Below are 57671 nucleotides of genomic sequence, written 5' to 3'. Positions count from 1 at the left end.
CCAGTTTATTTTTCAATGCTATATTTTTTACAAAATGATAGGCCTTTTCAAATACCGAACGTTTGTTGTCTGTGTGCGAAATATAATCTTCGCTTTCGTAATATCTTCCTAAATTTTCTAAATCGGGTTGCGGAGATGTAATCAGCATGTCCAGATTTTCATCATGATACAATTCGAAAGTTTCTTTAGAAACCGAGTGATCTTTTACAGTAAGAAAATGTTTTTTATTTAAAACGTCCATTTTTTAATTATAGGTATTTTGGTTTAATTTCACAGCAAACCCTAAAAATGAAATTTCACTTTTAGGGCCTCTTCCTTTATATTTTTTTATCGTTTCCAATTTATTTTGACAGCAGACATTTTCTCATTTTCAATTCTGGTTTCTTTGCAAACTACAAATCCATTTTTGCTATAAAACAACAGCGGAGATTTATACTGCTCTTGATTTTGCTTCACATCATTTTCATGATCAATAACCCAACCATTCAAACTGTCTTTGTTCTTTTTTAATTGATTAATAAGAAGCGAACCTTTTCCTTTTCCCTGAACATCCTGATTTAAAATTATAGCAAACCAGTCTTCATCATTTCTTAAAAACGTGAATGCCCAACCTTTTATTTTATCTTCACCATCGATTAACAAATAATGATTCTTATCAGACAGAGCGTCCAGATACGAATCAAAATCATCCATTGTCTGATAATTTAATTGTTCCGGATATTCATTATTCCAAAGTTGCAATAACACTTCTTTATCCTGCAATGATAAAACTTCTTTCTCAATTATCTTCATGAGTAGATGATAAAAAATAATTACTTATTTCAGAATCTTTACAAATAGTTTCACGTGGAACAATTTTTAGTCTCGGTTTACAGTCTCCGTTTGCCGCTGTATGTGAACTGAGACTGCGACTGTAAACTAAAAAACTACCTTCCCATATAGATTAACAAGACAGAAATATCACTTGGAGAAACACCACTAATTCTTGAAGCTTGCGAAATGGTAACAGGACGGATTTTACTTAGTTTCTGTTTTGCTTCAATAGACATCGATTTGATTTTATTGTAATCGAAATTTTCCGGGATTTTCACTTCTTCAAGTCTTGTCAACTTGTCTGCGTTATTTCTTTCCTTTTCTATGTAGCCGGAATATTTCACCTGAATTTCGGCTTGCTCTAAAATTTCCTGATCCAGATCGTTCTCCGTTATGTAAGCTGCTACTTTCTCAAACTTCATGATATCTTCCAAGTCAATCTGAGGACGAGAGAAAACCTTAAACATTTTATCCCCTTGCGTAATCAGCGCGGTATCTTTAGATTCTAAAATCGGATTTGCCTCTCCAACAGAAACACTTGTTTCTTTGAAAAAGGCAACCATTTTTTCAGACTCATTTAATTTATGTTCCATTCTGCGTAAACGTTTTTCAGAAGCCAAACCAATTTCATGTGACATTGGCGTTAATCTGAAATCGGCATTATCCTGACGCAACAATGTTCTGTACTCTGCACGAGAGGTAAACATTCGATACGGTTCTTCTGTTCCTTTCGTAATTAAGTCGTCTATTAAAACTCCGATGTATGCTTCATCACGTTTCAAAATCAACGGCGCTTTTTCATGCACTTTTAAATGCGCATTAATTCCCGCCATCAATCCTTGCGATGCAGCTTCTTCATATCCTGTCGTTCCATTTATTTGTCCGGCAAAATACAAACCTTCCACCAGTTTTGTTTCCAAAGTATGTTTCAATTGTGTTGGTGGAAAATAGTCATATTCGATCGCATAACCCGGACGAAAAAACTTCACCTTCTCAAAACCGGCTACAGAACGCAATGCTTTAAATTGAATATCTTCGGGCAGTGAAGTTGAAAATCCGTTTACGTAAACCTCACAGGTATTCCATCCTTCCGGTTCTACAAATAATTGGTGGCGCTCTTTATCAGCAAAGCGATTTATTTTATCTTCTATCGATGGGCAATATCTTGGACCGATACTTTTGATACGTCCGTTGAACATTGGCGAACGATCAAAACCCGATCTCAAAATATCATGAACATCCAAAGACGTGTACGTCATGTGACAAGATCTCTGGTGAACCAAAGGTGACGTCACATCTGAGTATGAAAACTTATCCGGTTTCGCATCTCCTTTTTCTTCGTTCATTTTAGAATAATCCAAAGAGCGTCCATCAACACGTGGCGGAGTTCCTGTTTTCATTCTTCCGGATTCAAAACCCACAGCAACCAAATCTTCCGTGATCCCATACGCAGCACTCTCACCTGCTCTTCCTCCTCCGAATTGTTTATCTCCAATATGAATCAAACCATTTAAAAAAGTTCCATTTGTAAGGACTACCGACTTAGAACGGATTTCAATTCCAAGCGAAGTTTTGATTCCCTTTATTTTTCCGTTTTCGATAATCAAACCTTTTACCATCTCCTGGTAAAAATCAAGATCGGGAGTTCCCTCCAGCATCATTCTCCATTCTTCAGCAAAACGCATTCGGTCACTTTGAACTCTTGGCGACCACATCGCAGGCCCTTTCGATTTGTTCAACATTTTGAACTGGATAGCAGTTTTATCTGAAACAATTCCGGAGTATCCTCCAAGTGCATCAATCTCCCGAACTATCTGTCCTTTCGCAATTCCACCCATCGCAGGATTGCAGGACATCTGTGCAATGTTTTGCAAACTCATTGTTACCAATAAAGTTTTTGATCCTAAATTTGCGGCCGCTGCCGCGGCTTCAGAACCAGCATGGCCAGCACCCACCACAATAACATCGTATTCTTCTAAAAACATTTTGTTTTACTATTCTCTGAAAACCGGTTAAGTTGGTTCTCAGAATTAACTTTATAAACTTTTGTTCCACGTGGAACGGCGCTTACGCGCAAAAATCAATCTTTAAATTTTCAAGCATAAAATACCAAATTCCAAACCACACAACACAATCTGTTCCACGTGGAACAGATTAAAACCTATTAAAAATTTAACAAACCTTACAACCAAAAAACCTTTCGCACATGTTCCACGTGAAACATGTTAAGAGTTAATTTCTAAGATTTTAATGTTTCACGTGGAACATCTGAATAAGATTAAATTTAAAATGTTTCACGTGGAACGTATTTTTCTAGAAATTATTAGTAATTTAAGTTATAGTTCCACGTGGAACATGGCAATTTTTTCATCTTCCTTTGAACGCATTAAATCTGCGTCTGCTTCAGTTTTATCTTTGTATCCACAGTAATGTAATATACCGTGAGCTAAAACGCGTTTCAATTCCTCTTCAAAAGAAACCTTAAAATCTTTCGCATTGTCTTCCACTCTTTCGACAGAAACAAAAATATCTCCGTTTAATTCATTACCCACTGTATAATCAAAACTGATAATATCTGTAAGTGTATCGTGATTCAGATATTCAACATTGATTTTATGAAGATACTCATCATCACAAAATATATAATTTATCTCTCCTTCGTTTTTATTTTCAGAAACAATTACAGCACTCAACCAATTAGAAAAGGCTTCTTCGTTATCTAAATTAAATTCTGTTTCGTAATTAAAATTGATCATTTTGTATTAAAATATTCTTGAACCTTTTGGTTAAAATTTGAGCGCAAAGGTAGTGATTGTCTATTTAAAATCTCTACACTGTTTAAATAATCCAAAAGTGAACTTGGTAATGTATTGGAACGATTTGTAAATTCACCCTTATTGGTTTCGGATTGACGCTTTGTATCCTGACCTTGTTGTTGAACTGCATTGTTTAATTTTAATAATTCCTGCTGAATATTTAAGATTCTCTGCAAGTTCTCATTTTTAAATCCTTTATTCAAAAGTTGCTTTTCAGATTGTTTCATCTGATCTATAACCGATTTCCCCTGAGAATCTAATCCTTGTTTGGCTAACTCTTTTTGTAATGCTTCACGAAGTTTGACCTGTTCTTTGTAAATCTGCATTATTGCTTCAGCATCTCCTTCTCCATCATCTCCTTCTTTTCCGCTCTTCTCTCCCTTACCATTTTTGCCATCTTTACCGGAAGAACTTTTATCACCACTTTTATTTCCCGGTCCGTCTTTACCCTGACCATCTTTACCGTTACCACTTTTTCCCTGTCCCGGCTTTTCACCCTGACCTTGTCCTGGCTTATCTCCACTTTTATCACCGGGTTTATCTCCTTGCTTCATTCCCTCTTTAATCTTATCGGCCAAACTTTTTTGTTTTTGAATAATATCCGGCAACTGCATTCCTTGTCCGTCACCTGGTTTTGGTTTTCCTGCCCCCGGCTTAGACATAGCCATTTGCATGTTGTTTAATAAATCACTTAAAAAGTCAGCCAATTTATTAGAAGATGACACTGCATATTGCTGGTGAGAAACTCCTTTTGGAACCTGAACATCGGTTAAGGATTCAATAGCTTTATCTATATTATATTGTACATTTCCAATTTCCTTTGTTACATCTTCACCTACTTTTGGGTTGCGTAAAGACAAGGCAAACAAACTATCATCGATATGTTTGAATTGCTGTTTTAGATTTTGCTGCACTTTTATATTCTTCGTATAGGCAGAAGAACCTAATCTCATACTTTTGAATTGTTTCATTACATCTTCCTGCGATAATGAATACGCCAGAAGATTATCCAGAACCTGACGAAGCATTGCCACATCTTCTTCTAATTGCTCCTGTTCTCCGCCTTCCATACCAGCATCCATTTGTTCAGCCATACTTTTCATTTTCTTGGCAGCACTTTTTTGTTTTGGCTTAGCCGAAGAAGTATTCTTTTTATCCAGTTCATCAGATGCTTTTTTCAAATCATCTTCTACTTCTTTCTCTTTTGAAGCATCTGAAGGAATGTCTAAAGGAGCTTTCAACGTTTTATTCTCCTCTTTCAATTCTTTTAAATCTTCCTGAATTTTATCAAAAGATTTATTAATCTCATCTTGTTTCTCAGCCGTATTTTCTTTTTCTTTATTAGAAAGCTGTTCCTGCTTTTCGGCAAGTTTCTGTAATTTATCGGCAACCTGTTCTGCTTTCTTAGAAACATAAAAACGTTTCGTCAGTTCTACTAACTGCTCTAAATTTTTAGATTGGTTTTTACTGATCTGTTTGAACTTTTCCATCTTATCAAACAAGTCTTCGCTATTTAATTTATCATTTAGATTCTTTAATTCGTCTAATAGTTTCTGATTTTTCTCCAGATCTTTATCCGCATTCTCTAAACGTTTTTGCAAATCTTCAGCTGTTTTATCCTTTTTATCTTCTTTGAATTTATCCAGATTCTTATTCATTTTTTCTGCAAACTGTTTCATCAATTCGTCCTGTTGCTTTTGACGTTTGATAAAATCATTAATTTTCTGCTGATCTTTAAACTCTAAATTATCTTTTTCTTTTCCGGAATTTTGAATCTTATCCATTTCAGAAAATTGCTTGTTCTGGTTCTTTAAAGATTTCTCCAAACTATTTATGTTCTGGTTTTGTTGTTGCAATTCCAAATCATGAACTTCATCTGTTGTAGCAACTCTGTCTGAAAAAACAGAAGACTTTGTACTCTTAAGATGGTGTGGGGCATCGTTATCAAAAACCTCAAAATAGTATTCATAAGACACTCCTTCTTCAACTGCCAGATTACTTGGAAACGAAAAAACAAACTGATCGAACACGGCTTGCTTTACCGGAATAGTTCCACGCTTTGCTGTTTGTGGTTTGTTACGTTCGTAGTAAACAATCTGTAATTTTGATAATCCATAATCATCTCCTACTCTTCCCAAGACATAATTTTTATCTAACTTTAAACTATCCGGCGCAGGGGCAACCGTTATTGTTGGATGCTGATCTTTGATAACGGACAGCTGATAGTCCAGTTTTTCGTAATTTTTGACTTTATTATTGGAAGTAAGAATTTGATATTCTGTATTTTGACCAATATTTTTACTTAATTTAAACTCGTTTTCGGCTTTATTAAACTTAAAAGTTGCATTATTGTCCTTCCAAACGATCTCCTGAGTAGCCTGTGTATTCATTTTCCAGGTTACTAAAGTTCCCTCCGGAACGATAGCGTTTCCAGTTCCCTGAATGGTTTCGGATTTCTTTTTTAAGTAGGATGGAAAATTCAACACCATTTCGAAGTTGGCAATTGACGGAACTGTGATTACCTTCAATTCGTATTCTTCAGACGAAATCGAATTTCCTTCAAAAGTAAAAGAGACATTTTCTGTTGGCTTTTCAATCTTAAATTCAAACTTTCCAGGTTGAGAAGATTCCATGAAATAGCTTTCATCACCAATATGAATCATCACATTCTCAGGAACGATTTTACCAACGGATTCCATTTTTACAATAAAATCTTTATTCTGTTCCGTTTGCAAATTCTGATTCAGCACTACAAATCTAAAAGGTGCCGGAGGCAAAAATGTTGCATTGAAATGCACTACTCTGTTTAAACTTTGAGAAATGATATTGCTATTTCCTGAAATATAAAACACCGCAAAAAGCAGCACTGGAATAAGTGCTAATGGCAAATACTTTTTGTTTGAATTAAAATTGATAGCGTTTCCAAATGGAATTGGCTGCAGCGAATTTGCTTTTTGTTCTATAGAAGCCAACATCAACTCTGAACTTTCAGATGAATTTTCAGAAGCAGACAACTGCAAAAAGTTCGTTAGTTTATCACTTACTTCCGTGAAATGATTTCCAATAATAGTAGAGGCCTGATTATAATCGATCCCTTTTTGAAGCTTGAATAACTTAAAAACAGGAAACAAAATAAAACGAAACAAAAGGAAAACTTCTACTCCTATAAAAAGCCAGAATAAAAGTGTTCTTCCCGCTGGTTTTAACCAAAGGAAATACTCAATAAAAAGCGTAAATAAAAAATACAAAAGTCCAAAACCGGTAAAAAGAAGAATTCCTTTTATGAGTTCATTGGTATAATATTTTTTAATGAAAGCTTCAAGCTTCAGATATATGGCAGACGTTGTTTTCAAAATGAATCTGTTTGATTTATAACCTATAAAAGTAGTAATTTTAATTAGATAATTCTCAATGAGAAAATTAGCCAATTCAGCCATAAGCAACACATTATCTCATTAAACTCATTCTCTAATTTTCTAATTAGAATCGTATCTTTGCATCAAAATTTAAACAAATGTCAAAGCAAGTCAGAGTGCGTTTTGCACCAAGTCCAACTGGGCCATTACATATTGGTGGTGTTCGTACTGCCCTATTTAATTATTTATTTGCCAAAAAAAATAATGGTGTTTTTTATCTTAGAATTGAAGATACCGATCAGACCCGTTTTGTTCCGGGAGCTGAAGCTTATATTATGGAAGCATTAGAATGGCTGGGAATTGCTCCTGAAGAAACTGTTGGAAAAAACGAAAAATTTGGTCCGTACAGACAAAGTGACCGTAAAGAAATATACCAAAAATATGCCGATCAACTGATCAATTCGGGTTGGGCGTATTATGCTTTTGACACTCCTGAAGCCTTAGATGCCCTTAGAAAAGAACAAGAATCAGAAGGAAAAACTTTTATTTACAATCATCACAATCGTGAAAAGTTAGATACTTCCCTGGTTACTTCTCCTGAAGAAGTTGCTAAAAGAATTGCAAATGGAGAACATTATGTAATCCGTTTTAAAACTCCGGTTGACGAAACGCTACATTTGAAAGATATCATTCGCGGTGATGTTAAGTTCGAAACAAATCTTCTTGATGATAAAGTATTATTCAAAAGTGATGGAATGCCAACGTATCACCTGGCCAATATTGTCGATGATCATTTGATGGAAACGTCACATGTAATTCGTGGTGAAGAATGGCTGCCATCGATGCCGCTTCACGTTTTATTGTACAGAGCTTTTGGTTGGGATGCGCCGGAATTTGCACATTTACCTTTGATTTTAAAACCTGTTGGAAATGGTAAATTATCAAAAAGAGATGGTGACAAATTGGGATTTCCTGTGTTTCCTTTAGAATGGAAAACGGAAGAAGGCGTTTCATCCGGTTACAGGGAGAAAGGATTCTTCCCGGAAGCAGTTGTAAATTTCCTTGCTTTGTTAGGCTGGAATGACGGAACGGATAAGGAATTGTTTTCTTTAGAAGAATTGGTAGAAGCTTTTGACCTGAACCGAGTTCATAAATCGGGAGCAAAATTTGATCCGGAAAAAAATAAATGGTTCAACCATCAATATCTGATCAAACAAAATGATGTAGATTTAGCGAAGGACTTCACTCCTATTTTAGAAGAAAAAGGCTTCTCTATTCCGTTTGAAGTGACAACAAAAATCGTTTCATTGATTAAAGAAAGAGCTCATTTCGTTTCTGAATTTTGGGATTTGACTGATTTCTTTTTCCAGGCTCCAACCTCTTATGATGAAAAAGCAAGCAAAAACTGGAAAGAGGAAACTCCGGCTTTAATGCAGGAACTGATTTCAACTCTTGAATATATTGACGGATTTGATTCCGCAAATATTGAAGCGATCGTAAAAGACTGGCTAACGAAAAACGAAATTGGTATGGGGAAAGTTATGCAGCCTTTCCGTTTGAGTTTAGTTGGAGCTTTGAAAGGTCCTCACCTATTTGACATTGTTGAAATCATCGGAAAGGAAGAAACTATTTCGAGAATACAGAAAGCAATTGCAACTTTATAAAAACAAAAAAGCTCCCAAATTGGGAGCTTTTTTTTATTCCTTAAATAAAAGGATTTTATAATTTTCTTTATTATCCGTTTGAACTAACCAAATTCCCTGATCAGAAATTACACTTTCATAATATAATTTCTTTCCTTCTTTTGATACAGTTTTCAAATAACTCATAACGTTTGGATTTAAAATCATAGCGACAAAAGTCATTTGAGAAAAAACCTTATTTTTAAATTCATCGCTTACATAACTATTGTTTACAAAAGCTTTACTTTTTAAATTACTTGTATTGTTATTGTATTCTATAAAATTGATTTTTGAAATAGATCCGGTCGATTTATCAACAGTTGTAGAATATGAAAACTCCGTAAAATCATTAACTGAAACTGAAAAACTCAAATTTTTATTATACTCGAATAAATTCACCTGAAGTCTAGAGGTCATATTTATTCTTTCAAAAAATTCTTTTCCGTCAATCTTATTAACAGATTCCCATAGTTTTGTTCCGTTTTTATCAAACTTAAATACATAAAATCCTCTAGGATAAACTCCCCCATTAATTTCTTTTGGTGCTTTTTCACTATAAATTCCATAGACATAAATATCCTCAGTTGTTCTATCTATGAAATAATGATTTACAGACATTGTACCTAGAGTAACTCTAACTATAGAAAAAGGATATCCTGGGTTTGCTGGAGTAGTATTAAAATCTTTAGGTCCTCCATAATTGTCTGAAGTAACAAAAAATTTATCACTAAGCTTTAAAATAAGAGGTAATTCCTTTACTTTTTTTCCTTCAAAATCATAAGTCGTTTTATACAATATTGAAGTTTGAAAATCAGCTGAAACAGATTTTGTAATAATATCAAAATTTTCGTTTCCATTCAGTTTAGCACTAAAAGAAGTTTTAAGATCAGCTTTTGCATACATATCACCTTTTAGTAAAGCTAAATCAGGTTTATCAATCTTAATTCTCTTCCTCAATTTAGTTTTAATTTCTATTGTTTCAAGATATATATCATCTTTCTCGAAGTCAATCCTTTCTTTTTGTTTCTGATTAGTAAATCCAAAATCATAAACATCATTAAATGAAGCATTAAAAAAATCATTTGGCCATCTATTAGTAACATTATTCAAAACATGGTAAAAATCAAAACGCCCAAAGAAATTAGAATTTAAATCTTCAAGTGCATCATGATTAACAGGGAAAACATTTTTATCCTGAAAAAATTTATAATTAGCCTGCATAAATTTTGTAGCATCGTATGCTTTATAAGTGTTCTCAGTTACGGAAAATGTTGGGCTAACTAATTTTTCGTTTTCAAATAAAGTTGTTTTTTTTCCGTCTACATCAAAACTTAAAGCATTTGTGGTGATGTAAGAAAGTGTCATAGTAATTCCAAAACCTTTATACACAACTAATTTCTTTGAATTTGGAAGGTATTCAAAAGTAATAGGTTCATTTTTGTCTTCAAATTTTTCCTCAACTATAACAGTTTGAGCGGATAAATAAACAGAAGAAAATAAGGCAATACTAAGTAGTATTCTTTTCATAAATTTTGTTTTTGGTTTAAAATTTGAACCAAATGTAGAATAAATTTTAACAATTAAAATCTTCTAAAGAAATTAATAAGTAACCAATGTCATTATATTATTCGTATTTTTAAAAAATTAATAAATCTAAAATTAATATCATCATGAACACAGCATTAATTATCCTTTTAGTCTTTGGATTCTTCATTTTTATGTCTTCCTTTTTTACTGTAAAACAACAATCTTCTGTTGTAATCGAAAGATTTGGTAAATTTTTAAGCGTAAGAAATTCGGGTTTACAGCTTAAAATTCCGATCGTTGACAGAATTGCCGGACGCGTAAATCTTAAAATTCAACAGTTAGATGTTATCATCGAAACCAAAACCAAAGACAACGTTTTTATCAAAATGAAAGTTTCGGTTCAGTTTAAAGTAATTCAGGAAAAAGTATACGATGCTTTTTATAAACTGGAATATCCACACGATCAGATTACGGCTTATGTTTTTGACGTGGTTCGTGCTGAAGTTCCAAAATTAAAACTGGATGATGTTTTTGAAAGAAAAGATGATATCGCAATTGCTGTAAAAAGAGAATTGAATGAAGCCATGACTACTTACGGTTATGACATTATCAATACTTTGGTTACTGATATCGACCCGGACATCCAGGTAAAAAATGCCATGAACAGAATCAATGCTGCGGACAGAGAAAAAACGGCAGCAGAATTTGAAGCGGAAAGTTCAAGAATCAGAATCGTTGCAAAAGCAAAAGCCGAAGCTGAAAGTAAACGTTTGCAGGGTCAGGGTATTGCAGATCAGCGTCGTGAAATTGCAAGAGGTTTGGTGGAAAGTGTTGAAGTTTTGAACAATGTTGGAATTAATTCCCAGGAAGCTTCTGCCCTTATCGTGGTTACGCAACATTATGATACTTTGCAGGCGATTGGAGCTGATGCGAATTCCAACCTAATATTACTTCCAAATTCACCACAAGCCGGAAGTGATATGCTAAATAATATGGTCGCTTCATTCTCTGCATCCAATCAGGTTGGTGAAATGATGAAGAAAAACAATAAAAAAATCGAAAAACCGAAACCAAAACCAATTGAACCACAATCAGGTTACGAAGATGACACTGCTACTCCAGAAATTAAATAAATATCAAAAACGAAAAAGAGGCTTAATTGCCTCTTTTTTTATTGATAAACCAACTGATTACAGAAGGCAAAATGGATTGCAAAATCTGTGGATAGGAATTGGAAAAATATTCTTTATAGGAAGAAAAAAATCCATTTACGATATATTGTGGTGTAATAGATTCTTTTGTTCTTTGAAAATTTAAAACCAATTTCTGATAATTAATCTCTTTTTCGAGTTTCAAAATTTCCAAATCTCTTTCGATTTCTGCGTATGACGAGTATTTTTTTGTTTCCATAATTAGTCATTAAAAAAGATTTCTGAAAATTTCTCCAATATCGGACCTTCTACAAACTTGTCTTTCAGGAAGAAAAGTAAAACTGTAAAAACCAGGTAGATCCCTCCTACTGTTAAAAAACCAAGCGCGGTACTTTCAAACAAAGATCCAAAAGCATACGCTGCCGCAAAAGATCCAAAAATCATAACCATACTAAAACACAATAAAATCAAAGTAAACTTAAAAATTAAAGTGGTAGATTTCATGGCCACTTTAAAACCCCAAAGTTTATAATACGCTAAATGACTGTCGAGATAAACTTTAGCCTGATCCTGAATATTTTCAGTGTTTTCTTTTAATTCTTCAAAAGCCATATTTATAATTTGAATTAAAAAAAGCACAAAACTCATGATTCAAAAATTGTTTTCTAATTATTCTAAAATTAAAATAACAAGAACAATCATCAAAATCAAGTTGAGCTTTGTGCTTTCCGGATTATTATTTTTGAAGTTTAGCGTTTTGCGCTTTTAAGTCAGCTAGTTTAGATTCTAAAAAACTGATTACTTCTTCTGTTTTATAACTCATATTCGAAAGTAACTCTCCATAAGTTCCATCAAGATTTTCTTTTGCATGAACAAATTTTTCACGCAAAACTTCAGAACCTGCTGAAAGGGAATCTTGCAAATTATGTTTCGCATCGTCCAAACCTTCTTTAAGTTTAGCACGGGTTTTTGATCCTTTATCCGGAGCAAATAAAATTCCGATCGCTGCTCCTACTGCAGCGCCGGCCAAAATTACTGCAACTGTATTTACGTTTTTTGACATAATATTAAATTTAAATGATTACTAAAGGTACTCTTTTTTTGAATTATAAATTATTGATTAATTGTAATTTAATAGCTATTAGTACTAAATTTAATACGCATAAGCAACAGCCTCATACTTTCCATCTGCTTTTTGAACAATACTTACAAACGGATATCCCTTAGAAGCCGATTGGGTTTTGATTCTCATAGCCGTATGATTCTGGTTTGCAATTGGCGGCTCCCCTTTTGTCTTCGTCGAAACTCCCGAAAAATTAGCCGCTTGTTTTAATCCTATTGTCTTCTCCTGAGATAAAACGGTAACGAATTTATAATCGGATTTTGAATCTACTATTACTTTATCGGATACTTTTTGAGTTTGATTAGATTGTTTGTTGGTAATCTTGGAAACAGCATATTTGCTAATTTTATGTTCTTCAGAACTTCCGTCGAAAGTATAATAAACCAAATCGTTTTCGACTTTTATAAAATTAACGTCAAGTTGTTCACCGTTGTGTTTGATAATTTGGTGTGTTTGAGAAATGGCGATGTTCGCAAATAAAATAGACAGCGTAAAAAATAGAATTTTCATAATATTAAAATTTAAGGATTAAAATTGTTGATGCCAAAGCGAAAGACAAAATTTCAAATAACCCGTAAAATTAATTCCATGAAATTTTTAAATTATGAAACATCTTCTAAAAAAATACTTTTACGCTATAAGTATTATCAAAATACGATCATAATTACAATTGACCATAAAACTAATTTTGAATTCAGATTTTGAATTCCCTCCAAAAACAAAAAATTATTCATTTTTAAATTTTAGAAAAACTCAGATTCGATTCTAAGTGTTTTTCAGAAATTTGACACTTTAGATTTGACCTTGGATAAAAGTAGCAACTTTATAAACAATTGTATGTTAATAACCCGTTAAACTAAGAAAAATAAGGTCTAAAGCTTAAATAAAGCTTAAAAATAAACAATAATTCAAAAGATGATTAATGTTATGGAAGAAATAAAAAAGCGTCTTAAAATCAATTTATGAAGGTCACTTTTAATCGAATTATATTATCAAAATTATAATAATGATAGTTTTACTAAATAATAATTAAAAACATTACATATACAAATACGATAGTTAAAATTGATTATACTAAAATTTAGAATTTTAAAAAATTGCTCAGGTAAAAAGTAAAATTTTAAATTTTATAACAAATCCATCTTGATTTAACGTTATAAACAATCATATGTTAATAACCCGAAAAACAAGCAAAAATGACATCTAAAACTAAAATAAAGCGTTCTGTTTAATGATTTTTTAAAAGAGGATTAACGAGGTGGAAGAAATAAAAAAACAGCTTAAAATTAATTTATGAAGGTCAATTTTAATCTAAAAAATTTATAATTTTATAATTTTTAATAGAAATTTTAAATAATAAAAAAAGCGCTTATGATAAGCGCTTTTTAATAGATTTTAATGATGTTATTTCTTCACCATTTCTGCAAGAATTTCAATTTCTCTTTCAGATGCATTTTTTGGAGGATTAGAATATAATTTCAAAATTTCATCATCAAATTGATTTTTCAAACTTACACTTTCAATATCCCGTAAATTTAAAAGTGCTTTTGAACGAACATAAGTTGATTCACTTCTAAACGACATCGTGTACAATTTTTTGATATCTTCTTCTTCAAAGTCGGCTGATTTCAAAATTGAATATTTTAAAATAAACTGAGCAAATAGTAACGAACCCTTATTATTGTTAATATTCTTTTTTAATGAATTTTGCAGTAGAGAAAAACTGGAAACATTCTTGATGCTCTCCCCTATTGCACTTTCAATTGCAATGCGTTCCGGTTTCGTCTCAACTTTAAAATATTTATTGATTTCTTTTAAAGAATTATTGATACTGTTTTCTTCCTTTTTACCTTTTTCTTCCCAGGCATCTTTCAATCCAACCGTTTTATTAAATACTAATTTTGAAGGAGTTGAGTCTTTATCAACAGTAAAATAACCCAAACGCTGAAACTGAAATTTATCTTCATTCTGAGCGGTTGCCAAACTTGGTTCCACAAATCCGGTAATCACTTCTAATGAATTTGGATTCACAAAATCAAGGAAATTTTTATCTTTATAACTGTCCGGAGCTTCATCTGTAAACAAACGATCGTACATACGAACTTCGGCTTCAACTGCATGTGAAATAGAAACCCAATGCAATGTACCGGATACTTTTCTTTGACTTGCTTCTGTTCCGCTTCCGCTTAAAGAATCCGTATCATACGTTACGTGAATTTCTGTAATATTTCCTTCTGCATCTTTTATAACACTTTCACCTTTAATAATATAGGCATTCTTCAGACGTACTTCTTTTCCTAAAGTCAGACGGAAATATTTCGCCGGTGCTTCTTCTAAAAAGTCTTCTCTTTCAATATATAATTCACGGGAAAAAGGCACTTTTCTGAATCCGGCACTTTCATCTTCCTGATTATTTTCGGCTTCCAGCCACTCCTCTTTTCCTTCCGGATAATTGGCAATGATCAGTTTTACAGGATCTAAGACGGCCATTACACGAGGGGCAATTTTGTTCAGATCTTCCCGAATACAGAATTCTAAAACAGATACATTGATTAAATTATCACGTTTCGCAATTCCGATTGTATTGGCAAAATTACGTAAGGAAGCAGCGGTGTAACCACGTCTTCTTAATCCTGAAATGGTTGACATTCTTGGATCATCCCAACCGTTAACATGCTTTTCCTTAACCAGTTGCTGTAATTTTCTTTTACTAACAACCGTATGCGAAAGATTACGTCTTGCAAATTCTCTTTGCTTTGGACGCAGTTTGTTTTCTTCTAAAATCTGATCTAAAAACCAATCGTATAATTCGCGGTGCGGCAAAAATTCAAGTGTACAAAAGGAGTGTGAAATTTGCTCTAAATAATCACTTTGTCCGTGTGCCCAGTCGTACATGGGATAAATTTTCCAGGTATCTCCGGTTCTATGATGATGCTTGTGCAAAATCCTGTACATGATTGGATCACGCATCAGCATATTGGTAGATTTCATGTCTATTTTTGCACGGAGAATATGAGTACCAGCCTCAAATTCACCATTTTTCATTCTTTCGAATAAATCTAAATTTTCTTCAACAGAACGATTTCTGTACGGACTATCAACTCCTTCTGTAGAGGGAGTTCCTTTTTGAGTTGCCATATCTTCAGAAGACTGACTGTCAACATAGGCTTTATCTTTTTTAATTAATAAAACTGCCCAGTCATATAACTGCTGAAAATAATCGGAAGCATATCGTTCTTCTGACCAGGTATATCCTAACCATTCCACATCTTTTTTTATGGCGTCCACAAATTCCTGTTCTTCTTTTTCAGGATTGGTATCATCAAAACGTAAATTCACAGGAGACTGATAATCAATTCCTAAACCAAAATTTAATGCAATAGAACTTGCATGTCCAATGTGTAAATAACCATTTGGTTCCGGTGGAAAACGAAAATGAAGTTTGTTATTTGACAGACCTGATTTTAGATCTTCTTCTATGATTTGTTCAATAAAATTGAGTGATTTCTCTTCTGATGCCATTATTTTATAGTAATTTTAGCAAAGATAAAAAAGTTTACAGTTTTCGGTTTACAGTTTACCGTTTTCTTTAGAAACTTCTCAGTAAACCTGAAACTTAGAACCTGAAACTAAATTTAAAATGGGAGTTATAAAACTAAAAAACATTCGCACTTTTTCGTACCACGGATGTCTAATTGAAGAAGGAAAAATAGGATCTGATTATACTGTTGATCTAAAAATTAAAACCAATTTGCAAAAATCAGCACAAACAGATCACCTGGCTGACACTGTTGATTACGTGCATCTGAATAAAATTGTTACCGAAGAAATGGCTATTCGTTCGCATTTATTGGAACATGTAGCCAAAAGAATCAATATTCGTGTTTTAGCCGAAATCAATTCAATAGAAAAAACTACGGTTTGGGTTTCTAAAATAAATCCTCCTATTGGTGGTGATGTTGAATCAGTTACTATAAAAATGACGGAAAACAGGGAGTAATTTCCGGTGATAAAATACTAATTTTTTAAAATAGTTACTTTTAAAGTTTTGAATTTTAAAGATTTTAGTTACTTTTGCCATCCGTTCAACTACGGCGTCGTGGCCGAGCGGCTAGGCTGGGCTCTGCAAAAGCTCCTACTCCGGTTCGAATCCGGACGATGCCTCTAAAACCTTCAGGGAAACCTGGAGGTTTTTTTGTGGCTAATTTTTAGAAAAAATTAGATATAGATTTATTTTCGAATCCGGAAGATGAATCTAAAACCTTAAGGAAACCAGGAGTTTTTTTGTGGCTAATTTTTAGAAAAAATTAGATATAGATTTATTTTCGAATCCGGACGATGAATCTAAAACCTTAAGGAAACCAGGAGTTTTATTGTGGCTAATTTTTAGAAAAAATTAGATATAGATTTATTTTCGAATCCGGAAGATGACTTAATAACAAACCCGACAGGTTTTAAAAACCTGTCGGGTTTATAAATTCTAAGAACGGTGATTAAACAAAAAAACCTCTGAAATTCAGAGGTTTTAATTTATATTTTCAGTTGTTAAAAACTACTTCTTCTCAATCTTCTCAAAGGCATTCCTGACCATTTCTTTTTCTTTTGGAAACCAACCCTGAGTTATTAACACCACTCCAAAAATCATTAGGACAATACTAATTGCTTTTTTGATTTTAAGAATATTAGTTGGAGTCATTTTTGATTTTAACTGTTTGGCTAACATTATTTTAATACAATCAACCAGTAAATAAGTAATAATTACTGATGTGAAAAAAGTAATCATTCTTGAATTTTGCATATCTAATTTTGGTCCTACAGAAATGATAACTGCCAGCCAGAAACCCAGTACACCAATATTAATAACGTTAAGTAAAAAGCCTTTTATAAACAAACTGCCATAGTTTCTTTTTATAATATCACGATCTATTTCTTCGTCGTTTATTTTTTCGTCGTTTTTTAATTTTACAAACGAAATTATACCATAAGCAAGCATAATAATACCTCCAAAAACAAAAAGTGCCGGTTTATCTTTTAAGCTTTGAATTAATCTATAGCTTCCCAGATAAGCAATTCCTATAAAAAAAATATCACCTAATACTACACCCAGATCAAAGACCATTGCGGCTCTGAATCCTTTTGTAATACTGGTTTCCAGTAGTATAAAAAATACCGGTCCTACCATGAAGCTTAGGAAAAGTCCCCATGGCAGTCCAGCTAAAATATCATTTATCATTCAAATACAATTTCTTATTTTACTTCTTCAATTTTTCCTCCAAAAACCGTTTTTTGATTAATTTGTTTCGGTTTTCCATAAATGTAAATAGAGCCTCCTGCGCTCACTTTTGCATCCACAAGCGTAGAAGCATTCACATCTGCTTTTCCTCCCGCAGAAACGCTTACTGTAGTTTGTGCGGTGCTTAATTTACTTGCCAGAAGATATCCGCCAGCTCCTAAACTTGCATCCTGGTTATCGGCTTTTCCGTTTAAGGTAATTTCTCCTCCGGAAACAGAACTCACTTTTAGCTTATTAACATCTAATTCAACATTAATTTTACCGCCTTCCTGAGCGCTAACTTTAAAAGCAGTTGCTTTAATAGCTTCGGTACTGGAAACAGAGGCACCTTCATTTACGTCTATAAGTTCTAAATGTTTGTAATATACGGTAATATCCAAATCATCTCCTGATAATAATTTAGGAAAAGGCATTCTTAGTTTTAATAACCCTTTCTTATTAACAACTTCAACTTCTGACTCACGTGCTCCTTTGATCACAATCTTATTTTCTGAAGACTGTACTAATTTTACACTTAGTTTATCGAATACTTTTAGCGAATCAAAATCACCTAAATCTTTGGTAACCTGACCAAAAGACATCTGAACAAATAAAATTGCAGCTCCTATAATTAACTTTTTCATACTTTTATTTTTTAAATTAAACTTCTATTCTGCTCTTCTTAAAAAATGAAAATCCAATTGTTTTTTAACTAAATCAGCATTTTTAACTTTTACATATATTTCATCTCCCAGTTGTAAAATACTATCTGAAGTTGCTCCAACCAGGGCATACTGCTTTTCATCGAAAGTATAATAATCATCTTTTATTTCTCTGATTCTTACCATTCCCTCGCATTTGTTAGAGACGATTTCAACATAAATCCCCCATTCGGTAACACCGGAAATAACGCCAAGGAATTCTTCATCCTGATGATCCTGCATGTATTTCACCTGCATATATTTAATACTGTCACGTTCTGCGTTAGTCGCTAAACTTTCCATATTCGAACAGTGTAAACACTTCGTTTCATAAACTTCTTCGTTTACAGATGCTCCTTTATCTAAATAATATTGCAGCAAACGGTGTACCATCACGTCAGGATAACGACGAATTGGTGAAGTAAAATGACTGTAATAATCAAAAGCTAAACCGTAGTGACCAATGTTTTCTGTCGAATATTTGGCTTTACTCATACTTCTAATCGCAAGAGTATCAATTAAGTTTTGCTCTTTTTTACCGTTTACTTCTTCCATCAAAGCATTTAGTGATTTCGAAATATCGCCTTTATTACGGAAATCTATTTTATATCCAAATTTGGCAATTACGCTTTGCATCGCAATTAATTTATCTTCATTTGGTTCATCGTGAATCCTGTAAATAAAGGTTTTCTTTTGTTTACCAATGTATTCTGCCACTTTTCTGTTGGCTAAAAGCATAAATTCTTCAATCAGATGATTGGCATCTTTAGAAACTTTAAAATAAACGCCTTCCGGTTCCCCTTGTTCGTCTAAGTTGAATTTTACTTCGACTTTATCAAAAGAAATAGCACCATTGGCCATTCTTTTCTTTCTTAAAATCTTAGCTAATTCATCTAATTTTAAAGTTGCATTCGTAATTTCATCTGAAACTACATAAGATTCCCCAGTGATTGAAATATCAACCGGAATTGTATTGTCTTTGGTTTCAATGATATATTGTGCTTCCTCATAGGCAAATCGCTGATCGGAATAAATTACTGTTCTGCCAAACCACTGGTTAATCACCTGTGCATTTTCTGAAACTTCAAAAATAGCAGAGAACGTATATTTTTCTTCATTCGGACGTAACGAACATGCAAAATTAGACAAAACTTCCGGAAGCATTGGCACAACTCTATCGACTAAATAAACCGATGTTGCGCGTTGATACGCTTCATCATCTAAAATTGTTCCTTCTTCGAGATAATAGGAAACATCGGCAATATGAATTCCGATTTCGTAATTTCCATTTTCTAACTTTTTGAAAGATAAGGCATCATCAAAATCTTTTGCATCTTTTGGATCTATCGTAAACGTAAGTGTATCACGCATATCACGACGTTTTGCAATTTCAGCTTCCTGAATTGAGGTATCTATCTTTTGTGCATAAACCTCTACTTCTACCGGAAAATCTGATGGTAAACCATATTCGGCTAAAATGGCATGAATCTCCGTGTTGTGTTCTCCTGGTTTTCCTAAAACTTTAACAACAGATCCAAACGGACTATCGGCTCTTTTTGGCCAGTCTTCTATCGTAACCAAAACAACATCACCGTTTTCTGCTTCTCCAATTTTATCTTTTGGGATAAAAATATCGGTATACATTTTAGGATTTGCTGTAGATACAAAAGCAAAATTGGCCTGAATATCGATAACTCCGACAAAGTCAGTTTTATTTCTTTCTACAACTTCAATTACTTCTCCTTCAGGTCTTTTACCTTTTCTTCTGTTATAAACATACACTTTTACTTTGTCCTTATCCAGCGCACGGTTCAGATTATTGGTCGGGATAAAAACATCTTCTGTAAAATCAGGACAAACAAAATAAGCTGTTTTACGGCTTGTCATATCAATTGTTCCTTCGTAATAATCCTGACTTTCGGCTTTTACCAAATATTTACCAGGTTCAGATTCTGTAATTTTCTTTGAAGCAGCCAGAATTTTTAAATCTTTTATAATCTGATTTCTGCTTTTTGTATCATCAAGTTCAAGCTTTGCTCCTATCTGTTTGTAATTAAATGCTTTATTAGGGCTTTGCGATAAAATTTTTATTATTTTACTAGAGAGATCGGTCTCATTTTTTATCGGCTTTCGAATTTTCTTATTCATATATCTTTTCTTAAAAAGTTAAAATTACAAATAAGATACCAGATTATAGATTTTAACAAATAGAATTATTAAAATTATAACTTTCAAAGGTCATTTGTAATGTGTATATTTAGTTACTGCAAACAACAAATTTTTAGTAATGCTCATTTCGTATCTTTATAAAAAGACCTTTTATGGAAAGCTTTAAAACGATTGCCATATTCAATTATGACCACGAAACGGTTATCCTGAAACATTTATTAGAGCAAGAAGGAATTCCCTATTTTTTTGAAAATGAAATGACATTATCTGTTGTTCCTTTTTATTCTGCTGCGCTTGGCGGAATCAAACTAAAAATCCATCCCAATGATTTCGAACAGGTACAGGAAATTCTGGACAATCTTAATAACCCGCTTAAAATCGTTTAAACAGTTTTTTTTCAATCTCAAAAAAAAATTTTCTCTTTTAAACTTTCAAAGTTGTCAACATATATTAAATACAACAAAAAAGAAATTTTAAATTTAATTAATTTTTGATGGTTATTATAGTGTGTTAATATGTGATATAAATTTATTTTTAAATGTATTGAAATGAAGTTTTACTTACTTATATAGAGTTATCAACATGCTTATATTGGGTTAAAGGATTAATTTTTAAGCGTTTTTCAATTTTAATTAACAATGGTTGACAACCAAAAACACATTCAATTTGTAGATAAGTTCATAGGTTGACTTTTGTTGAAAATAGCATTTTTGATATTGATAACTTTTCTAAAAATTCATCAAACTTTATTAGGTTATTTCATCCCGGTTTTGGATTAGGTTTTTTTTCGACACAACCAAAAAAAACTTCTAATATTCTATCCGAACTTATTAACAAATAATGTTAATTTAAAGTTAACTGAATATCAACGAATTAGGTTTTGGTATTAACATTCTAAAATTTTAACAAAAAGATTATTTATTTCTTATTGATTATCAGGTTATTATAGAGATGTTAAGATTGTTGATAAGTGATAAGGTTTTGATATGATGTAAGTTATATATTGATATGTTTTACCACGAATTTCACGAATTAATATTGGATAAAGTACAACATAATTTTAAAGTCTACAGAATAAAATTTGTGAAAATTAGTCTAATTCGTGGCCAACATTTATTAATTAAGTAAATTTGCAAAGCACAACTTAATAGTATTTAAAATGAAAATTTCAATAGGAAACGACCACGCAGGACCAGATTATAAAAAAGCAATCGTTGCGATGCTCAAAGCAAAAGGCTATGAAGTAACTAATTATGGAACAGATTCTGAAGATTCTGTTGATTATCCTGATTATGGACATCCGGTTGCGAATGATATTACGGAAGGAAAAGCTGATTTTGGAATTGTGATCTGCGGAAGCGGAAACGGAATTGCGATGACGGTTAACAAACACCCGAAAGTAAGAGCAGGTTTATGCTGGACCAAAGAAATTGCGTATTTAACCCGTTTGCATAATGATGCTAACATTGTAAGTATTCCGGCACGTTTTACCTCGATACCACAGGCTGTAGAAATAGTGGAAACCTTTTTAAATACCGCATTTGAAGGTGGAAGACACCAAAACAGAGTGAATAAAATCGCCTGTCAGTAAAAAATCAAAAAAAATCGGGTGCTTCGCACCAAGTAGTATAACAACCGGGCGGATTTTTAAATTCATCCGGTTTTTTTATGTAAATAGTTTAAATACAGTAAATTAAAAATAATTTTTACACTTATCAACAATGTTAATAACTAGATTTTATTCTTCCATTTAAGGAATATCAAAAGCTGAATCAGGATAATTATTGCAAATTTTAGAATAAAAGACGTTTTACTGATTTTGTGTCTAAAAAGCAGCATCGCCAATACTAATCCCGCTGAACCACCAAGGGCAGCACTTAGAAACAGTGTATTTTCAGAAATTCTGCTTTTACTTTTGATTGCCAGATATTTATCATATCCGGCGAGGATAAAAGCGGTAGTATTTATAAGTAAAAAGTAAAGCAGTACAATTTTCATTAGCTTAAAATTAGAAACAAAGATATTATTTTCGTCATATGCTAATAAGAACCGGTGTAAATTCATTCTGTTACATCCATCATAGCTAATAAATAACGAGCTTCTTTTTGGCTTAAAATTTATGGTCATTTATTTCCTGAAAAGTCTATTTTTGTCACAATTAACACGTCAATTTTTATAGAATAAAACTACATGAAGAAAATATTTTATCTGGCATTTTTCTCGTTTCATTTTTTAACTGCTCAGGAAAAATCAAAAGTACTTTACCGGAATGAAGTAGTGTACTTAACCAATAAAAGCAAATTAGAGATTGAGTCTTTTATTGAAGAACAAAGAGAAATTGCCAAAAGTAAAAATGTCAGGGAATATTCTATCAACATACCGTATGACAATTTTAGTGAGATTTCGAATATAAAAGGAATGGCAATTAATCCTTTAACCAACAAAAAAAACAAATTATCACAATATGATATCAGTACGAATGAACTGAAAAGCAGGGATGTTTTTTACAGTGATAATAAATACAAGCATTTTGATTTTAGCTACGTCGTAGATAAATCAAGAATAGAATTTTCGTATAAAGTAAAGCAAAATGAACCACGACTCCTCTCCTATTTTGCTTTCCAGCAGGAACTTCAGACAGTTGCTTCTAAGTTTGAAATAAAATCCGATCCGTCAATTGAAGTTGGTTACAAACTGTTTGGAGAGAATCAGGATAAAATTGTTTTCGAAAAAACGAAAGAAGGCAATATAGATGTTTACACCTGGAAAGTAGCAGATATGCCCGCTTTTGAAGAAGAAAACAGAGCGCCAAACTACACTTATTTTTTACCGCATATTGTGTATTACATTAAAAGTTATACCAAAGAAAACAAAAAGGAAGAATTGCTTCCCGATGTTAAACATTTGTACAAATGGTATTATTCTTTGGTGAAAGATGTAAATAAACTGGATCAGGCTGCTTTAAAAAGCAAAACGTTAGAATTAATAAAAGACAAAACAAACCCTAAAGATCAAGCGAAAGAAATTTACAATTGGGTACAGCAAAACATTCATTACGTAGCATTTGAATACGAGATGGGCGGTTTTATTCCGCGTGACGCAGCGTCTGTTTTTGACAAAAAGTATGGTGATTGTAAGGACATTTCCAACTTATTGAATGAAATGTTTAAACATGCAGGCATAGAGTCCAATTTGGTTTGGATCGGCACAAGGGATAAACCCTATCGTTTTGAAGATGTTCCTACGCCGTTAGTAAGCAATCATATGATTGCGTCGGTAAAAATTGACAAACAACGATATTTTGTAGACGGAACAGATTCTTTTTGTCCTTTCGGTTTTCCGTCGTCCATGACGCAGGGAAAAGAGGGTCTTATCGGAATATCGGAAGATGAATTTGTTATTGAAAAAGTTCCTGTAGTTGATAAAAAAGACAATCGACTGAAAATGGAAATGAAGCTGAAAATAGCAGACAATGCTGTTTCGGGAACATCAAAATTGTTTTTGACCGGTTATGAGAAAAGTAATTTTCTGAATATTTTATCTGCGAATAAACCCGAGGAAGATGAAATTTTGAAAAACGGAATGGCAAGATATAATGAGAAACTGGAAATAGAAACCACTGAAGTAAAGAAAAACGAATACGAAAATAAAGACACAGAGCTTTCATACAGCCTTAAACTGGACGGATGGGTTAAGAAAATAGGAGATAAAATCATCATGAAGCCTATTTTATTGGCGCCTTTTAAAGAATATATAATTGATTTAAAAGAAAGAAAACTGCCGATAGAAAATGATATTGCGTTTCTAAATGAATTCACATATGTATATGAAATCCCGGAAAATTATCAACTGGAATTTGTGCCCGAAAACAGTAAAAAAGAAAACGAAAATTTAAGTTATGAGATCGCTTATAAAAAAGATAAAAAGAACCTGATCGTATCTCAAAAAATTGCCTTAAAAAAATTACGTATTGAAACCAGCGAGTTTGAAAGCTGGAACACGGTAATAAACGAACTGACCCAACAATACAACCAATCTATAATCTTATCCAAAAAATAATGAAAAAAATATTATTGATTTTACTCTTTTCCTTTTTTATAAAAGTGCAGGCGCAGGAAATAAAAAGTTACACGTGGGATGCCGTTCCCTCTTTTCAGAATATTCCCCAAGAATATAAAAAACTGCCGGCTATTGTTTTGTTTGACAAAAGATGGGTTCATACCAGAATTAACACCAATATGTATGGATTTGCAAAATTTAAAATGGAACATTTTGCCGTTAAAATAAACGAAGCATCAGAAATTAGCAAATACAATAAAGTTACAGCCGATGATAATACAGATATCCGTGACACAAAAGATTTCCATGCACGTGTAATCAAGCCCAATGGAGAAGTACGCGTTTTATCAGAAAGTCAGATTGTAAATTCAGATATAAAAAACGTAAAATCAACGGTTTTTGAAGGAGTGGAAAAAGGAGATATTTTAGAATATTATTTTATTGTAAAAGAAAATCCAACATCAAACGGTATCGAGATTTATCAGAAAGATGCTCCGGTCCTTCACGCCGAATTTACACTGACAGATTCAGGAACAGCTGCATCAAGAGTTTTTGCTTCTTCCGAATTCAAAGACAATCACATTAAGAACAAGGAATTTTTTACCGCCGATAATATAGCACCGCTGGTTAATGAAAAGAATTCAAAAAAGTTTAAAAACCTCGTTAAGGTACTTTATTTAATTACCGGAACGCCTCAGGCGATGAGAGATAAACAATGGGGTATCTTTTTTAAGGAATACATAAAATTTAAGCCTTATGCCTTTTCAAATAGTGAGGTTAAAAAACTTCTTGAAAAATTAGATTTAAAAAATAAAACGACAGACGAGAAATTAATAATCCTTGATGATTATATCAAATCACATTACGAGTCTTATTCACAAGGAGAATCTCTGAGACGCGATGTCAAGCTTCTGGATGGAAAAGGTAAACTGAGACATGATGATTTTATGTATTTGTATAAATATTCGTTGGAGACACTAAAAATACCCTACGAAATCATTGCCACTGAAGATCGGTTTATGGGAGAACTCGACGACGAAATGATGACATTTTATGAGTTTACCGATTTTAATTTTTACATCAGGGAAACCAATAAATATATTTTTCCAAATACAGGATACAGCCCGTACGGAAATCCGTCGTATGAGTTCCAGGATACTAAAGCAAAAGGATATGATGCGAAGAAAAAGGAAAATACGACTATTTTTATACCTGTAATTGCATCAGATTTTACAAAAAACGAAACAGAATCTATTGTAACTTTGAATGCTGATTTATCGAAAGTAACCATAGAAAAAAAGATTTCCAATACAGGTTATACAGCCGAATTAATAAGATATGCTTATAATGACGTAGCCAATAACGAAGAAAAAAAGGATCTTACCGATTTGGTTAAAAGTCTCGCAATGGATGATGTTGAGGTTAATTTACTGGAACATACAGCCGAGAATCTGGAGTTTAAAAATAATTTTACAAATACACCGTTTATTATTAACTCGAAATTAGAATCTGTAGAATCGTTTACTGAAAAAGCGGGTAATTTGCTTATGGTTAACCTCGGGAAAGTATTAGGAAGCCAGAATAATCTTTATCAGGAAAACACCAGAAAAACAGATGTCGATCTGAAATATGCGAGAGAGTTTCACAACAAGATAATCTTTAATATTCCTAAAGGATATCAGGTGGATCATTACGACGATTTAGTGATCGATAAAACAATGAAGTACGATGAAACTAAAAACTGTTCCTTTAAATCCACAGTAAAAATAGTTGACAATCAGGTCATCATTACAATAGATGAAAAATACAAAGCGATAAATTATCCAAAAGAAGTTTATCAGGAATACAGAAAAGTTTTTAATGCCTCAGCAGATTTTAATAAAGGAAGCATTGTGTTAAAGCCAATAAAGAAAAAATAAAATGACTAATATTCAATTCATTGCCAGAACTGTTCAGACAGCAGCGGTCAACATTCAAAATACGGTAAAATTATTAGAGGAAGACTGTACCATTCCGTTTATTTCCCGTTACCGAAAAGATACCACCGGAAATCTTGACGAAGTGCAGATCGAACAGATTGCCAAACTTCAGAAAGAGTATGAAACGATTGTAAAACGTAAAGAAGCCGTTCTGAAATCAATAGAAGAACAGAAAGCACTTACGCCTGAATTAAAACAAAAAATCGAACAAAGTTTTGATTTACAGGAAATCGAAGATTTTTATCTGCCCTATAAAAAGAAGAAAAAAACAAAGGCAGATGTTGCCCGCGAATTTGGTCTAGAACCATTGGCCAAAATTATAATGTCTGAAAATGATGTTGATATTGACTTTATTTCCACGCAATATATCAATGAAAATGTGATTAACGAAGAAGCGGCAATGCAAGGAGCCCGTGATATTGTTGCCGAATGGATTAACGAAAATATTTATGTTCGTAAACAATTGAGAAGATTGTTTCAGCGAAAAGCAACTATTGGAACCAAAGTCGTAAAAAAGAAAAGCGAAGAAGAAGGAGCGCAAAAATTCAGTCAGTATTTCGATTGGGAAGAATCGTTGACAAAAGCACCTTCACACCGATTATTAGCCATGCTTCGTGCAGAAAATGAAGGTTTTGTTAAGATGAAAGTAGATGTTGATATTGATGAAGCCTATGATATTATTGATGAAATAATCATTAAAAAACAAAACAGCACCACGGCACATTTGCAATTAGCAATTGAAGACAGTTACAAACGATTGCTGAATCCGGCGATTGGAAATGAAACGCTGCAGGAAGCCAAAGCCAAAGCCGATGCTAATTCGATTCAGGTTTTTGCGAACAATTTAGGACAGTTATTATTGGCACCGCCTTTGGGAGAAAAACGTATTCTGGCTATTGATCCAGGATTTAGAAGTGGCTGTAAAGTAGTTTGCCTGGACGAAAAAGGAGATCTGTTATACAACGAAACCATTTACCCGCATGCCCCTCAAAACGAGGAAGCGATGGCAATCAAGAAAATCCGTTCGATGGTCAATGCGTATCAGATTGATGCCATTTCTATCGGAAACGGAACGGCTTCCCGTGAAACCGAATTTTTCATCAAAAAAATCGCATTCGATAAACCACTGCAGGTTTTCATCGTTTCTGAGGCAGGAGCTTCGGTGTATTCGGCATCAAAAATTGCGCGTGAAGAATTTCCGAATTATGACGTTACGGTTCGTGGTTCGGTTTCGATTGGAAGAAGACTTTCAGATCCTTTGGCCGAATTGGTAAAAATTGACCCAAAAGCCATTGGAGTAGGACAGTACCAGCATGATGTTGATCAGACCAAACTAAAAGAAGAATTAGATAACACCGTAATTCGCTGCGTGAACTCGGTGGGAATTAATATTAACACAGCAAGTAAACATTTACTAAGTTATGTGAGTGGAATAGGAGAGAAACTGGCCGAAAACATTGTACAGTACCGTTCTGAAAATGGCCCTTTCGAGGACAGGAAACAATTGAAAAAAGTTCCCCGCTTAGGTGATAAGGCTTATCAGCAGGGCGCGGCTTTTATTCGAATTTCGAACGCAAAGAATCCGTTAGACAATTCTGCCGTGCATCCTGAAGCATATCCCGTGGTAGAGAAAATGGCAAAAGATTTAAAACTTTCGGTAAACGATCTCATCGCCAACAAAGAGAAAACAGCCCTGATTAAGCCCGAAAACTATATTACACCTGAAATTGGTCTGTTAACCTTAAAAGACATCATAAAAGAGCTTGAAAAGCCCGGACTGGACCCAAGAAAGTCCGCAAAGGTTTTTGAATTTGATGCGAATGTAAAATCGATCAAGGATCTGAGAACCGGAATGATTTTACCCGGAATCGTGAACAACATTACCAATTTTGGCTGTTTTGTTGATATCGGAATCAAAGAAAGCGGATTGGTTCACATTTCACAGCTAAAAGCCGGCTTTGTGAGTGACGTAAATGAAGTGGTTAAATTACACCAGCACGTTGATGTAAAGGTTACTGAAGTTGATGAAGACAGAAAGAGAATTCAGTTGACGATGGTTTTGTAGAAAATCCTAAATTTTTGAAATTCCAAATTCAAAATAACAGAATAGATTAAATAGAAAATCCCAAATTACCAATCGTAATTTGGGATTTCTATTTTTATGAATTTAGAGAACTAAATTTTTATAAATTTTTGAGAGGTTTCTCCATTTTGTGTTTCAATTTTAATTAAATACATACCAGAAGTAAATGAACTTACATCTATAGAGTTATTTACATTTTCTTTTGAATAAATTAATTTTCCACGTAAATCATAAACTTTGACAGCGTAATTATTTTCGTTTAAAGAATTTATATTTAAGATGTTGTTTGCCGGATTTGGCCATAGAGAAAATTGTTTATTTTCTTTAATGAATTCTTCATTCGATAAGTTATATGTATTTCCTTTTATGCCAATTAAATGAGCAGAACGATGATCTTCTTTATAAGTGGTAAAATTTCCTCCTAGCAGAAGTTCTCCATTAACTTGCTGAAGTATAGAATTTACACTGTAATTAAATCCTGTTCCAATAGCAAAGGAATTATCTTTGGTACCGTCAGAATTTAAACAGACAAAATTATTTTGATTATTACCCTGATAGGAAGAAAAAAAGCCTCCCAGAAGTATTTTTCCATCAGGTTGAATTGATGCAGTAATAACTTTACTAGGGGTTTTGGAATCACTATAATTAAAACCACTTGCAACATCAAAGGAATTATCTCTGGTCCCATCATTATTTAAACGAACTAAATTTCTTTGCGAGATTCCCTGATAAGTAGTGAATTCACCGCCTACAATTATTTTTCCATCACTTTGTAAGGCTAGGGATAAAATTTGAGCATCAAATCCCGTTCCTATGTTAAAAGAATTATCTACGCTTCCATCTGAATTTAAACGAATTAAATATTTATTTTTGATTCCATTGTAAGCGAAAAAGTCTCCACCGGCAAGTATTTTTCCATCTGGTTGCAAAACGACAGATTTTATACCAACTGTATAAAGGTCGACTCTAAAATTTGTTGCAAAAGATTTATCATAGGAACCATCTGTATTCAAACGCATTAAATAATAATTTGAATCTGTATCTCCATAACTGCGGCCTAAAATTATTTTACCGTCAGGCTGTACTACAATACTATTGACAGTATTATAAGTACTTGCACCACCAAATCTAGGGGGTAACTTAAAAGAACTATCTGCGCTTCCGTCTGAATTTAAACGAGTTAAATACCAAAAACCTTCTATTCCCTGATATTCAGAAAATTTCCCACCTACAAGAATTTTTCCATCAGCTTGTACCGCTATTGTGGTAACAATATTATTAAATCCGGTGCCAATATTAAAAGATGAATCTTTACTACCATCCGGATTTAATCGAACTAAATATTTTTGAGCAATTCCATTATAGGATGTAAATTCTCCTCCTAAAAGAATTTTCCCATCAGCTTGTTTCGTTATAGCATATATATTGTGATTGAATCCGATTTTTATTCCAAAATCTGTGTTTCGATTACCATCCGGATTCAGGCAAGTAAAACTATTTTGAGTAAATGCATTATAGCTGGTATAAAGACCACCTACAAGAATATTTTTATTTTCTTGTATTATGATCGAATATACTGTACATCCATAAACAATATTGGGAAGTTTTTCAGAAACAAAGCTTTCGCCAACATTAAAAGAATTGTCAATAGTTAGGTTAGAATTAAAACGACGAATTTTTTTTGAAAAATCGCCACCGACCAATATTTTACCATCATTTTGAATTGCTATAGTAAATACGGTGCCATCAAATCCAGAAGCTGTGTTTAAGCTGCCACTAGATACAGTTCCTTTATTATCCAGACGAACTAAACGATTGTAGGTATTTCTTTTGTAGGTGGTAAAGCTTCCACCAACAACTATTTTTCCATCTGTTTGTGCTGCTATTGAAAGGACACTTCCGTTAAATCCTTCTCCTGTAACAAATGAAGAGTCATAATTTCCATCAGCATCTAATCGAATGATCTTATTTGAAGTAATATCTTTATATTTAGAAAAACCTCCACCCAGAATTATTTTACCATCATTTTGCAAAAAAATTGCACTAACTCCGACATTAAATCCTGTTTCAATATTAAAGGATGTGTCATTGGTTCCATCACTATTTAATCGAATTATTTTTCTCTGACTTTTATCCTGGTAAGAATTAAAATTACCGCCGACAAGAATTTTACCATCTGTCTGAATAGCTATCGAATTGACAATATTATCAAATCCAGTTCCGATATCAAAAGAATTATCTTTACTTCCATCGATATTTAAACGGATTAAGCGATTGCAGTCAAATCCTTGATAAGAAGTAAATGCACCTCCTATAATTATTTTTCCATCGCTTTGAAGTGCTATACACTGAATACTATTATTAAGTCCTGTTCCTATTTCAAATAATTTATCCTTACTTCCGTCTGCATTTAAACGAATCAAATAATTTTGTTTAAGGCCTAAATAAGTTAAAAAGTGTCCCGCAACAAGTATTTTTCCATCTGGTTGGATAATACTAGTATAAACAGTACCTCCTGTATTAAAGGCAGGACTTACACCAAATGGTTGTGTTATATCACCAATAGTTTGTGAAAAAGATATTAAAGACGGTAAAAAGAGAATTAAAAAAAGTAGAGTTTTTTTCATAAAAATAAATTTCAACAAATATATAAAGATTCCCTAACAAATATTGTGAAGTGGAATATTATAAAAAATCCCAAATTACCAATCGTAATTTGGGATTTCTATTTTTATAAATTACTTTAAAATAACCTTTTTTGTAATGCTTTTATTTCCGTCTGTTATTTTGATCAAATACAAACCGGAGGAATAACTGGCTAAATTTATCTCCGTGTTTTCTGAAGTTGTTTTCAGCTCTGAAATAATTTTTCCTTGTGGAGAAATTACCGATATTGTTGATTTTTCGGGCGCGAAAACCGTAAATCGATCGGCACTTGGATTCGGATATAAAGTAACCGTTGCTTTTTCTAATTCGAAATCACTGTTAGCCAAAGTAGCATTTTGAGGCAAATAGAAATTACCCGTTAACAGGAACATATAGAGCGTTTTCAATGTTTGATTAAAATAACTCTTAGGCTCGTTTAACCCATTTAAGTCGTTGTAGGAAGCATCTAAATGTGCCTGATTTTCTCCCGCCATTGCAGCGCAGGCAAAAGCGCCGACAAACGTTGCATTATGCCATTGTCCGTTCAAAGTTCCGTCCTGATTATAGCCATCTTTTATATTGGCAGAACCTCCAAGATTTACCCGCACAAAATCGGATGATTTTTTGGCATAGGTTTTTGCGTCTGCATTTCCATACCAGAGATAATCAACCGCAATACGCCAGGGCGTTCTGGCAGCATCATAGTTATAGGTTTTACCGGCATTTTTATACCCGCCTGCATCTGGCGAATAAGCTCCTGAACCCTGACACCAATCAGAAACTAAACCACCAGCGGCATTGTTTTGAGTTAAATTATTGTTGATAACCGTGTATGATTTTGCTGCAACGGCATTCCAAAAAGTGCTGTCATTCGTAAAATTCCCAAAAGCCCTGTAATAGGCAGGGGAGAAATAAGAAGGATTTGTGATCTGGCTTCCGCCGAACTGATCGCCAGGTTTTAGCACAAAAGTATTAGCTTCAACTTCATGAGTTTTAATAACGGCAATTAGCGTTTTGGCATCATTTTTATAATTAATCGTTCCGGTACTTGCCCATTGGAAATCAGCTACAATAAGAGCAAAAGCGGCATCCAGTTCGGCATCGGTCGCACCGTTGGGACCATTAATTCCGGAACAGCCGTTGATTTTCCAATTCATCACACCATTAGAATTAACGTTGTCTTTATAATAAAGCCAAAGACCATCAAACAGTGTTTTGTCGGCTGCATAAACAGAAAGCAGCATTCCGTATCCAATACCTTCGGAGACCGTTTCAGAAGGATTGTCAAATTTTATTCTGTATCGCCCATTAGAGCAGGCTTCTACAAAATTGGTTTTCCAGATGGTGTAATTGTTTAAAGCGTCCTGGCTATTTTTAGACGAAGCCATAATACCATTGTTGAATACAACATTGGCAGGAAAAGATTGCTTTTGTGAATGACTTTTGAGACACAAGAAAGCAATACTAATCAGAAGTAGATTTTTCATAATTATTATTGATTAAATTTGGGACTCTAAAAGTAAGAATTTTTAGGCATAAAAAAAATCCCAAGCTACAATTGTAACTTGGGATATGTAATAAGAAATAACTCCTTATTTTGCTTCTTCCTCTTTTTTGACAGCATTTGCGGTCTGATCGTCTTTAGCAGCGTTCTTAAATTCCTTAATACCGCTTCCTAAACCTTTCATTAATTCCGGAATTTTTTTACCTCCAAAAAGTAATAATATGATACCAACTATTACGAGGATTTCTGTAAGACCTAATCTTCCCATGATTGTATATTTAATGCCTAAGCAAATTGTTTTCTAATTGTAACGCAAATGTATATAGAATATACGAAGAAGAAGAGTATTTGGATCAAAATATTTGTTTTTAATAGCGTTAAATATTCTTTAAAATTATAATTTAAGAACATTCCCTTAATTTTGATACGCACCAAGACAGTGATTAATTCTTATATTTGCTCGTGTAAACAACCTAAAATGGCTAAAAAGAAATTTAATTTCAGGAAAAAATTATTCATCAAAAACCGATTGGTAATTTTGAATGAAGACACTTTTGAAGAGATTTTTTCGTTCAAACTGACGTTAATGAACGTCTTTGTTGTTTTTTCACTTGGAGGAATATTTTTAATTTTAATCACTACTTTCATCATTGCTTTTACCTCTTTACGAGAATTTATCCCCGGCTATTCTTCTTCTGGACTGAAGAAAAATGCAACCGAACTGGCTATAAAATCGGATTCACTGGAAAGGGCTTTAAAGAAAAATGAACTCTATATAAAAGGAATCCAAAAAGTTTTAAGAGGAGAGCTGGAATATGCGAAGTTTAATAAAGATTCTATTCTATCCGAAACAGAAGAAACTCCTGATCTTGATATGAAAGCTTCTGAAGAAGAAATCAAACTTAGAGAAGAAGTGGCAAAAGTGGAGAAGGAGTCGGGAGAAAAAGGCCAAAATAAAAACAAAAGTGACAAAAAATAAGATTCAGAAAAATGTCAATTAAATCAGTAGCGGCAAAATTATTTGCAACCAAAATATACTACCAAACCCAAGCCTGGGCCAATAAGCCGGTTGAAACCCAGCTTGCCGTATTTAAAAGTTTGATCAGTGGCGCAAAAGACACTGTTTTTGGTACAGATCATCATTTTGATACAATAAAAACGTTTCAGGATTTTAGAAAACAGGTTCCTGTAAGAGATTATGAAGACCTGAAACCTTATATAGACAAGGTGAGAATGGGCGAAAAAGATATTCTATGGAAAGGCAAACCACTTTATTTTGCGAAAACTTCCGGAACCACTTCGGGGGCAAAATATATTCCGCTGACCAAAGAGTCAATGCCGTATCATATTGAAGCTTCGAGAAATGCGATTTTGCATTATATACATGAAACCGGAAATGCCGATTTTGTTGACGGAAAAATGATTTTCCTGCAGGGAAGCCCAATTTTAACTGAAAAATACGGAATTAAATTTGGAAGATTATCCGGAATAGCAGCGCATTTTGTTCCGAAATACCTGCAAAAAAACCGAATGCCGTCTTTAGAAACCAATTGTATTGAAGATTGGGATACGAAAGTCAATGCCATCGTTGAGGAAACAATCGAGCAGAATATGACCATTATTTCGGGAATTCCTTCGTGGGTACAAATGTATTTTGAGCGTTTGCAGGAAAAAAGCGGGGGAAAAAAAATAGGGGAGCTATTCAAAAATTTTAACTTGTTCATTTACGGAGGAGTTAATTATGAGCCTTATCGCGCGAAGTTCGAAAGCATGATTGGCAGAAAAGTAGACAGTATTGAGTTGTTTCCGGCTTCGGAAGGATTTTTTGCCTATCAGGATTCTCAAAAATCAAAAGGAATGCTTTTGTTATTGAATTCCGGAATTTTTTATGAGTTCATAAAAGCAGATGAATTCTTTACAGAAAACCCAAACAGGCTTACAATTGGAGAAGTTGAGGTTGGCGTAAATTATGCCTTAATAATATCAACAAATGCCGGGCTCTGGGGATATAATATTGGTGATACTGTTCAGTTTACGTCGTTATTTCCACATCGGGTAATTGTTTCGGGGCGAATCAAACACTATATTTCCGCTTTTGGCGAGCATGTTATTGCAAGTGAAGTAGAAAATGCGATGAAAGAAGCAACACAGGGAACCACGATTGTAATTAACGAATTTACCGTAGCACCTCAGATTACGCCATCGGTCGGATTGCCTTACCACGAATGGTTGGTAGAATTTGAAAAAGAACCTGAAGACATGGACGTTTTTGCGGAAGCGATAGACACCGCCATGCGAAAACAGAATATTTATTATGACGATTTAATAACAGGGAATGTGTTGCGAAAAGTAGTTGTTACCAAAGTTTCCAAATATGGTTTTCAGGAATACATGAAATCACAGGGAAAATTAGGCGGACAAAATAAAATTCCGAGATTGTCGAATAATAGGGATATTGCAGATAATTTGAAATAGAAAAACAACTTACATTTGTAAGTTCGAAAATAAAAATACATGAAAGAAACCAAACATATATCAAGATCAAGAGCACAGGAATCATCTGCGGCGATAGAAAAAATGTACATCACTATGCGCCATTTATTCAACCGTGGTTTTTACAAACCAATGGGAGTTTCGGGCGATAGTTTACGTGAATCTTTATTGGCATTGCGTCCTGAGATTTATGGAAACATTGGAGAAGAAAAAGTAGAACTGAATGGACTTCTGTATGTTATAGAGCGCCTTCCGATTGGAATTGAGCAATGTCGATTTATTAATCTGACGTCAGACGAAGGATATTCCAAATCACATTTTCAGGCAATCGTTCCTCCGAAAAGACGACGAAATTGTTACCGAATAGATGAGGAACAAATGAATGTTGAAATCACCAGAGGACGATCAGACATTTACGATATTTTGACACATTTGACTTTTATCTTCATCGAATCCCACAAAATAAAAAACAGGGTTTTATTAGACGACGGAGGTGAAGTTTCCCGTGACTGGATGAAGCTGGAGCAGGCAGTTATGCAAACCAAGAAATTGTCTTTGATAGAAAAAGAAAAAGCAATTTCTCACGTTGCGAATATTTTGGCAAGAACCTTCGAAGAAGTTTTAGACATTTATGACACTTTTGGGTCTGATGATGCACCGGATCGTTTCCTGCATGTAATTTACTGGTTAGGAAAATTAGCGATCGAGGAAGTAATTGATAACAATAAACGTACGATTACTTTTAGTCCGGTTTTGAGAGAACGCTTAGGACACCATATTCATGGAGAAATCTGGGCGACAAACATCAAGGAAGTTTTAAAAGCGAACAGTCTTTTAAAAAGACCGATTCATGTGATCAGTGCCAATATGCATAGTGTGATGAATTCTATTTTTGCAACTCCGTTGCTAAAAACAAAATTCAAAGAGAAATCCGATTTTTTCATTTATGAGGAATTAAGTAAGTCAGGCGCAAAAGAAACCAGAAATCTGGTAGAAGAACTTGCCCTGAAAAACGGAATGATTTCTTTACCGGATACATCAGGGACAAATATTGACGTTCAGATTTTTGATACCGCTAAAATTGACTGGGCAAAAACAGCTTTTCCCAAAGCAAAATTAGACGAACAAAAACCGGTTATTATTGTAATGGATTATGCTTTTGGAGAGCAGGCGTATGAAACCATTGATGAACTGTTGAAGCCGTATAAAAAAGATACTTTACTGGAAGTAAAATCGGTCTCGATAATGGGTAAAGCCGGAATTTTAGAAGGAGGAAAAGGAGATATCATGATCCCGACAGCTCATATAAATGAAGGAACAGCCGATAATTATTTCTTCGAAAATGAATTGACAGGAGCTATGTTTGAAGGAAATGATATCGCGGTTTTTGAGGGCGCTATGGTTACCGTTTTAGGAACATCATTACAAAATAGGGATTTATTAAAATTCTTTCACGAATCGACCTGGGGTGTAATTGGCCTTGAAATGGAAGGTTCGTATTATCAGAAGGCCATACAGTCAGCATCAAAAATCAGAAAAAGTGTGCCGCATGACGTGAAGGTTCGATACGCCTATTATGCATCAGATAATCCATTGGAAACAGGAAGTACGCTGGCTTCCGGGGGATTAGGTACAACAGGTGTAAAACCAACGTACTTGATTACCATTAAAATTTTAGAACAAATATTCAACCTCAAATAGCCCTAATAAATGAGTACAAAAGTACCCCAAAATCAAGAAGATCAGGAAATTGATTTAGCACAGATTTCTAAAAAAATCGGCAGCTTTTTTGAATCGGTTAATGCTTCTATTTTTAATGGAATCCAGTTTTTTGTCCGAAACTGGATTATTGTTTTAATTTTAATAGTGGCCGGGTTTGCTATAGGGTTATATTTCGACGCTAAAAAAGCGTATAGTAATGAAATCATCGTAACGCCAAATTTCGGAAGTGTTGATTATTTATATTCGAAAATTGATTTATTAGAATCAAAAATTATATCCGGGGATACTGTTTTTCTTAAAGAAATTGTAGGTATTAAAGAGCCTAAAAATCTGAATGAAATTAAAATAAAACCAATTACGGACGTCTATAATTTTGTTAAGAATAAACCAGAAAATTTCGAACTACTCAAGTTATTAGCGGAAGATGGAGATGTCAACAAAGTTATTGAAGAAAGTACAACAAGTAAAAACTATCCTTTTCAAAAAATAATTATTTATACGAAGAAAAAAGCATCTGAAGAAAAACTTATAGAACCATTGTTCGCTTATTTGAATAAATCGGATTATTTCAAAAAAATTCAAAAACAGGTTTGTACGAATACAAATTCAAAAATTAGACAAAACGACTCTATAATTAAGCAGATCGATGGTGTTTTGAGTAATTTCTCAAGCGCAACTAAATATTCGAACAGAAGTGATAAGTTATTGTATAACAACGAGAATACACAGCTAAACGATATAATAAAAACGAAAGACCTGCTATTGAGTGAGCAGGGAACTCATAAAATTGAATTAATTGGATTTGATAAAATTATTAAAGAAAGCAGTGTAACGATGAACATTGAAGCACCTAAATTTATTAATGGAAATTTAAAACTTTTATTACCGCTGGTATTTATTTTCGTATTTGTACTTTTGACTGTTTTTAATTCTTTTTATAAAAGACAGAAACTTAAAATTTCTCCAACACTTTAAATTATTTATAAACTATAAGGAGTTGAAAAACAGATAATTATTTAATAAAAGAAGCAATAGTTGTTTCTGAAGTATAATAACAATGAATTATATAAACATTTTTATAATTTAATATTAAAAAAAATATATTTTTGCCAAAAAAATTACAAATGAAAACAAAATTAATTCTTTTAAATTTATTAGTTATAGTTTCTTTAATATCCTGTAAAAACAAAGAGGAAGAGAAACCTGTAGAAGAAGTTAAAGCAAATACATTTGATGTAATTGTAGATTTAGACATCAAAAAAGATGATGAATTAATTCTTTTTTATAAAGACCCTTCCATTTCTTTTTTTGATGATAAAAACACCGTTTATTACGGAGTAAAAGGAAAAGATGAACCGCAAACGATAACATTTAGTGTTCCTGAGGGAATTTTACCAAATGATATTCGTTTTGATATCAGTTCTAAAAAAGATCAGGAGCCTGTTAAAATCAATTCTGTAACATTAAGTTTTGAAGGAAGAACTTTTAAAATAGAGCAAAAAGATTTATCCAAATATTTCACACCAAACGAATTTATAAAGTTTGATGACGCATCAGGGACAGCAACATTTGTTAAGGAAGGGGAAAACTATGATCCTTATTTCTTAACTAAGCCCGCAATTTATCCTGAACTGGAAAAAGTCAGAGGTGCTAAAATGTAAATTCTTCCTAATAAATTATTAAGGCTATTTCATCTGATCATAGCCTTTTTTTATAACCTAAATTAAAATTTTGAAGCTAAAACTTTTTGATATATTTCGACAATATAAAAAACACAAAATTTTAGCTTCAAATTTTGTTTATCTCTCCGTACTGCAAGGTCTCAATTTAATTCTGCCATTAATTACACTTCCTTATCTAATAAGAGTCCTCGGAGTTGAATATTTTGGTTTATTATCTTTTTCATTTGCCTTTATTACTTATTTTCAAATTATTACCGACTACGGCTTTAATGCTACAGGCACAAGAGATGTTTCAATGGTAATGGATAATGTGGAAAAGCAAAATGAAATTTTCAACCAGATTATGTCAACCAAATTGCTTTTGGTAGTATTGAGTTTTATCCTGATGACAGGAATTGTTTTTGCTTTTGAAATTTTCAGAACCTATTGGATGGTCTATTTATTTTCATTTGGATCTATTCTTGGTCAGGCGATTTTTCCGGTGTGGTATTTTCAGGGAATTCAAAAAATGAAATATATTACGTATCTGAATTTAGTAACGAAGATCATTTTTACAATTGCGCTTTTTATTTTTATAAAACACAAATCCGATTATTATCTTGTTCCTGTTTTTAATGCATTAGGTTTTATTTCTGCAGGAATTTTTTCTTTATTTTATCTCCGGAAAGATTTCAATATCAGGTTTCGGGTTCAATCATTTAAAAAAATCAAGGAACAATTAAATAAGGGTAAATATGTTTTTTTATCAGAATTAAAAATCTCTTTATTTACCAATACCAATACTTTAATTTTGGGAATTATTGCAGGAAATCATGCGGTAGGATTTTTTTCAGCAGCAGAAAAACTGGCGAGGGCAATAGGAAATTTGCAGACACCAATTTCAAATACACTTTTTCCATACCTCTCCAAAGAGATGAGTCTGGATAAATATAGTACGATTCAAAAAATAAAAAAAATCACGATGTATGGTGCTTTTATATTTTCTGTCATTATTGTGATATGCTTTTGTTTTGCAGAACAAATTATAAAAATAATCTACGGAGCTGAAATGGTTTCGGCTGTAATTCTCTTTAAAATTTTAATACTTATACCATTGCTTTCCTTTTTAGACTCCATGTACGGAAAACAAATCCTTTTAAATTTGGGAAAAGATAATTTATATTTCCGGGTTATATTGTACGCTACAATTCTAAATTTGGGTATTAATTTATTGCTTACTTATTATTATAAAGAGTTAGGAACAGCTATTACACTCATTATCACTCAGGTTTTAATTGCTTTAGGGATGTGGTATTTTGCAAAAAGAGAGATTGATATGATAGCTCAAAAAGGGGGAAAGAATGAATTCAATTAAAGTCAGTATAATCATTCCCGTTTATAATGGGGAAGCGTTTTTGCAGGATTGTATAAAATCGCTCATAAATCAGACGTTAATTGCATGCGAATTTATTTTTGTTAATGATGGATCTACAGACAATAGTATTGGCATTATTCAGGGATACCAAAAAAAGGACAGTAGAATTATAGTAATCAGCCAAATTAATAAAGGGATCAGCGAGGCAAGAAATACTGGAATTGCAGTTGCTAAAGGAGAATATATCGGCTTTTTAGACAATGATGATTTTGTAAAAGACGATATGTTTGAACATTTGTATGAAACTGCTCAACATGATAATTTAGACATTGTAGTTTCTAAAACTATTTTAGGAAGAGATGGTAAATATATTATTAAAGATCCGGTTTTTGATGTAGGTATTCTTTACGCACAGCCCTTTATTCAAGCTGAAATAATTCCTAATCTATTGAAGACAGAGGATTTATTTGCAGTTTGGAATAAAATTTATAAAAGAAGTTTTGTTGATTTGAATAACATACATTTTCCTAAAAACAGAGTAATTGAAGAAGATAATATGTTTAATATACAAGCTTTCAATAAAGCTGAAAAAATAGTATTTATTGATTACGCGGGGTATTATTATCGGGAAGTTGCTACCAGTAAATCCAGATTAACGATAGAAAACGATTATTTTTCTAAAGCGCTTGAAAAATATTATTTCGATTATAAAAAAGAATATAATCTTACCCTTCCGGATAGCGAAATAGAGGAATTAAAAGCGGTACGATTTATTCAGAGAGTCTTTTATCTGTTATATAAGTGTGCTGTAACTAAAACTTCGTTGAAGATAAAATATAATTATATAAAGCGAATGGTATTTCATGCGAAAGTTTACGAAATAGCAAAAAAATACAATCAGGAAGTAATTGCTGATAAAGGAATATATGAGAGAATAGTTTTAAAGGTAATTACTAAAAAATCTTCGATTCTGCTGTTTTTTTTAATACTGATGATTCAAATAGGGTATCATCCCGTTATTTCTGAAACGATTAGAAAATTAAATAAATTAACCAAAAACAATTAAGTGCTTCAAAAAATTTATACAGTTTTATTTTTTTTAGGTTTGTTCTTCTTTCCTTTTAATGAATACGAGGGTATTTCTGCCCTGGGTGAATTTAAAAGCGAATCCGGAGCGCTCTTTTTATTTGGTGGATTTTTATTTTTAGTGGCAGATACCTTTTATTCTAAAAAAATTATGATCCCTTATAAAAACATACTTTTTCAGTGTGTAATATTGTTTTTGGCTTGGTGCATCATAACATTTATAGTAAACCTGGATACAATTACTACTAATTATTTTAAACACACCACCGGAATAAACAGATTTATAAGACAGTATTTTGCACTAATTACTTCAAGTTTCATATTCCTGATTTTATACATAAATGTTTTAGCAAAAATGGAAGTAAAGGAAATGCTTTTCAAGATCAGAAAAGTTTTTTTATACTCTTTAATTATTGCTTCCGTATATGGTTTTCTCGAAACTTTGGTAATTGTTTTTGGGTTTAGAATCTTTTATCCGGTCTTAAATCTGTTTGATTATTTTCCTTTTTCAGAAGTACATCTTCATCCTGAAGGAAGGATTTCTTCTGTTTCTTACGAGCCTCCCTTTCTTGCCATTTACTTAATAAGTATTGCCGGCTGGATGTTTAGCTATATTTTGACAAACAAAAAACCAACCAAATTTTTACCGGCCATTGCAGTATTACTCCTGACGTACTTTTCGGGATCAAGAACAGGATTAATTGTAATATTTTTTCAGTTGCTGATTTTTGCAATTTTTTTATACAAAGACATTCGATTTAAGACCTATATAAAAAAAGCATTGATTGGTTTTGCTGTAATTTTTGCTGTTCTGTTAGCTTTTAATGGAGAAAAAGTAATGAAGTCCGTTGCAACTAAAATGGAATCATTAGATTTTAAAAATAATTTGACTAAAAGCATTTCTAACCAGTCAAGATTTGGAATCCAATATGCGTCGATACAGGTTTTTAAGGAAAACCCAATCGCAGGAGTTGGATTTGGGCAGCAAGCCTATCATAACAGAACCCATTATCCGGGTTGGGCAACAAAAAACAATTACGAGTTTAAATTGTATTACAAAAACAAGAAAGAAAAAACTTTTCCTCCGGGATATAATTTATATACAAGATTATTGGCAGAAACAGGATTATTAGGCTTTCTTTTGTTTATTATGTTGCTATATTTTTCTTTAAGAGAAACGATAAGCATAATGAAAAGTACTCAGAATGAAGAAAAAACATTAACCGTAATTATTCTAATTACACTGATAGGATTATACATAAACTGGCTTCAGATTGATACATTTCGAATGTATGTTGTCTGGCTAAGTATTGCTATTTTAATTCAATTAAGATATAAACTAAAAGCATTGAAAAATGAACAATAGTGCTGTCCTTCTAATCCCATATTTTAATAATTCTGAAGGATTACTTCGATCATTGCGTTCTATTGATCCAGACGAGGAAATTGATGTCATAATTGTTGATGACGGAAGTGTTACAGATAAATTTGATGAAGCTGTTGTCCGGTCTAATTTTAAAGCAAGAGGAATTATACTATTCGAATATTTGAAAAGTAATAAAGGAATTGAAACAGCTTTAAATTCAGGATTAAAAATTAGTATTGAAAAAAAATATAAATACATCGCAAGATTAGATTGCGGAGATAGCTGTCTTGGAAAGAGATTCGCTGTTCAAAAAGCATTTCTGGAAGAAAATCCGGAGGTAAAAATTGTAGGATCAAATGTGTTGGCTGTCGACACAAATGGTCATTTTCTATATTCGATCAATTTACCACTGGAAGACAGGAATATAAAAAAGAAAATGTATTTGAATTCGATGCTGATTCATCCTGCCGTGATGTTTTGTTCTGAAATTTTAGATAGCGTCAGTTTATATCCTTTAGACCATAAATTCGCAGAAGATTATGCTTTTTTCTTTACTATTTCCCGGAAATACAAAATGGCAAATATGGAAGAATATCTTACACAAATTGAAATCAATGCCAACGGAATTTCATTAAAAAAAAGGAAACAGCAGGTTAAAAGCAGAATTACAATTATAAAAAAACATTTCTATTTTGGTTTCTATCCAATTTACGGATTGCTTAGAAATTATGTACTCTTGTTTCTTCCTTATAATTTGATTTTGTCTATAAAAAAAATTAGAAAATGAAGAATGTAATTAAACAGAATGCTTTCGACTATCTTATTTATATATTGATTTTGACGCTTTTTTTTTCAAAAGCGCTGCCCAATATCCTATTGGTACTTTTATCACTTTTATATCTTAAGGATCTCAACCTAAAAGAATATAAAAAGACATTTTCTGCCGGAACTGTTTTATTTTTATTACTGTTATATCTATTTATCAAATCTCTTTTTTATGGTACTATCGTCTACGATTTGAAAGTTTACAAGGGTATGCTGTTGCTTTTTTGGTTTTCACTTATACTACGTAAAATTACAGATATTGAAAGGTTTAAACTTTTCATCCTTTTGGGAATAAACGCCTGCATCGTGAGCTCCTTGTTTTTAATCGGGATGTTTTTTTATAAAAACCATACATTACCATTTGCAAATACCGCTGAGGTTAATAATTTATTACTTCTGGAGCGCCCCTATATTGGTTTTGTTGCCGTTTTAGGATTTTTATTGTCAGTAGAAAAAGCAGTTGTGAGCATAAAACAAAAATGGATTTACATACTAAACGCCATAGTACTACTGCTGTTTATTATATTAATTTCTGCCAGAATTTCCATTATTACAATATTTTGCATTGCTGTTGTTTATTTTCTTTTTTACTACAAAGTTCAATGGTATAAGAAAATACTATTTACAGCGTCGATCATCGTTTTATTTGGAATTATTGTGGTGACGAACAAAAACATATCCGAAAGATTTTTTATCAAAAACAATATAGAAGAATCTTTAAAAGTAGCATCAGATTATGAACCAAGAATTGTGATTTGGAATTGTGCCAATAATATGACATTAAAAAAGGATTTTCTTTTATTATCCGGATTCAGTGGATACGAGACCATCACAAATAATTTCCTGGATTGTTATACCACAACAATAGAAAACCAATCGAAAAAAGAATATTTTCTTTCTGAGAAATTTAACTCCCACAATCAGTTTATAGATTTTTATCTAATTGGTGGTCTTTTGGGGCTGCTACTGTTTATAAGCTTTTTTATAAAATTGTTTTACGAGGCAAAATCAAACTTTTTTGCAATTGCAATCGCAATATCATTTTTATTATTCTTTTTTGTAGAAAACATATTTTATAGACAGTTTGGATGTTATTTGTTCGCGATATTTATTCTAAATTTGGTTCCCCAAAAGAAAGTTAGTAATGAATAAAATTAAGGTTGCCCATATTCTTCATTCCGTAGGTGGTGTTGATGTTTCATTACGACAAATACTCCAAAATCTTGACCCTTCACATTTTGAATGTTTTGTGATTCATGGGGATACGGACATAAAAGAACAATTCAGAGATAAAAACTCAAAAAGCATTATCGATTATAAGCTTCCAATATACAGATCAATATCATTAAAAAATGATTATCTCGCCATTGTAAGAGCTTTAAGGATAATTAGAAAAGAGAAACCGGATCTTATACATTCCCATAGTACAAAAGGAGGAGTGATCGGAAGAGTTGTTGGATTTTTAACAGGAATAAAAGTACTCCATACTCCGCAGGCATTTTCTTATTTGAGCGCAAACAGTAAATTAAAAAGATCTGTTTTTCTAACGGTAGAAAAAATACTTTCAAAAGGAAATTCAGTTTTACTGGCCTCTTCTGAGTCAGAATTAAACAGAGCTACACAAGATGTTGGCTTTCCGGTAGCAAAAACACTGCTTTTTAATAATGCAATTGAACCAATTAAAAATATATCAGAACTTTCGATACCAAAAACATGGCCGGACGAGTATCTTTGCACGGTTGGCAGACCCTGTTATCAGAAAAATATAGAGGAGTTAATTCGTATTTTATATGAAATTAACAAAACGCAAAAAATGCATCTGGTATTATTGGGAGTCGGACACCATGCAGATCAGTTAGAAGAAGTTCAGGAATTAATTTCTAAACTAGATTTAATAGAGAACGTAACACTTTTAAACTGGACTTCACGTGAAGATGTTTTAAATATAATTAGTAAATCAAAATTATATTTGTCTGCAGCGAGATATGAAGGATTACCTTATGCTATAATTGAAAGTTTAGCTTTGTCAATACCTGGTGTGGTTTCTGACTGCGATGGAAACAAAGACTTGATTAAAGATGATTTTAACGGCTATACCGTAAAAGATAATAACACAATTAACTTTTGTGAAAAAATAATTACGTTGCTAAATGATGAAAATGCATACCATGAGTTTTCAAAAAATGCAAAAAAAACATTTGAGATGAATCATAATATTTTAGAAAAAATAAATGATTTGGAATTTATTTATAGAGAGCAAATAAAGAGATAATGAAAAGAATACTTATTACCGGAGCAGCAGGATTTTTGGGATCGCATTTGTGTGACCGATTCATCAAGGAGGGTTACTATGTTATTGGGATGGATAATCTGATTACCGGAGATCTTAAAAATATTGAGCATTTATTCAAATTAGAAAACTTCGAATTTTACCATCATGATATTACAAAATTTGTACATGTCCCTGGTGACTTAGATTATATATTGCATTTTGCTTCACCGGCGAGTCCTATTGATTATCTGAAGATACCAATTCAGACTTTAAAAGTCGGATCATTGGGAACACATAATTTATTAGGTTTGGCACGTGTTAAAAATGCCAGAATCCTGATAGCATCTACCTCTGAAGTTTACGGAGATCCGTTGGTTCATCCTCAGACAGAAGAATATTACGGAAATGTAAATACAATTGGACCACGTGGTGTTTATGACGAAGCAAAACGCTTTCAGGAATCGATTACGATGGCCTATCATACTTTTCACGGAGTAGAAACCAGGATCGTTCGTATTTTTAATACGTACGGACCAAGAATGCGATTAAACGACGGCCGTGTTATTCCGGCATTTATCGGTCAGGCGCTACGCGGTGAAGATTTGACTATTTTTGGTGACGGAATGCAAACACGTTCCTTTTGTTATGTTGATGATCAGGTAGAAGGTATTTTCAGATTGTTGCATTCCGATTATGTATATCCCGTAAATATTGGAAATCCGGACGAGATTACGATTAAAGATTTTGCCGAAGAAATTATAAAACTGACAGGAACCAATCAGAAAGTAGTGTATCATCCCTTACCGGTAAACGATCCTTTACAGCGTCAGCCGGATACTACAAAAGCAAAAGAATTATTAGGCTGGGAAGCCAAAGTAAATCGTTCTGAAGGAATGAAAATCACTTACGATTACTTCAGATCACTTTCCAAAGAAGAACTTTCCAAAGAAGAACATAAAGATTTTTCAAGTTATATAAAATAATACTCTTAATACAGCGTGGATTTCGTATTGAAATCCACGCTGATTATTTTAAGTTAAAGCATAAATTTTCAAAGCAGTTACCATCAAATGAGCGAATTAGTTTCAATTATAATCCCAACCTATAATACGGAAAAGTTCATCGAATCGACTTTGCAATCTGTTCAGAAACAAACCTATAAAATATGGGAAATGATTTTGGTAGATGATGCTTCAACAGATCAGACCGTTGCAATAATTGAGAGATATGCTCAAAAAGACGATCGGATAAAACTATTTAAATTATCCAAAAATTCAGGAAATGGTTTTGCAAGAAATGTTGCTGTAGAAAAAGCCACAGGAAAATATATTGCCTATCTCGATGCCGATGATGTATGGCTTCCTGAAAAACTGGAAAAGCAAATAGACTTTTTAAAAGCAAATAATTTACCGTTTACCTTTAGTTTTTATGACTGCATTGATGAAGAGGGGAATAACTTACACAGAAGAGTAGAAGCACCATTGAATCTAACGTACAGACAACTGTTTTTTTGTAATTATGTGGGGAACTTAACCGCGATTTACGATGCCGAATATTTCGGAAAAATTACTTTACCGGCGTCTCAAAAGAGACAGGACTGGAGATTGTGGCTTACGATTGTAAAACAAATTAAAACGACTAAACCCGTTCCCGAACCTTTGGCCTTTTACAGAATCAGAAAAGATTCCATTTCGTCTTCAAAATTCAAGTTGATTAAACACAACTTTGAGGTTTACAGACAATTTCACGGTTATAATTCTGTGTCTTCTGTTTTCCTGATGATTCGTTTTTTAATCACGCAGTTGGTTATAAAACCTCGATATATAAAAAAGATTTAAAGGAGTTATTTCTTAAATCCAATTTTGACTCTTTCAATTTTGTTTTCCTTTTTCTCTGTCAGCTCATCTAAATAAGAAAATACCAATTCGATATTTTTATCGTGATTTTCCAGTTTCTTTTGAATCTGGAGAATATCAACTTTGATTTCTGTGGTGTCCAAAAGCATTTGTCTCACTTTCGTAAAAATTCGCATAATCTGAATATTGGTCTGAATGGCTTTATCACTTTTCAACACACTAGAGAGCATTAAAATTCCATGTTCAGTAAATGCAAAAGGAAGATATTTTAAGTTTGATCCTCTCCCATTCTTCAAGGTCACAAACTGTGACCTTGAAGAATCATACTCTATTTTAGTAAGTTCAAACATGAAATCTTCTGGAAATCGTGACAAATTTCTCTTAACAGCTTGCTTTAATACTTTAGTTTCAACACCATACAACATGGCGAGATCACTGTCAAGCATTACTTTTTGATTGCGGATAAAGTATATTTTATCAGAAATAGTTTCTTCTGAAAGTAAAGATTGATTGTCCATAAGTTTTAATTAAAAAACAAATGTAAGATTTTATTTATATTATAAATAAGATTTAAATTGCTTTAATTTTCCTCGATTGGTTCTTTCTAAAACCATTTTTCTGGTAAAAGTAAACTTTAATTCAGGTTCAAGATACAAAGCAATAGCTTCTTCTATTTTTTGAATCTGATTGGAATCCAGCTCTTTAATACTTACATATTCAATTTCAAACGTATCTATTTTAGTTTGTTTGATGATAAATTCTTTTACATTCCCATCATCTTCAATAATACTTTTGGTAACGTAATAAAAAGTCAGTCCGGGCGATTTTTTTCCGCTTGGTAAAATGGCAATATCGTTGGTTCTTCCGGTAAGTTTTTTCAGAATTGGTTTCTGAAGCGTACTTTTTTCATCTAAAATTCCAATGTCGCCAATGTCATATCTTATAAAGGGATTTGCTTTGTTGAATAAGGAAGTAATCACAATTCGGCCTTCTTTTCCATAAGGCAGTACCTGATCGTTTTCATCTAAAATTTCAACAAAAAGAGTTTCCGAATTTACCTGCCATTCGCCTTTCGGATTTTCGAAAGCAATTAAATCCAGTTCGGAAGCTCCGTATTCATTGATAATCGGAATTCCGAATTGTTTTTCCAGGAGTTTTTTATCCGATTCAAAAAGCATTTCCGATGTAACAAAACAAGCTTTCAGGCTCGGGCAAATTTCTTTCAGAACTATATTTTTTTGTTCTAAAAACTTAGCAAATAAAACGATCGAACTCGTATAACCATTGAGGTAATCGAATTTTTTTGTTCTGAATTTCCGAAGAAATTTTTCTAAAACTTCATCCGATAAATCAAAAACCGGGAATCGAAAACGGCGACTCAAAAAGTCTTTAAAACGTTCTTTTCGATACCCTAAAAAATCCATTGGAATACCGTAAAATCGTGCCTGGTATGAATGGTTGAAATCAATTCCAAACCAGCCAAAACGCATACTATTCGAAGCCCAGGTTAAGGCATGGGAATATTTATCTTTCGCAAAAACAAAGGGAGTTCCGCTTGATCCGGAAGTTTTATTGATGTAGGTATTTTTTGAGGTGTATCCTTTTGAAAGCCTTTCCTGCAGTGATTTTTGAAGGTTTTGTTTGTTTAAAACAGGTAAATCTTCCCATCGCTGAACAATTTTATTTCCCGTTAATTCGTTATAAAATGGATTGTTGTGCAAATGGAAATAAACAATTTCATGTTTTTGTCTTTCAAGAAATTTTAAAAATTCTTCTTCCGAAAGACGCGTAATGGCATCCAAATCGGCTTTTGCTTTCCTGATCGGAAAACCATTTAATTGAAGCGAAATGTCGAAAAGAGAAATCATTTGAGGGATAATTTTCATCAAAAATAATATTATACAATTACTATCGGGGAAGAATCGAGAACTTTTTAAGATTTAATTATTTTTTACATACAAAAGCAATTATTTTTGCACCACAACTAAATACAACAACACATGACAATTTTATTATTGGGATCAGGCGGAAGAGAACATGCATTTGCATGGAAAATGATTCAGAGTCCGCTTTGCGAAAAACTTTTTGTTGCACCAGGAAATGCGGGAACTGCCGGCATTGCCACCAATGTTGCAATGTCTCCAACCGATTTTGATGCGATAAAAGCATTTGTATTAAAAGAAAATGTAAAAATGGTTGTCGTTGGGCCGGAAGATCCATTGGTAAAAGGTATTTACGATTATTTTAAAAATGACGAAAGTTTAAAACATATTCCGGTTATTGGCCCGTCTAAATTAGGCGCACAATTAGAAGGAAGTAAAGAATTCGCAAAAGAATTCCTGATGAAACATAACATTCCAACTGCTGCATACGACAGTTTTACTGCTGAAACAGTTGAAAAAGGATGTGAATTTTTAGAAACGTTACAGCCTCCGTATGTTTTAAAAGCAGATGGTCTGGCGGCCGGAAAAGGAGTGCTGATTATTCAGGACCTTGAAGAAGCCAAAACAGAATTACGAAATATGCTGGTACACCAAAAGTTTGGTGCAGCGAGTTCAAAAGTAGTAATCGAAGAGTTTCTGGACGGAATAGAATTAAGCTGTTTTGTTCTGACGGATGGAAAAAGCTATAAAATTTTGCCAACCGCAAAAGATTATAAAAGAATTGGTGAAGGTGACACCGGATTAAATACAGGCGGAATGGGTGCTGTTTCTCCGGTTCCTTATGTTGATGCCGTTTTAATGGAAAAAATCGAAACACGCATTGTAAAACCAACAATTGAGGGTTTTCAGAAAGACGGAATCGAATATAAAGGATTTGTATTTATTGGTTTGATTAATGTAAAAAACGAACCAATCGTTATTGAATACAATGTAAGAATGGGTGATCCTGAAACCGAAGTTGTTGTACCGAGGTTAAAATCAGATTTAGTAGAATTGTTTTTGGCTGTTGCAGATCAGAAATTAGATACTCTTGAATTAGAGGTTGATCCAAGAAGCGCAACAACAATTATGGTGGTTTCTGGCGGATATCCGGAAGATTTTGAAAAAGGAAAAGTAATTACAGGTTTAGAAACAATTACAGATTCTATTGTTTTTCACGCCGGGACAAAATTAGAAGACGGAAGTGTTTTAAGTAACGGAGGCCGTGTATTAACCGTAACTTCTTATGGAGACGACTTTCAACAAGCCATAAAAAAATCTTACCAAAACATAGATAAACTAAATTTTGATAAGATGTATTTTAGAAAAGATATCGGTTTCGACTTACTTTAAGAAAGAGTGAGCCGTAGTATCTTGGTTTTCTGTTCCTGCAGCATCAAAAATGCGTAATTGTTTAATCCAATATACGATTGCTGCAGAACAAATAATCATGAAAATCCAGTTAATTGTGTTTGCACCAAACCATGTAATTGGTTCTAAACGACGTAAAAAGTCAAGTGGAGCAAATAAAATGTTAACGAATAAGTATTGTATTCCTTCAAAAAAAGCTGTCATAATTTATAAAATTATATGTTATTTATTGTTTTGTAACGCATTGAAGACAAAATCCATTTAATAGAATCTTTTTTCAACTTGTTGGTTTTCCTTTTTAAACAAGTATTATATTTACAATCACAAAAGTATAAAATATCCTTATGATAACAAGTGTTTTTAAAAAATCTACACCATTAAATTATTCCCTGGTTGTAATTTTAATACTGGTTTTCTTTTTTCTCTTTCAAATTCAGGAACCATCATGGATGAGTTCTTCATTTTTGGCGTTTCAGAAAATGAGTCTTTTGTGTTTTGTTTTCGCTTCTTTTTTTCTGATTAATTTCATCGTAAAAAAGAACGGACTCAGTAAAGACAACGGTTACGCAATATTTTTCTACTTATTGTTTTTATTATTTTTCCCCACTATATTCAATAATCCTAACGTAATATATTCGAACTTTTTTATTTTATTAGCTCTCAGACGATTGATTTCTTTACAATCTCTGAAAGCATCAAAAGAAAAAATATTCGATGCTTCTTTTTGGATTTTAGTAGCTTCTTTATTTCAATTTTGGTGTATTCTTTTCCTGATATTGGTTTTTATATCCATTATTTTTCACGTTTCACGTGATTACAGAAATTGGGTATTGCCTTTTATTGCACTTTTGGCCGTTGCTGTAATTTTTTTACTGATATCATTAATCTTTCATATTGATGCCATTGAATTTTTCGAGAAACGTGCAGTCGTTGATTTTAGTCTTGATTATTTTAAGAACAATTACGAAAACGGAGCACTTTCGATATACACGGCAGTCGCTTTGTTTTTTGTATTTTCAATCGTAACAACCATTTCAAACAGGCCGCAAATCGTGCATTCCTCCTACAAAAAAGTCGTTGCCTGCTTTTTCATAGCCATAATTGTTTTTATTGTTTCTCCGAATAAAAGCAACGATTTATTGTTGTTTAGTATTGCACCATTAACGATTATGGCATCGAGTCATGTAGAATATATGCAGCAAAAACTAAACAACGAAATTGTATTTTATGTACTGATTGCGTGTAGTTTGTTTACCTTTTTCTCGCAGCTATAATTTACTTCCGTAAGCAAGATCGCCTGCATCTCCAAGGCCTGGAACAATATAATTTTTCTCATTGAGTTTTTCGTCTAAAGAAGCAACCCATAAATGACAATTTTCAGGAAGGTTTTTCTCGAGGTAGGCAATTCCTTCCGGCGCAGCAATAACGACAACTATATGAATTTCGTTTGGAGTTGCATTCTCAATCAGTTTTTCGTGAACGGCAACAATAGACTGACCCGTTGCGAGCATAGGATCCAGAAGCAAAACGGTTTTATTGTTGAGGTTCGAAAGTGCCTGATATTCAACTAAAATTTCGAACGCATCATCATTATTCGGATGATGTCTGCAGGCCGAAACAAAGCTGTTTTCAGCATGGTCAAAATAATTTAAAAACCCATTGTGCAGCGGCAATCCGGCTCGTAAAATAGAGCACAACACCAAATCTTCACTTATTTCAGTTGTTTTTTTTATACCCAGCGGAGTCTGAATCGCAACCTCTTTATACGATAAAGTTTTGCTCAGTTCATAAGCCATTATTTCGCCAATTCGCTCTATATTTTTTCTGAAACGCATACTGTCGTTCTGAACATTTATATTTCGAATTTGGCCTAAAAAATGGTTCAGCACACTGTTCTCTTCAGATATATAATGAATTTTCATATTGAATTTTTAGAATTGTTAGGGAGTAATCTTTATTAATAACGAAAAATTAAACGTTTTTTTCGCACTATAAAAGTATAAAAAGTATCTTTGTATCTCTAAAAAATAAAGACATGTTTTCAAAATTAGCATATTCGGTTTTCGAACAAAGCATCAAAGATTATCACCAGTTTGATAATGTTGATCAACCTGTAAACAATCCTTTTCCAAAAGATAAATTCGAACATTTATTGTATTTAAAAAACTGGATTGACACTGTTCAATGGCATTTTGAAGATATTATCCGTGATCCGCAGATTGATCCGGTAGCAGCTTTAACGCTTAAAAGAAGAATTGATGCTTCTAATCAGGAACGTACAGATATGGTAGAATATATCGACAGTTACTTTCTTCAAAAATACAGTGATGTAAAAGTAAAAGATGGTGCAAAAATCAATTCTGAAAGCCCGGCCTGGGCATTTGACAGATTGTCTATTTTGGCATTAAAAATTTATCATATGCATGAAGAAGCCAATCGTGCAGAGGCTTCACAAGAGCACAGAGATAAATGTCAGGAAAAATTAAATATTCTTTTGGAACAAAGAAGCGATTTGTCTACGGCAATAGATGATTTGTTGACAGATATCGAAAATGGAGATAAATTTATGAAAGTGTACAAACAAATGAAAATGTACAATGATGATGAATTAAACCCTGTTTTATATCAAAACAAAAAATAGTTTGACCGTAAAATTGTCTAAGACTATTCAACATATAGCCGTCATGAGACTTTCCGCAATGGGAGATGTCGCCATGACGGTTCCTGTTTTACGCGCTTTTGTAAGACAGTATCCAACGGTGAAACTTACTGTAATTTCGCGTCCGTTTTTTAAACCTTTTTTTGAGGGAATACCAAATCTTGAATTTTTTGCTTTTGATGAAAAAGAGCGTCACAAAGGTTTTCCAGGACTTTTGAGATTATTTAAAGACATCAAAAAACTCAAAATCGATGCTTTTGCGGATTTACACAATGTGCTGAGATCTAAAGTAGTGAGTTTACTTTTCGCTTTAAGCGGAAAAAAAAGAGCCACAGTTGACAAAGGCCGTGACGGAAAAAAAGAATTAACCCGTGCAGAAAATAAAATTTTCAAACAACTGCCAACCATGTTCGAAAGACATGTAAAAGTGTTTGAAGAAATTGGTTTTCCTGTAAATTTATCCCATCCCGAGTTTCCAAAAAAAGCGGTTTTAAGCGCAGAAATCACAAATTTAGTTGGAGAAAATTATCAAAAACTAATCGGAATTGCGCCGTTTGCACAATACGATTCTAAAGTATATCCTTTGGATTTAATGCAGGAAGTCATTTCAAAATTGGCGGAAACGAAAGAGCAGACTGTTTTGCTCTTCGGAGGAGGGAAAAAAGAAATTGAAATCCTGGATTCGCTTTCGGAACCTTTTAAAAATGTAATAAATGTTGCCGGAAAAATTAAATTCCAACAGGAATTAAAATTGATCAGCAATCTCGATGTCATGCTTTCAATGGATTCCGGAAATGCTCATATTGCTGCAATGTTAGGCGTTAAAGTAATTACACTTTGGGGCGCCACGCATCCTTACGCGGGATTTTTACCGTTCAATCAAAGTCCTGAAAATGCGTTGGTTTCAGATCGAAGTTCGTATCCAAAACTACCAACATCTGTTTATGGAAATAAAATCGTGGAAGGTTATGAAGAAGCAATGAGAACGATTTCTCCAAAGAAAATAGTCAAGAAGATTCAATCCCAGTTGGCGGAGATAAATTAGTCTCAGTTCTCAGTCTCAGTTTACATTTACACTAAATGATAACAATAAAAAAAGAGTTTGCTTAGCAAACTCTTTTTTTATATCTGAAAACTGAGAACAGTAAACTGAAAACTTTCTTACACGTCATCAAAATCTACATAAATAGTATCTGATGTTGGATGCGCCTGACAGGTTAAAACTAATCCCGAAGCGATTTCCCCGTCGGTTAAAATGGAGTTTTTAGTCATTTCGGCAGTTCCGGTGGTGACGCGGGCCAGACAGCTGCTGCAAATTCCGCCCTGGCAAGAATAGGGAGCATCAATTCCTTGTTTTAAGGCTGCATCAAGAATCGTTTGTTTTTGAGACATTTCAAAAGTAACTTCATCATCATCCACTAAAACGGTAATTTTTGTGTGACCTTCTAATGAAGTACTGATTTGATTTTCCTGAGTAGAAGACGTAAAAAGTTCAAATTTAATAGCTGATTCTTTTATGTTTTTCTCCTTAAGAATTCCCGACACAGTATCGATCATTTCTTCCGGACCACATAAGAAGAATTTATCAAACTGTAATTCTTTGTGTTTGTTATTCAATACAAAATTCACAGCCGATTTCTCAATTCTGCCAAACAATGCATTTTCGGCTTTGGCCTGACTAAAGACATAATGTACAAATAAACGTCCTACATATTGTAATTGCAGATCGTGTAATTCCTGGTGAAAGATTGTTTCTTCCGGAGTTCTGTTTCCGTAAACCAATACAAATGAACTTTTCGGTTCACTTTTCAAAACCGATTTTATTATGGAAAGAACAGGAGTGATTCCGCTTCCTGCTACAAAAGCAGCATAATTCTTTTGTCTATCAGCATCCGGCTCAAAGGTAAATTTTCCTTCCGGATGGCCCACTTCAAGAACATCTCCGGCTTTTAATTTGGTATTTGCAAATTGCGAGAACAAACCATTTTTAACGGCTTTTACGGCAATTCTTAATTCACCGCTTTCTGGCGCGGAACAAATAGAGTAAGCACGTCTAATTTCTTGATTATCAAGAGTTAGTTTTAAGTTTATATACTGTCCGGCAATAAATTTATAATCCGGTTTTAGTTCTTCGGGAACATTAAAAAGCACAGAAACCGCATCGGCAGTTTCGCGTTTTACCTCTTTAATTATGAGTTTTAAAAATGAAGGCATGATGTTATATTTTCTGCAAAAATAGCAAAGAAGACCTAATTGACGGTTACTTAATTATTTTTTTTAACTTTTTTTGTAACGTTTACTTACATTTGATCTCTTACTATAAAACTGAAAACCAAAGAACCATGATTAAAAAGTTTATTTACCTCGAATGGAAAGCCTTTACCAGATCTGCCTCGTTTGGCGCAAATCTGGCAATGAAAATTCTGATAGGGTTTTTGATGATTTATTTTTCTATTATTTTTATCGGAATGGGGGTTGGAGCCTTTTATATCCTAAAGAAATTGAATCTTGAACCATTAAGTACAGTCAATAAATTTCTGATTTATTATTTTCTGTTCGATCTGGTCATTCGCTTACTGATGCAGGCTATTCCGGTACTGAACATAAAACCGTTGTTGGTTCTGCCTTTCAAAAAACCAACAATCGTTCATTTTTCGCTGGGAAAAACAGCCTTATCTTTTTTCAATTGGGTGCATGCTTTTTTCTTTCTCCCTTTTTCTATCGTACTGGCTATTGAAGGATATGATATAGTGGGAATTATTGTTTGGCACTTCGCTATTTTATCCCTGATTTATATCAACAATTTCCTGAATATTATTTTGAGTAATATCGACAAATTATTTGTGGTTTTTATCGGAATCATTCTGGCTTTAGGAGCCGCACAATATTATAAGATATTTGATATAACGACTTTTACTGCACCTTTTTTTCAAGGACTTTACAACATCAAATGGCTTGTTTTTATTCCTGTTTTAATCTTAATTGGATTGTACGCCTTTACCTTTAAATATTTTAAAAACAATTTATATCTGGATGCCGGACTTTCTAAAAAAGAAGATATCGCGACAACCGAAAACCTTTCCTGGCTAAACCAATTTGGAACCCTGGGAACATTTCTTAAAAATGATATTAAACTGATTAAAAGAAACAAAAGATCGAAAACAACCATTCTGATGAGTGTCCTCTTTTTGTTTTATGGTTTGATATTCTTTGGAAATTCTCACCAGCCTGCAGTAATGCATATTTTTGCAGGAATATTTGTTTCCGGTGGATTTCTGTTTGTCTTCGGACAATTTGTACCCAGCTGGGATAGCTCTTATTACCAATTAATGATGACTCAGAATATACCGTATCGCGGTTACATTACTTCAAAATGGTGGCTGGTTGTTATTGCCACTTTTATTTCGACAATTTTAGCCTCATTTTATCTTTTTTACGGATGGGAAATATATTTAACGATTGTTGTCGGGGCGATTTATAATATTGGAGTTAATTCACATCTGGTACTTTTAGGAGGAGCATTTACCAAAACTCCAATTGATTTAAGTAATGCCGGAGGCGCTTTTGGTGACAAAAAAGCTTTCAACGTTAATGCAATGTTACTGACTTTACCAAAATTGTTACTGCCCGTAGCATTGTATGGTTTAGGACTTTATCTGGGGGATAAAACACTCGGATTATTGTTAGTGGCAGGAGCCGGATTTTTAGGTTTTATCTTAAGAAACAAGGTCTTCTCCTTAATTGAAAAAAGATACAAAATGGAGAAATACAGTACGATAAGTGCTTATAAACAGAAGAGTTAAAATTAGAGAATTTGCCAATTTGATAATGAGATAATTTTTTACCAAAAACAGAATAAAAAACAGATTTTTTAATCTAAAATCAACAATCTAAAATCTAAAATTACCATGATACAAGTAAATCAACTTTCAAAGAAATATAACGGAACAACAGTCTTAAATATAGATAATCTTGAAATCCCAAAAGGGCAGAGTTTCGGATTAGTCGGAAATAACGGAGCCGGGAAAACCACTTTTTTCAGTTTATTGTTAGACTTGATCCAGCCTTCAACAGGAAATATTAGAAGTAACGATATTCAGGTGAATACAAATGAAAACTGGAAATCTTTTACAGGCTCTTTTTTAGATGAAAGTTTTCTGATCGGCTATTTAACTCCCGAAG

Annotated in this window: 50 protein-coding genes and 1 tRNA gene (2 of these 51 cut by a window edge); 28 read left to right on the top strand and 23 right to left on the bottom strand. The window is 33.1% G+C overall.

The genetic code is table 11. The features are described 5' to 3' along the window. From EV142_RS03845 to EV142_RS03825, 5 genes are all read right to left on the bottom strand, one after another. Nucleotides 1-241 carry the beginning of a class I SAM-dependent methyltransferase gene (locus EV142_RS03845; RefSeq protein ID WP_132032869.1) on the bottom strand. The gene continues 608 nt to the left of window position 1, outside the view, so the window shows 241 of its 849 coding nt (coding positions 1-241); it begins with the start codon at nt 239-241; its stop codon lies off the left edge, out of view. A gap of 86 nt (nt 242-327) precedes the next feature. Further along, nucleotides 328-792, bottom strand: a complete 465-nt coding sequence (locus EV142_RS03840; protein ID WP_132032867.1) for a GNAT family N-acetyltransferase — start codon at nt 790-792, stop codon at nt 328-330. 134 nt (nt 793-926) lie between these two features. Further along, nucleotides 927-2798, bottom strand: a complete 1872-nt coding sequence (gene mnmG, locus EV142_RS03835) for a tRNA uridine-5-carboxymethylaminomethyl(34) synthesis enzyme MnmG (RefSeq protein WP_132032865.1) — start codon at nt 2796-2798, stop codon at nt 927-929. Between the two features lie 351 nt (nt 2799-3149). Further along, nucleotides 3150-3569, bottom strand: a complete 420-nt coding sequence (ybeY, locus tag EV142_RS03830) for an rRNA maturation RNase YbeY (RefSeq protein WP_132032863.1) — start codon at nt 3567-3569, stop codon at nt 3150-3152. Further along, a complete protein-coding gene (locus EV142_RS03825) occupies nt 3566-6982 on the bottom strand; it encodes a DUF4175 family protein (protein WP_132032861.1) in 3417 nt (1138 codons plus the stop codon). The genes ybeY and EV142_RS03825 overlap by 4 nt, the downstream gene beginning before the upstream one ends. Nucleotides 6983-7143: 161 nt before the next feature. On the opposite strand from EV142_RS03825, the gene gltX reads away from it, so the two are divergent. Continuing rightward, on the top strand, nt 7144-8649 hold the full coding sequence (gene gltX, locus EV142_RS03820) for a glutamate--tRNA ligase (RefSeq protein ID WP_132032859.1): 1506 nt from the start codon (nt 7144-7146) through the stop codon (nt 8647-8649). A gap of 33 nt (nt 8650-8682) precedes the next feature. Here the strand turns inward: gltX and EV142_RS03815 are convergent, their stop codons facing one another. Next, on the bottom strand, nt 8683-10194 hold the full coding sequence (locus EV142_RS03815; RefSeq protein ID WP_132032857.1) for a hypothetical protein: 1512 nt from the start codon (nt 10192-10194) through the stop codon (nt 8683-8685). 143 nt (nt 10195-10337) lie between these two features. Here EV142_RS03815 and EV142_RS03810 point away from each other — a divergent pair, with 143 nt between their 5' ends. After that, complete coding sequence (locus tag EV142_RS03810) at nt 10338-11327, top strand: SPFH domain-containing protein (protein ID WP_132032855.1); 990 nt, start codon at nt 10338-10340, stop codon at nt 11325-11327. 22 nt (nt 11328-11349) lie between these two features. Here EV142_RS03810 and EV142_RS03805 read toward each other — a convergent pair whose 3' ends face one another. The 5 genes from EV142_RS03805 to EV142_RS03785 all read right to left on the bottom strand — a co-directional run bounded on the left by EV142_RS03805 (nt 11350) and on the right by EV142_RS03785 (nt 15990). Beyond that, nucleotides 11350-11604, bottom strand: a complete 255-nt coding sequence (locus EV142_RS03805; protein WP_132032853.1) for a DUF6327 family protein — start codon at nt 11602-11604, stop codon at nt 11350-11352. A gap of 2 nt (nt 11605-11606) precedes the next feature. Continuing rightward, a complete protein-coding gene (locus tag EV142_RS03800; protein WP_132032851.1) occupies nt 11607-11957 on the bottom strand; it encodes a competence protein in 351 nt (116 codons plus the stop codon). 124 nt (nt 11958-12081) lie between these two features. After that, the gene (locus tag EV142_RS03795; RefSeq protein ID WP_132032849.1) at nt 12082-12408 is read right to left on the bottom strand and encodes a YtxH domain-containing protein; all 327 of its coding nucleotides are present in this window, start codon (nt 12406-12408) and stop codon (nt 12082-12084) included. A 90-nt stretch (nt 12409-12498) separates the two neighbouring features. Beyond that, on the bottom strand, nt 12499-12978 hold the full coding sequence (locus EV142_RS03790) for a hypothetical protein (protein ID WP_132032848.1): 480 nt from the start codon (nt 12976-12978) through the stop codon (nt 12499-12501). 894 nt (nt 12979-13872) lie between these two features. Next, entirely contained in the window at nt 13873-15990 is a 2118-nt protein-coding gene (locus EV142_RS03785) for a glutamine--tRNA ligase/YqeY domain fusion protein (RefSeq protein ID WP_132032847.1), read from the bottom strand. A gap of 118 nt (nt 15991-16108) precedes the next feature. Between EV142_RS03785 and folB the strand changes: the two genes are divergently transcribed. After that, complete coding sequence (gene folB, locus EV142_RS03780) at nt 16109-16468, top strand: dihydroneopterin aldolase (protein WP_132032846.1); 360 nt, start codon at nt 16109-16111, stop codon at nt 16466-16468. 93 nt (nt 16469-16561) lie between these two features. Beyond that, a tRNA-Cys gene (locus EV142_RS23980) sits at nt 16562-16632 on the top strand. Nucleotides 16633-17020: 388 nt separating this feature from the next. Here the strand turns inward: EV142_RS23980 and EV142_RS03775 are convergent. From EV142_RS03775 to rnr, 3 genes are read right to left on the bottom strand one after another with little or no spacing between them, the layout of a single operon-like run. Then, nucleotides 17021-17701, bottom strand: a complete 681-nt coding sequence (locus tag EV142_RS03775) for a LysE family translocator (RefSeq protein WP_132032845.1) — start codon at nt 17699-17701, stop codon at nt 17021-17023. Between the two features lie 14 nt (nt 17702-17715). Beyond that, the gene (locus EV142_RS03770) at nt 17716-18384 is read right to left on the bottom strand and encodes a head GIN domain-containing protein (protein ID WP_132032844.1); all 669 of its coding nucleotides are present in this window, start codon (nt 18382-18384) and stop codon (nt 17716-17718) included. 24 nt (nt 18385-18408) lie between these two features. After that, nucleotides 18409-20589 (bottom strand): ribonuclease R, encoded by a 2181-nt coding sequence (gene rnr, locus EV142_RS03765; protein ID WP_132032843.1) that lies wholly within the window; start codon nt 20587-20589, stop codon nt 18409-18411. Between the two features lie 173 nt (nt 20590-20762). Here rnr and EV142_RS03760 point away from each other — a divergent pair, with 173 nt between their 5' ends. Both EV142_RS03760 and rpiB read left to right on the top strand, forming a co-directional pair. Beyond that, on the top strand, nt 20763-20996 hold the full coding sequence (locus EV142_RS03760) for a putative signal transducing protein (protein ID WP_132032842.1): 234 nt from the start codon (nt 20763-20765) through the stop codon (nt 20994-20996). Nucleotides 20997-21769: 773 nt separating this feature from the next. Beyond that, nucleotides 21770-22201: a ribose 5-phosphate isomerase B gene (gene rpiB, locus EV142_RS03755; RefSeq protein ID WP_132032841.1), complete on the top strand. Its 432-nt coding sequence runs from the start codon at nt 21770-21772 to the stop codon at nt 22199-22201. Nucleotides 22202-22341: 140 nt separating this feature from the next. On the opposite strand, the gene EV142_RS03750 is transcribed toward rpiB, so the two are convergent. Further along, on the bottom strand, nt 22342-22608 hold the full coding sequence (locus tag EV142_RS03750; protein WP_132032840.1) for a DUF1294 domain-containing protein: 267 nt from the start codon (nt 22606-22608) through the stop codon (nt 22342-22344). Between the two features lie 192 nt (nt 22609-22800). Between EV142_RS03750 and EV142_RS03745 the strand changes: the two genes are divergently transcribed. Genes EV142_RS03745 through EV142_RS03735 form a run of 3 tightly spaced genes read left to right on the top strand, consistent with a single transcriptional unit; the run spans nt 22801 to nt 28713 of the window. Continuing rightward, nucleotides 22801-24669, top strand: a complete 1869-nt coding sequence (locus EV142_RS03745) for a DUF3857 domain-containing protein (protein WP_132032838.1) — start codon at nt 22801-22803, stop codon at nt 24667-24669. After that, entirely contained in the window at nt 24669-26588 is a 1920-nt protein-coding gene (locus tag EV142_RS03740; RefSeq protein WP_132032836.1) for a DUF3857 domain-containing protein, read from the top strand. Before EV142_RS03745 ends, EV142_RS03740 begins: the two co-directional genes overlap by 1 nt. Before the next feature lies 1 nt (nt 26589). Continuing rightward, complete coding sequence (locus tag EV142_RS03735) at nt 26590-28713, top strand: Tex family protein (protein ID WP_132032834.1); 2124 nt, start codon at nt 26590-26592, stop codon at nt 28711-28713. Nucleotides 28714-28823: 110 nt separating this feature from the next. On the opposite strand, the gene EV142_RS03730 is transcribed toward EV142_RS03735, so the two are convergent. The 3 genes from EV142_RS03730 to EV142_RS03720 form a co-directional block, all read right to left on the bottom strand. Then, complete coding sequence (locus EV142_RS03730; protein ID WP_132032832.1) at nt 28824-31358, bottom strand: T9SS type A sorting domain-containing protein; 2535 nt, start codon at nt 31356-31358, stop codon at nt 28824-28826. Nucleotides 31359-31469: 111 nt separating this feature from the next. Continuing rightward, nucleotides 31470-32864 carry a glycosyl hydrolase family 8 gene (locus EV142_RS03725; RefSeq protein WP_132032830.1) on the bottom strand — a complete coding sequence of 465 codons (1395 nt, stop codon included), beginning with the start codon at nt 32862-32864 and terminating at the stop codon, nt 31470-31472. 105 nt (nt 32865-32969) lie between these two features. Further along, nucleotides 32970-33149 carry a Sec-independent protein translocase subunit TatA/TatB gene (locus EV142_RS03720; RefSeq protein WP_132032828.1) on the bottom strand — a complete coding sequence of 60 codons (180 nt, stop codon included), beginning with the start codon at nt 33147-33149 and terminating at the stop codon, nt 32970-32972. A gap of 210 nt (nt 33150-33359) precedes the next feature. Here EV142_RS03720 and EV142_RS03715 point away from each other — a divergent pair, with 210 nt between their 5' ends. From EV142_RS03715 to EV142_RS03655, 13 genes are all read left to right on the top strand, one after another. After that, on the top strand, nt 33360-33860 hold the full coding sequence (locus tag EV142_RS03715; RefSeq protein WP_132032826.1) for a peptidase: 501 nt from the start codon (nt 33360-33362) through the stop codon (nt 33858-33860). A gap of 11 nt (nt 33861-33871) precedes the next feature. After that, a complete protein-coding gene (locus tag EV142_RS03710; protein WP_132032824.1) occupies nt 33872-35356 on the top strand; it encodes a GH3 auxin-responsive promoter family protein in 1485 nt (494 codons plus the stop codon). Between the two features lie 39 nt (nt 35357-35395). Then, nucleotides 35396-37075, top strand: a complete 1680-nt coding sequence (locus EV142_RS03705; RefSeq protein ID WP_132032822.1) for a DUF6909 family protein — start codon at nt 35396-35398, stop codon at nt 37073-37075. A 9-nt stretch (nt 37076-37084) separates the two neighbouring features. Then, the gene (locus tag EV142_RS03700) at nt 37085-38071 is read left to right on the top strand and encodes a hypothetical protein (RefSeq protein ID WP_132032820.1); all 987 of its coding nucleotides are present in this window, start codon (nt 37085-37087) and stop codon (nt 38069-38071) included. A gap of 149 nt (nt 38072-38220) precedes the next feature. Further along, nucleotides 38221-38757: a hypothetical protein gene (locus tag EV142_RS03695; protein ID WP_132032818.1), complete on the top strand. Its 537-nt coding sequence runs from the start codon at nt 38221-38223 to the stop codon at nt 38755-38757. Nucleotides 38758-38827: 70 nt separating this feature from the next. Then, nucleotides 38828-40132: a flippase gene (locus EV142_RS03690; RefSeq protein WP_132032816.1), complete on the top strand. Its 1305-nt coding sequence runs from the start codon at nt 38828-38830 to the stop codon at nt 40130-40132. Further along, entirely contained in the window at nt 40119-41198 is a 1080-nt protein-coding gene (locus EV142_RS03685; protein WP_132032814.1) for a glycosyltransferase, read from the top strand. The genes EV142_RS03690 and EV142_RS03685 overlap by 14 nt, the downstream gene beginning before the upstream one ends. Beyond that, nucleotides 41199-42584 (top strand): O-antigen ligase family protein, encoded by a 1386-nt coding sequence (locus EV142_RS03680; RefSeq protein ID WP_132032812.1) that lies wholly within the window; start codon nt 41199-41201, stop codon nt 42582-42584. Further along, nucleotides 42574-43371: a glycosyltransferase gene (locus EV142_RS03675; RefSeq protein ID WP_132032810.1), complete on the top strand. Its 798-nt coding sequence runs from the start codon at nt 42574-42576 to the stop codon at nt 43369-43371. The genes EV142_RS03680 and EV142_RS03675 overlap by 11 nt, the downstream gene beginning before the upstream one ends. Further along, on the top strand, nt 43368-44561 hold the full coding sequence (locus tag EV142_RS03670; RefSeq protein ID WP_132032808.1) for an O-antigen ligase family protein: 1194 nt from the start codon (nt 43368-43370) through the stop codon (nt 44559-44561). The genes EV142_RS03675 and EV142_RS03670 overlap by 4 nt, the downstream gene beginning before the upstream one ends. Beyond that, complete coding sequence (locus tag EV142_RS03665) at nt 44554-45681, top strand: glycosyltransferase (RefSeq protein ID WP_132032806.1); 1128 nt, start codon at nt 44554-44556, stop codon at nt 45679-45681. The genes EV142_RS03670 and EV142_RS03665 overlap by 8 nt, the downstream gene beginning before the upstream one ends. After that, complete coding sequence (locus EV142_RS03660; RefSeq protein ID WP_132032804.1) at nt 45681-46664, top strand: UDP-glucuronic acid decarboxylase family protein; 984 nt, start codon at nt 45681-45683, stop codon at nt 46662-46664. Before EV142_RS03665 ends, EV142_RS03660 begins: the two co-directional genes overlap by 1 nt. A gap of 87 nt (nt 46665-46751) precedes the next feature. Next, nucleotides 46752-47519 carry a glycosyltransferase family 2 protein gene (locus EV142_RS03655; protein ID WP_132032802.1) on the top strand — a complete coding sequence of 256 codons (768 nt, stop codon included), beginning with the start codon at nt 46752-46754 and terminating at the stop codon, nt 47517-47519. 5 nt (nt 47520-47524) lie between these two features. On the opposite strand, the gene EV142_RS03650 is transcribed toward EV142_RS03655, so the two are convergent. Then, nucleotides 47525-48055, bottom strand: a complete 531-nt coding sequence (locus tag EV142_RS03650) for an ORF6N domain-containing protein (RefSeq protein ID WP_132032800.1) — start codon at nt 48053-48055, stop codon at nt 47525-47527. A 39-nt stretch (nt 48056-48094) separates the two neighbouring features. Further along, nucleotides 48095-49405 carry a phenylacetate--CoA ligase family protein gene (locus tag EV142_RS03645; protein WP_132033193.1) on the bottom strand — a complete coding sequence of 437 codons (1311 nt, stop codon included), beginning with the start codon at nt 49403-49405 and terminating at the stop codon, nt 48095-48097. Nucleotides 49406-49537: 132 nt separating this feature from the next. On the opposite strand from EV142_RS03645, the gene purD reads away from it, so the two are divergent. After that, complete coding sequence (gene purD / locus EV142_RS03640) at nt 49538-50812, top strand: phosphoribosylamine--glycine ligase (RefSeq protein ID WP_132032797.1); 1275 nt, start codon at nt 49538-49540, stop codon at nt 50810-50812. Here the strand turns inward: purD and EV142_RS03635 are convergent. Beyond that, complete coding sequence (locus EV142_RS03635; RefSeq protein WP_132032795.1) at nt 50804-51034, bottom strand: DUF6341 family protein; 231 nt, start codon at nt 51032-51034, stop codon at nt 50804-50806. The genes purD and EV142_RS03635 overlap by 9 nt on opposite strands. Before the next feature lie 140 nt (nt 51035-51174). On the opposite strand from EV142_RS03635, the gene EV142_RS03630 reads away from it, so the two are divergent. Further along, nucleotides 51175-52104, top strand: a complete 930-nt coding sequence (locus tag EV142_RS03630) for a DUF6427 family protein (RefSeq protein WP_132032793.1) — start codon at nt 51175-51177, stop codon at nt 52102-52104. Here EV142_RS03630 and upp read toward each other — a convergent pair. Continuing rightward, nucleotides 52099-52752, bottom strand: a complete 654-nt coding sequence (gene upp / locus EV142_RS03625) for a uracil phosphoribosyltransferase (protein ID WP_132032791.1) — start codon at nt 52750-52752, stop codon at nt 52099-52101. The genes EV142_RS03630 and upp overlap by 6 nt on opposite strands. Before the next feature lie 113 nt (nt 52753-52865). On the opposite strand from upp, the gene EV142_RS03620 reads away from it, so the two are divergent. Together EV142_RS03620 and EV142_RS03615 are read left to right on the top strand one after the other, a co-directional pair. Next, nucleotides 52866-53471, top strand: a complete 606-nt coding sequence (locus tag EV142_RS03620; protein ID WP_132032789.1) for a DUF4254 domain-containing protein — start codon at nt 52866-52868, stop codon at nt 53469-53471. 43 nt (nt 53472-53514) lie between these two features. Further along, a complete protein-coding gene (locus tag EV142_RS03615) occupies nt 53515-54534 on the top strand; it encodes a glycosyltransferase family 9 protein (RefSeq protein ID WP_132032787.1) in 1020 nt (339 codons plus the stop codon). A gap of 116 nt (nt 54535-54650) precedes the next feature. Here the strand turns inward: EV142_RS03615 and EV142_RS24570 are convergent, their stop codons facing one another. Next, a complete protein-coding gene (locus EV142_RS24570) occupies nt 54651-55703 on the bottom strand; it encodes a ferredoxin--NADP reductase (protein WP_132032785.1) in 1053 nt (350 codons plus the stop codon). 128 nt (nt 55704-55831) lie between these two features. On the opposite strand from EV142_RS24570, the gene EV142_RS03605 reads away from it, so the two are divergent. Both EV142_RS03605 and EV142_RS03600 read left to right on the top strand, forming a co-directional pair. Beyond that, on the top strand, nt 55832-57292 hold the full coding sequence (locus EV142_RS03605) for a DUF5687 family protein (RefSeq protein ID WP_132032784.1): 1461 nt from the start codon (nt 55832-55834) through the stop codon (nt 57290-57292). 105 nt (nt 57293-57397) lie between these two features. Further along, on the top strand, nt 57398-57671 hold the 5' portion of the coding sequence (locus EV142_RS03600; protein ID WP_132032782.1) for an ABC transporter ATP-binding protein. It continues 422 nt past the right edge of the window; the window shows 274 of its 696 coding nt (coding positions 1-274); it begins with the start codon at nt 57398-57400; its stop codon lies beyond the right edge, outside the window.

The sequence above is a fragment of the Flavobacterium circumlabens genome (genome assembly GCF_004345565.1).
Lineage (GTDB): Bacteria > Bacteroidota > Bacteroidia > Flavobacteriales > Flavobacteriaceae > Flavobacterium > Flavobacterium circumlabens.
The sequence above is the reverse complement of the archived record's forward strand: the minus strand, read 5'-3'. Positions and strand labels throughout refer to the sequence as shown.

Excerpts from the sequence above, each read along its gene's own strand:
- EV142_RS03685 (WP_132032814.1), top strand. The coding sequence starts at position 40,119 with ATGAATTCAATTAAAGTCAGTATAATCATTCCCGTTTATAATGGGGAA.
- EV142_RS03770 (WP_132032844.1), bottom strand. The coding sequence starts at position 18,384 with ATGAAAAAGTTAATTATAGGAGCTGCAATTTTATTTGTTCAGATGTCT.
- rnr (WP_132032843.1), bottom strand. The coding sequence starts at position 20,589 with ATGAATAAGAAAATTCGAAAGCCGATAAAAAATGAGACCGATCTCTCT.
- EV142_RS03650 (WP_132032800.1), bottom strand. The coding sequence starts at position 48,055 with ATGGACAATCAATCTTTACTTTCAGAAGAAACTATTTCTGATAAAATA.
- EV142_RS03750 (WP_132032840.1), bottom strand. The coding sequence starts at position 22,608 with ATGAAAATTGTACTGCTTTACTTTTTACTTATAAATACTACCGCTTTT.
- EV142_RS03745 (WP_132032838.1), top strand. The coding sequence starts at position 22,801 with ATGAAGAAAATATTTTATCTGGCATTTTTCTCGTTTCATTTTTTAACT.
- ybeY (WP_132032863.1), bottom strand. The coding sequence starts at position 3,569 with ATGATCAATTTTAATTACGAAACAGAATTTAATTTAGATAACGAAGAA.
- EV142_RS03840 (WP_132032867.1), bottom strand. The coding sequence starts at position 792 with ATGAAGATAATTGAGAAAGAAGTTTTATCATTGCAGGATAAAGAAGTG.
- EV142_RS03725 (WP_132032830.1), bottom strand. The coding sequence starts at position 32,864 with ATGAAAAATCTACTTCTGATTAGTATTGCTTTCTTGTGTCTCAAAAGT.
- EV142_RS03740 (WP_132032836.1), top strand. The coding sequence starts at position 24,669 with ATGAAAAAAATATTATTGATTTTACTCTTTTCCTTTTTTATAAAAGTG.
- EV142_RS03735 (WP_132032834.1), top strand. The coding sequence starts at position 26,590 with ATGACTAATATTCAATTCATTGCCAGAACTGTTCAGACAGCAGCGGTC.
- EV142_RS03800 (WP_132032851.1), bottom strand. The coding sequence starts at position 11,957 with ATGGCTTTTGAAGAATTAAAAGAAAACACTGAAAATATTCAGGATCAG.
- EV142_RS03700 (WP_132032820.1), top strand. The coding sequence starts at position 37,085 with ATGAGTACAAAAGTACCCCAAAATCAAGAAGATCAGGAAATTGATTTA.
- EV142_RS03605 (WP_132032784.1), top strand. The coding sequence starts at position 55,832 with ATGATTAAAAAGTTTATTTACCTCGAATGGAAAGCCTTTACCAGATCT.
- EV142_RS03660 (WP_132032804.1), top strand. The coding sequence starts at position 45,681 with ATGAAAAGAATACTTATTACCGGAGCAGCAGGATTTTTGGGATCGCAT.
- EV142_RS03620 (WP_132032789.1), top strand. The coding sequence starts at position 52,866 with ATGTTTTCAAAATTAGCATATTCGGTTTTCGAACAAAGCATCAAAGAT.
- EV142_RS03645 (WP_132033193.1), bottom strand. The coding sequence starts at position 49,405 with ATGATTTCTCTTTTCGACATTTCGCTTCAATTAAATGGTTTTCCGATC.
- EV142_RS03785 (WP_132032847.1), bottom strand. The coding sequence starts at position 15,990 with ATGGCATCAGAAGAGAAATCACTCAATTTTATTGAACAAATCATAGAA.
- EV142_RS03795 (WP_132032849.1), bottom strand. The coding sequence starts at position 12,408 with ATGTCAAAAAACGTAAATACAGTTGCAGTAATTTTGGCCGGCGCTGCA.
- EV142_RS03710 (WP_132032824.1), top strand. The coding sequence starts at position 33,872 with ATGTCAATTAAATCAGTAGCGGCAAAATTATTTGCAACCAAAATATAC.
- EV142_RS03630 (WP_132032793.1), top strand. The coding sequence starts at position 51,175 with ATGATAACAAGTGTTTTTAAAAAATCTACACCATTAAATTATTCCCTG.
- EV142_RS03635 (WP_132032795.1), bottom strand. The coding sequence starts at position 51,034 with ATGACAGCTTTTTTTGAAGGAATACAATACTTATTCGTTAACATTTTA.
- EV142_RS03655 (WP_132032802.1), top strand. The coding sequence starts at position 46,752 with ATGAGCGAATTAGTTTCAATTATAATCCCAACCTATAATACGGAAAAG.
- EV142_RS03720 (WP_132032828.1), bottom strand. The coding sequence starts at position 33,149 with ATGGGAAGATTAGGTCTTACAGAAATCCTCGTAATAGTTGGTATCATA.
- EV142_RS03760 (WP_132032842.1), top strand. The coding sequence starts at position 20,763 with ATGGAAAGCTTTAAAACGATTGCCATATTCAATTATGACCACGAAACG.
- EV142_RS03670 (WP_132032808.1), top strand. The coding sequence starts at position 43,368 with ATGAAGAATGTAATTAAACAGAATGCTTTCGACTATCTTATTTATATA.
- EV142_RS03810 (WP_132032855.1), top strand. The coding sequence starts at position 10,338 with ATGAACACAGCATTAATTATCCTTTTAGTCTTTGGATTCTTCATTTTT.
- EV142_RS03815 (WP_132032857.1), bottom strand. The coding sequence starts at position 10,194 with ATGAAAAGAATACTACTTAGTATTGCCTTATTTTCTTCTGTTTATTTA.
- EV142_RS03695 (WP_132032818.1), top strand. The coding sequence starts at position 38,221 with ATGAAAACAAAATTAATTCTTTTAAATTTATTAGTTATAGTTTCTTTA.
- EV142_RS03790 (WP_132032848.1), bottom strand. The coding sequence starts at position 12,978 with ATGAAAATTCTATTTTTTACGCTGTCTATTTTATTTGCGAACATCGCC.
- EV142_RS03715 (WP_132032826.1), top strand. The coding sequence starts at position 33,360 with ATGGCTAAAAAGAAATTTAATTTCAGGAAAAAATTATTCATCAAAAAC.
- folB (WP_132032846.1), top strand. The coding sequence starts at position 16,109 with ATGGGAGTTATAAAACTAAAAAACATTCGCACTTTTTCGTACCACGGA.
- purD (WP_132032797.1), top strand. The coding sequence starts at position 49,538 with ATGACAATTTTATTATTGGGATCAGGCGGAAGAGAACATGCATTTGCA.
- EV142_RS03705 (WP_132032822.1), top strand. The coding sequence starts at position 35,396 with ATGAAAGAAACCAAACATATATCAAGATCAAGAGCACAGGAATCATCT.
- rpiB (WP_132032841.1), top strand. The coding sequence starts at position 21,770 with ATGAAAATTTCAATAGGAAACGACCACGCAGGACCAGATTATAAAAAA.
- EV142_RS03730 (WP_132032832.1), bottom strand. The coding sequence starts at position 31,358 with ATGAAAAAAACTCTACTTTTTTTAATTCTCTTTTTACCGTCTTTAATA.
- EV142_RS03675 (WP_132032810.1), top strand. The coding sequence starts at position 42,574 with ATGAACAATAGTGCTGTCCTTCTAATCCCATATTTTAATAATTCTGAA.
- mnmG (WP_132032865.1), bottom strand. The coding sequence starts at position 2,798 with ATGTTTTTAGAAGAATACGATGTTATTGTGGTGGGTGCTGGCCATGCT.
- EV142_RS03665 (WP_132032806.1), top strand. The coding sequence starts at position 44,554 with ATGAATAAAATTAAGGTTGCCCATATTCTTCATTCCGTAGGTGGTGTT.
- upp (WP_132032791.1), bottom strand. The coding sequence starts at position 52,752 with ATGAAAATTCATTATATATCTGAAGAGAACAGTGTGCTGAACCATTTT.
- EV142_RS24570 (WP_132032785.1), bottom strand. The coding sequence starts at position 55,703 with ATGCCTTCATTTTTAAAACTCATAATTAAAGAGGTAAAACGCGAAACT.
- EV142_RS03615 (WP_132032787.1), top strand. The coding sequence starts at position 53,515 with ATGAGACTTTCCGCAATGGGAGATGTCGCCATGACGGTTCCTGTTTTA.
- EV142_RS03775 (WP_132032845.1), bottom strand. The coding sequence starts at position 17,701 with ATGATAAATGATATTTTAGCTGGACTGCCATGGGGACTTTTCCTAAGC.
- EV142_RS03805 (WP_132032853.1), bottom strand. The coding sequence starts at position 11,604 with ATGGAAACAAAAAAATACTCGTCATACGCAGAAATCGAAAGAGATTTG.
- gltX (WP_132032859.1), top strand. The coding sequence starts at position 7,144 with ATGTCAAAGCAAGTCAGAGTGCGTTTTGCACCAAGTCCAACTGGGCCA.